Origin of the sequence: Paraburkholderia franconis (assembly GCF_009362735.1) — a bacterium.
Classification (GTDB): Bacteria; Pseudomonadota; Gammaproteobacteria; order Burkholderiales; family Burkholderiaceae; genus Paraburkholderia; species Paraburkholderia franconis.
Window position 1 is genome coordinate 1 of record NZ_WHNP01000010.1, and the last position, 57,671, is coordinate 57,671.

The 57,671-nt window shown below is 63.6% G+C and carries 52 protein-coding genes (1 of these 52 running past the window's edge); 11 read left to right on the plus strand and 41 right to left on the minus strand.

What is annotated here, in order from left to right:
* The coding region (gene gspG, locus GCT13_RS12850; protein WP_152758490.1) for a type II secretion system major pseudopilin GspG at positions 1-359 on the plus strand (359 nt) is incomplete at its 5' end.
* 208 nt (positions 360-567) lie between these two features.
* On the opposite strand, the gene GCT13_RS12855 is transcribed toward gspG (GCT13_RS12850), so the two are convergent.
* The 4 genes from GCT13_RS12855 to leuC form a co-directional block, all read right to left on the minus strand.
* Positions 568-1,986: an MFS transporter gene (locus GCT13_RS12855; protein ID WP_152758492.1), complete on the minus strand. Its 1,419-nt coding sequence runs from the start codon at positions 1,984-1,986 to the stop codon at positions 568-570.
* Between the two features lie 100 nt (positions 1,987-2,086).
* Positions 2,087-3,157, minus strand: coding sequence for a 3-isopropylmalate dehydrogenase (leuB, locus tag GCT13_RS12860; protein WP_152758494.1), 1,071 nt, complete (start codon positions 3,155-3,157; stop codon positions 2,087-2,089).
* 40 nt (positions 3,158-3,197) lie between these two features.
* Positions 3,198-3,788 carry a 3-isopropylmalate dehydratase small subunit gene (gene leuD, locus GCT13_RS12865; protein WP_152758496.1) on the minus strand — a complete coding sequence of 197 codons (591 nt, stop codon included), beginning with the start codon at positions 3,786-3,788 and terminating at the stop codon, positions 3,198-3,200.
* A 1-nt stretch (position 3,789) separates the two neighbouring features.
* Positions 3,790-5,220: a 3-isopropylmalate dehydratase large subunit gene (gene leuC / locus GCT13_RS12870; protein WP_321574320.1), complete on the minus strand. Its 1,431-nt coding sequence runs from the start codon at positions 5,218-5,220 to the stop codon at positions 3,790-3,792.
* Positions 5,221-5,360: 140 nt separating this feature from the next.
* On the opposite strand from leuC, the gene gcvA reads away from it, so the two are divergent.
* From gcvA to GCT13_RS12885, 3 genes are all read left to right on the plus strand, one after another.
* The gene (gcvA, locus tag GCT13_RS12875; protein ID WP_152758500.1) at positions 5,361-6,284 is read left to right on the plus strand and encodes a transcriptional regulator GcvA; all 924 of its coding nucleotides are present in this window, start codon (positions 5,361-5,363) and stop codon (positions 6,282-6,284) included.
* A gap of 168 nt (positions 6,285-6,452) precedes the next feature.
* A complete protein-coding gene (locus GCT13_RS12880; RefSeq protein ID WP_321574321.1) occupies positions 6,453-6,746 on the plus strand; it encodes a muconolactone Delta-isomerase family protein in 294 nt (97 codons plus the stop codon).
* Positions 6,747-6,854: 108 nt separating this feature from the next.
* Positions 6,855-7,571 (plus strand): GNAT family N-acetyltransferase, encoded by a 717-nt coding sequence (locus GCT13_RS12885; protein ID WP_152758867.1) that lies wholly within the window; start codon positions 6,855-6,857, stop codon positions 7,569-7,571.
* Between the two features lie 23 nt (positions 7,572-7,594).
* Here GCT13_RS12885 and GCT13_RS12890 read toward each other — a convergent pair whose 3' ends face one another.
* Both GCT13_RS12890 and GCT13_RS12895 read right to left on the minus strand, forming a co-directional pair.
* Complete coding sequence (locus GCT13_RS12890; protein ID WP_152758502.1) at positions 7,595-8,440, minus strand: helix-turn-helix transcriptional regulator; 846 nt, start codon at positions 8,438-8,440, stop codon at positions 7,595-7,597.
* Between the two features lie 37 nt (positions 8,441-8,477).
* Positions 8,478-9,035: a carboxymuconolactone decarboxylase family protein gene (locus tag GCT13_RS12895; RefSeq protein ID WP_152758504.1), complete on the minus strand. Its 558-nt coding sequence runs from the start codon at positions 9,033-9,035 to the stop codon at positions 8,478-8,480.
* Between the two features lie 254 nt (positions 9,036-9,289).
* On the opposite strand from GCT13_RS12895, the gene tauA reads away from it, so the two are divergent.
* From tauA to GCT13_RS12910, 3 genes are all read left to right on the plus strand, one after another.
* Complete coding sequence (tauA, locus tag GCT13_RS12900) at positions 9,290-10,300, plus strand: taurine ABC transporter substrate-binding protein (RefSeq protein WP_152758506.1); 1,011 nt, start codon at positions 9,290-9,292, stop codon at positions 10,298-10,300.
* 50 nt (positions 10,301-10,350) lie between these two features.
* Positions 10,351-11,133 carry a taurine ABC transporter ATP-binding protein gene (locus tag GCT13_RS12905; RefSeq protein ID WP_152758508.1) on the plus strand — a complete coding sequence of 261 codons (783 nt, stop codon included), beginning with the start codon at positions 10,351-10,353 and terminating at the stop codon, positions 11,131-11,133.
* Positions 11,134-11,230: 97 nt separating this feature from the next.
* A complete protein-coding gene (locus tag GCT13_RS12910) occupies positions 11,231-11,995 on the plus strand; it encodes an ABC transporter permease subunit (RefSeq protein ID WP_407670787.1) in 765 nt (254 codons plus the stop codon).
* A 44-nt stretch (positions 11,996-12,039) separates the two neighbouring features.
* Here GCT13_RS12910 and GCT13_RS12915 read toward each other — a convergent pair whose 3' ends face one another.
* The 16 genes from GCT13_RS12915 to GCT13_RS48295 form a co-directional block, all read right to left on the minus strand.
* Positions 12,040-13,068, minus strand: a complete 1,029-nt coding sequence (locus tag GCT13_RS12915; protein ID WP_152758513.1) for a Gfo/Idh/MocA family protein — start codon at positions 13,066-13,068, stop codon at positions 12,040-12,042.
* A gap of 207 nt (positions 13,069-13,275) precedes the next feature.
* Positions 13,276-14,319 carry a glycosyltransferase family 2 protein gene (locus GCT13_RS12920; RefSeq protein WP_152758515.1) on the minus strand — a complete coding sequence of 348 codons (1,044 nt, stop codon included), beginning with the start codon at positions 14,317-14,319 and terminating at the stop codon, positions 13,276-13,278.
* 886 nt (positions 14,320-15,205) lie between these two features.
* Positions 15,206-16,591: a sigma-54 dependent transcriptional regulator gene (locus GCT13_RS12925; protein ID WP_152758517.1), complete on the minus strand. Its 1,386-nt coding sequence runs from the start codon at positions 16,589-16,591 to the stop codon at positions 15,206-15,208.
* Positions 16,592-16,881: 290 nt separating this feature from the next.
* Positions 16,882-17,505 carry a type II secretion system protein gene (locus tag GCT13_RS12930; protein ID WP_152758519.1) on the minus strand — a complete coding sequence of 208 codons (624 nt, stop codon included), beginning with the start codon at positions 17,503-17,505 and terminating at the stop codon, positions 16,882-16,884.
* Positions 17,502-17,894, minus strand: coding sequence for a type II secretion system protein (locus GCT13_RS12935; RefSeq protein ID WP_152758521.1), 393 nt, complete (start codon positions 17,892-17,894; stop codon positions 17,502-17,504). The genes GCT13_RS12930 and GCT13_RS12935 overlap by 4 nt, the downstream gene beginning before the upstream one ends.
* 22 nt (positions 17,895-17,916) lie before the next feature.
* Complete coding sequence (locus GCT13_RS12940) at positions 17,917-18,462, minus strand: type II secretion system protein (RefSeq protein WP_152758523.1); 546 nt, start codon at positions 18,460-18,462, stop codon at positions 17,917-17,919.
* A 3-nt stretch (positions 18,463-18,465) separates the two neighbouring features.
* Positions 18,466-20,670 (minus strand): secretin N-terminal domain-containing protein, encoded by a 2,205-nt coding sequence (locus GCT13_RS12945; RefSeq protein WP_152758869.1) that lies wholly within the window; start codon positions 20,668-20,670, stop codon positions 18,466-18,468.
* Between the two features lie 98 nt (positions 20,671-20,768).
* Positions 20,769-21,377 (minus strand): hypothetical protein, encoded by a 609-nt coding sequence (locus GCT13_RS12950; protein WP_152758525.1) that lies wholly within the window; start codon positions 21,375-21,377, stop codon positions 20,769-20,771.
* A complete protein-coding gene (locus tag GCT13_RS12955; RefSeq protein ID WP_152758871.1) occupies positions 21,374-21,940 on the minus strand; it encodes a hypothetical protein in 567 nt (188 codons plus the stop codon). Before GCT13_RS12955 ends, GCT13_RS12950 begins: the two co-directional genes overlap by 4 nt.
* 11 nt (positions 21,941-21,951) lie before the next feature.
* Positions 21,952-22,482, minus strand: coding sequence for a hypothetical protein (locus GCT13_RS12960; protein ID WP_152758527.1), 531 nt, complete (start codon positions 22,480-22,482; stop codon positions 21,952-21,954).
* Positions 22,479-23,444 carry a hypothetical protein gene (locus GCT13_RS12965; protein ID WP_227746813.1) on the minus strand — a complete coding sequence of 322 codons (966 nt, stop codon included), beginning with the start codon at positions 23,442-23,444 and terminating at the stop codon, positions 22,479-22,481. Before GCT13_RS12965 ends, GCT13_RS12960 begins: the two co-directional genes overlap by 4 nt.
* A complete protein-coding gene (locus GCT13_RS12970; RefSeq protein WP_152758529.1) occupies positions 23,425-25,161 on the minus strand; it encodes a GspE/PulE family protein in 1,737 nt (578 codons plus the stop codon). The genes GCT13_RS12965 and GCT13_RS12970 overlap by 20 nt, the downstream gene beginning before the upstream one ends.
* Before the next feature lie 14 nt (positions 25,162-25,175).
* Entirely contained in the window at positions 25,176-26,378 is a 1,203-nt protein-coding gene (locus tag GCT13_RS12975) for a type II secretion system F family protein (protein ID WP_321574323.1), read from the minus strand.
* A gap of 46 nt (positions 26,379-26,424) precedes the next feature.
* Positions 26,425-26,883: a type II secretion system major pseudopilin GspG gene (gene gspG, locus GCT13_RS12980; RefSeq protein WP_152758873.1), complete on the minus strand. Its 459-nt coding sequence runs from the start codon at positions 26,881-26,883 to the stop codon at positions 26,425-26,427.
* Between the two features lie 153 nt (positions 26,884-27,036).
* Positions 27,037-27,729, minus strand: coding sequence for a response regulator transcription factor (locus GCT13_RS12985; RefSeq protein WP_321574325.1), 693 nt, complete (start codon positions 27,727-27,729; stop codon positions 27,037-27,039).
* A gap of 22 nt (positions 27,730-27,751) precedes the next feature.
* Positions 27,752-28,342, minus strand: coding sequence for an SCO family protein (locus GCT13_RS48295; RefSeq protein WP_407670788.1), 591 nt, complete (start codon positions 28,340-28,342; stop codon positions 27,752-27,754).
* A 693-nt stretch (positions 28,343-29,035) separates the two neighbouring features.
* Here GCT13_RS48295 and GCT13_RS12995 point away from each other — a divergent pair.
* Complete coding sequence (locus GCT13_RS12995; RefSeq protein ID WP_152758535.1) at positions 29,036-30,169, plus strand: sensor histidine kinase; 1,134 nt, start codon at positions 29,036-29,038, stop codon at positions 30,167-30,169.
* Between the two features lie 69 nt (positions 30,170-30,238).
* On the opposite strand, the gene GCT13_RS13000 is transcribed toward GCT13_RS12995, so the two are convergent.
* On the minus strand, positions 30,239-31,030 hold the full coding sequence (locus GCT13_RS13000) for a response regulator transcription factor (protein WP_321574326.1): 792 nt from the start codon (positions 31,028-31,030) through the stop codon (positions 30,239-30,241).
* A gap of 556 nt (positions 31,031-31,586) precedes the next feature.
* Between GCT13_RS13000 and GCT13_RS13005 the strand changes: the two genes are divergently transcribed.
* Positions 31,587-32,228, plus strand: a complete 642-nt coding sequence (locus GCT13_RS13005; protein ID WP_152758537.1) for a lytic transglycosylase domain-containing protein — start codon at positions 31,587-31,589, stop codon at positions 32,226-32,228.
* Between the two features lie 53 nt (positions 32,229-32,281).
* On the opposite strand, the gene GCT13_RS13010 is transcribed toward GCT13_RS13005, so the two are convergent.
* From GCT13_RS13010 to GCT13_RS13040, 7 genes are all read right to left on the minus strand, one after another.
* A complete protein-coding gene (locus GCT13_RS13010; protein WP_152758539.1) occupies positions 32,282-33,952 on the minus strand; it encodes a cytochrome c family protein in 1,671 nt (556 codons plus the stop codon).
* A gap of 2 nt (positions 33,953-33,954) precedes the next feature.
* Positions 33,955-34,776: a LolA-like protein gene (locus GCT13_RS13015; RefSeq protein WP_152758541.1), complete on the minus strand. Its 822-nt coding sequence runs from the start codon at positions 34,774-34,776 to the stop codon at positions 33,955-33,957.
* Between the two features lie 26 nt (positions 34,777-34,802).
* Entirely contained in the window at positions 34,803-35,612 is an 810-nt protein-coding gene (locus tag GCT13_RS13020; RefSeq protein WP_152758543.1) for a LolA-like protein, read from the minus strand.
* Between the two features lie 39 nt (positions 35,613-35,651).
* Positions 35,652-36,185: a hypothetical protein gene (locus GCT13_RS13025; RefSeq protein ID WP_152758545.1), complete on the minus strand. Its 534-nt coding sequence runs from the start codon at positions 36,183-36,185 to the stop codon at positions 35,652-35,654.
* Entirely contained in the window at positions 36,182-44,350 is an 8,169-nt protein-coding gene (locus tag GCT13_RS13030; RefSeq protein ID WP_152758547.1) for an Ig-like domain-containing protein, read from the minus strand. Before GCT13_RS13030 ends, GCT13_RS13025 begins: the two co-directional genes overlap by 4 nt.
* 19 nt (positions 44,351-44,369) lie before the next feature.
* Positions 44,370-45,914: a multicopper oxidase family protein gene (locus tag GCT13_RS13035; RefSeq protein ID WP_227746823.1), complete on the minus strand. Its 1,545-nt coding sequence runs from the start codon at positions 45,912-45,914 to the stop codon at positions 44,370-44,372.
* Positions 45,915-46,026: 112 nt separating this feature from the next.
* A complete protein-coding gene (locus tag GCT13_RS13040) occupies positions 46,027-47,589 on the minus strand; it encodes a multicopper oxidase domain-containing protein (RefSeq protein ID WP_152758549.1) in 1,563 nt (520 codons plus the stop codon).
* Between the two features lie 283 nt (positions 47,590-47,872).
* On the opposite strand from GCT13_RS13040, the gene GCT13_RS49160 reads away from it, so the two are divergent.
* Positions 47,873-48,133 (plus strand): DNA alkylation repair protein, encoded by a 261-nt coding sequence (locus GCT13_RS49160; RefSeq protein WP_152758550.1) that lies wholly within the window; start codon positions 47,873-47,875, stop codon positions 48,131-48,133.
* A 50-nt stretch (positions 48,134-48,183) separates the two neighbouring features.
* Here GCT13_RS49160 and GCT13_RS13050 read toward each other — a convergent pair whose 3' ends face one another.
* The 3 genes from GCT13_RS13050 to GCT13_RS13060 all read right to left on the minus strand — a co-directional run bounded on the left by GCT13_RS13050 (position 48,184) and on the right by GCT13_RS13060 (position 50,310).
* On the minus strand, positions 48,184-48,882 hold the full coding sequence (locus GCT13_RS13050; RefSeq protein WP_152758552.1) for a methyltransferase family protein: 699 nt from the start codon (positions 48,880-48,882) through the stop codon (positions 48,184-48,186).
* A gap of 68 nt (positions 48,883-48,950) precedes the next feature.
* Positions 48,951-49,412 carry a MarR family winged helix-turn-helix transcriptional regulator gene (locus tag GCT13_RS13055; protein WP_152758554.1) on the minus strand — a complete coding sequence of 154 codons (462 nt, stop codon included), beginning with the start codon at positions 49,410-49,412 and terminating at the stop codon, positions 48,951-48,953.
* Positions 49,413-49,428: 16 nt separating this feature from the next.
* Entirely contained in the window at positions 49,429-50,310 is an 882-nt protein-coding gene (locus GCT13_RS13060; protein ID WP_407670781.1) for a type II secretion system F family protein, read from the minus strand.
* Between GCT13_RS13060 and GCT13_RS50550 the strand changes: the two genes are divergently transcribed.
* Positions 50,309-50,437 (plus strand): hypothetical protein, encoded by a 129-nt coding sequence (locus GCT13_RS50550; protein ID WP_265335287.1) that lies wholly within the window; start codon positions 50,309-50,311, stop codon positions 50,435-50,437. The two genes, GCT13_RS13060 and GCT13_RS50550, sit on opposite strands and share 2 nt — an antisense overlap.
* Here the strand turns inward: GCT13_RS50550 and GCT13_RS13065 are convergent.
* The 8 genes from GCT13_RS13065 to GCT13_RS13100 form a co-directional block, all read right to left on the minus strand.
* Positions 50,428-51,405, minus strand: coding sequence for a type II secretion system F family protein (locus GCT13_RS13065; protein ID WP_152758558.1), 978 nt, complete (start codon positions 51,403-51,405; stop codon positions 50,428-50,430). The two genes, GCT13_RS50550 and GCT13_RS13065, sit on opposite strands and share 10 nt — an antisense overlap.
* Positions 51,406-51,443: 38 nt before the next feature.
* Positions 51,444-52,799 (minus strand): CpaF family protein, encoded by a 1,356-nt coding sequence (locus GCT13_RS13070; RefSeq protein WP_193727655.1) that lies wholly within the window; start codon positions 52,797-52,799, stop codon positions 51,444-51,446.
* A gap of 64 nt (positions 52,800-52,863) precedes the next feature.
* Positions 52,864-54,045 carry an AAA family ATPase gene (locus tag GCT13_RS13075; protein ID WP_152758562.1) on the minus strand — a complete coding sequence of 394 codons (1,182 nt, stop codon included), beginning with the start codon at positions 54,043-54,045 and terminating at the stop codon, positions 52,864-52,866.
* A 27-nt stretch (positions 54,046-54,072) separates the two neighbouring features.
* Complete coding sequence (locus tag GCT13_RS13080; protein ID WP_152758564.1) at positions 54,073-54,537, minus strand: TadE/TadG family type IV pilus assembly protein; 465 nt, start codon at positions 54,535-54,537, stop codon at positions 54,073-54,075.
* Positions 54,534-55,022, minus strand: a complete 489-nt coding sequence (locus GCT13_RS13085; protein ID WP_152758566.1) for a TadE/TadG family type IV pilus assembly protein — start codon at positions 55,020-55,022, stop codon at positions 54,534-54,536. Before GCT13_RS13085 ends, GCT13_RS13080 begins: the two co-directional genes overlap by 4 nt.
* A 9-nt stretch (positions 55,023-55,031) precedes the next feature.
* Positions 55,032-56,294, minus strand: coding sequence for a TadE/TadG family type IV pilus assembly protein (locus GCT13_RS13090; protein WP_152758569.1), 1,263 nt, complete (start codon positions 56,292-56,294; stop codon positions 55,032-55,034).
* Positions 56,295-56,321: 27 nt separating this feature from the next.
* Positions 56,322-56,624 (minus strand): hypothetical protein, encoded by a 303-nt coding sequence (locus tag GCT13_RS13095; RefSeq protein WP_152758571.1) that lies wholly within the window; start codon positions 56,622-56,624, stop codon positions 56,322-56,324.
* Positions 56,625-56,645: 21 nt separating this feature from the next.
* On the minus strand, positions 56,646-57,671 hold the 3' portion of the coding sequence (locus GCT13_RS13100; RefSeq protein ID WP_152758573.1) for a type II and III secretion system protein family protein. Its footprint extends 918 nt past the window's final position; the window shows 1,026 of its 1,944 coding nt (coding positions 919-1,944); its start codon lies off the right edge, out of view; it ends in the stop codon at positions 56,646-56,648.

A 57,671-nucleotide genomic window follows, 5' to 3' on the forward strand; every position in this document is an offset into this window, starting at 1 on the left:
TTCTGGCCGCGCTGATCGTGCCGAAGATCATGAGCCGTCCGGACGAAGCGCGCCGCGTGGCGGCGAAGCAGGACATCGGCACCATCATGCAGTCGCTCAAGCTGTACCGGCTCGACAACGGCCGCTATCCGACCCAGGAGCAGGGCCTGCGCGCGCTGATCGAAAAGCCGACCACGGACCCGATCCCGAACAACTGGAAGGACGGCGGCTATCTCGAGCGTCTGCCGAACGATCCGTGGGGCAATACGTATCAGTACCTGAATCCGGGCGTGCACGGCGAGATCGACGTGTTCAGCTACGGCGCGGACGGCAAGCCGGGTGGCGAAGGCAACGATGCCGACGTCGGCTCGTGGCAGTAGGCGTCGTTTGCTTCTGTTAACTCGCAGGGTAGCGTGCGCGACATGCGCACGCAAGGCGAGGCGCCACGGCTCATGATCGCGCGTTAGCGGATCGCCAGCGGATGCATCATCCGTTATGCGTCGCCGCCCCTGTCAAATATCGGCGATCGCGCGCGGCGCTGCCCTGGATCGTTGTCGCGCTGATTGCGAAACTGCCCGTCTTGCTGGCTCAGCGCGACAGATCCTCGAGACGTCGATTGCGCGTGCGCGGCCCGAACGCGCCCACCGCGACGATCATCACGAGCATCGCCGCGCCGATGAACATCGCGACGCCGAGCGTTCCGCCCTCGTGCAGAAAGAAGCCGATCAGCAAACCGGCGACGGCCGCACTCACGCGGCTCCACGAATACACGAAGCCGATGGCTCGCGCGCGGATACGCGTCGGATATTGCTCGGCCTGAAAGCCGTGAAAGACGAACGAGATCCAGTTGTTGAACAGCGTGACAAGTACGCCGAACGTGATGATCCACATCGGTTCGGTCTGCCGCGCGAAGATCAGCATGAAGATGCCGATGCCCACACCCGCGCTGACGATCTGCCATTTGCGCTCCATGCGGTCCGCGATCCAGATGCCGAGCAGCGGCCCGACGGGATTCGCGAGCGCGATGATGAACGAGTATTGCAGGCTCGTCGTCACGTGGATGCCCTTTGAAATGAGCAAGGTCGGCACCCATGCGCCAAAGCCGTAGAACGCGATGGTCTGCATCAGATTGAACACGGACAGCACCAGCGTGCGCTTGCCATACGGTCCCTTGAACAGTTCGGAAAACTTGCCGTCGCCGACGACGGCTTCGGCGGGCGGCGCTTTCGGCAGCGCGGCCACGCCCGCGTCGCGCGCGATCTTCGTTTCGAGATCGCGCATGATGCGCTCCGCTTCTTCGTCGCGACCATGCAGCGCGAGCCAGCGCGGACTTTCCGGCAAGCCGAGACGCAGCCACCACGCGGCAATCGCGCCCACCGACGCGATGCCCGCGACCCAGCGCCAGCCATCGATGCCGAACGGACTGACAGGCACGAGCAGCCAGCCGAGCAGCGCGACCACGGGCACGATCAGAAACTCGATGAACTGATAGAACGCGAATGCCTTGCCGCGCCCTTGCGGCGGCACGAGTTCGGTGAGGAACGTATCGATGGTGACCTGCTCCAGCCCCACGCCGATGGCCGCGATGAAGCGGCAGATATCGACGCCCTCCGCGCTCGTCTGACACGCCATCAACGCGGTAGCGATCGAATACCAGACGAGCGAGAACGTGAACATCGAGCGCCGGCCGAGCCGGTCCGCGATCGAGCCGAACACCATGCAGCCGAGCCACATGCCCGCGAACGTGCAGAACACGAAGAAGCCCACGCCGTTGACGCTGAAGAAGCCGGCCGGGCTCGTGCTGAACAGCCCGCTTTTCACGAGCCCCGGCGCGATATACGCGGTCATGAAGAGATCGTAGAGCTCGAACACGCCGCCCAGCGAAATGAGGAACACGAACCACCAGAGCGTGCGCGTGAAGGGCAAGCGATCGAGCCGGGACGCGACTTGCCCGGCATACGAATCCGCGACCCTGACGGTCGCTGTGTCCGCGTAGATGTCTGTCATCGTCGTCTCCGCGCAGCAGGCTCGTTGGCCGCCGCGATGTCTCTTTCTTATGAAGCCCGCGCGCGGCGGGCTGGGCGCATCGTAACGTTCAGCGTCGTTCTCAATGCCGTTCGAGCGCGGTCACTACCGCATCGCCCATCTCGCGCGTGCCCACCTTGCGCGTGCCGGGCTGATAGATGTCCGCCGTGCGATAGCCTTGCGCCAGCACCGTGCTCACCGCGCGGCGCACACGGTCGGCCGCGTCGTTGAGATCGAACGACAGGCGCAGCATCATCTCGACGGAGAGAATCGCCGCGAGCGGATTGGCGATGTCCTTGCCCGCGATGTCCGGCGCCGTGCCGTGCACCGGTTCGTACAGACCGAAGGCGCCTTCGCCGAGCGACGCGGAAGGCAGCATGCCGATGGAGCCCGTGAGCATCGCGGCGGCGTCCGAGAGAATGTCGCCGAACACGTTGCCCGTCACGATCACGTCGAACTGGCGCGGATTGCGCATCAGCATCATTGCAGCGGCATCGACGAACATATGCGTGAGCTCGACGTCGGGATATTCGTTGCCGACTTCCGTCATCACGCCGCGCCACAGCTGCATCGTTTCGAGCACGTTCGCCTTGTCGACCGAGCACACCTTGCGCTGCCGTTGCCGCGCCGCGCGAAACGCCGCGTGCGCGATGCGTCGCACTTCGGATTCGCTGTAGCGCATCGTATTGATGCCGATGCGCTCGCCTCCTTCGTTCTTCACGCCGCGTGGTTCGCCGAAGTACAGATCGCCCGTGAGTTCGCGCAGGATCACGATGTCGAGACCGTCGACGACTTCGCGCTTCAGGCTGGATGCATTCGCGAGTTCGGGAAACAGGAAAGCGGGGCGAAAGTTCGCGAAGAGATCGAGTGCCTTGCGCAGACGCAGCAGGCTCGCGCCCGGACGCATGTCGAACGGAATCTTTTCATCGCCGGGTTCGCCTGCCGCACCAAAGAGAATCGCGTCCGAGCGCCGCGCGACCTCTAGTGTCTCAGCAGGCAACGGATCGCCCGCCACTTCCACGCCCGCGCCGCCGATGGGCGCATGCTCGACTTCGAGTCCCGCGCTCTTCGGCACGACCGCCTGCAATATCCTGAGCGCCTGTGCCGTCACTTCCTTGCCGATGCCGTCTCCCGCGAGTACCGCGACTTTCATATGCGTTCCCTTGCTTTCCGGTTGAGTGGATGGTGTCGCTTTACGACGCGTAGTCGCGTTCGAACGCTTCGATGCGTTCGATCTGCGTGAGCGTGAAGCCGAGTTCGTCGAGCCCTTCGAGCAGGCAACGCTTCAGATATGCGTCGATGGAGAACGCGTGCGTGTCGCCAGCCGACGTCGACACGGTCTGCGCTTCGAGATCGACCGTGACGTGCAGGCCCGGTTCCGCTTCGATCCTGTCGATCATGCCGTCGACCACGTGGGCGGGAAGCAACACGATCAGCAAGCCGTTTTTTGCCGCGTTCGAAGCGAAGATGTCGCCCACGCTCGGCGCGATGACGGCTCTCATGCCGTAGTCGTAAAGCGCCCACACCGCATGCTCACGCGACGATCCGCACGCGAAGTTCTCCTTCGCCACGACAATGCGCGCGGGCCGGTACGCGGGCTGGTTCAACGCGAACGATTCGTTCGCGGTGCCATCCGCGTAGTAGCGAAGATCACGGAACAGATAGGCGCCGAAGTCGTCGGAGCGCGGCTTTTGCAAATAGCGCGCGGGCAGGATCTGATCGGTATCGCAGTTCGGGCGCGCGATCGGCAGCGCGACGGCATCGAGACGAACGAACGGTTCCATATCAGCGAGCCTCCGCAAGCAACGGCCGCACATCGGTGAGTCGTCCGCTCAGCGCAGCGGCCGCGACCATCACGGGGCTCATCAGATGCGTGCGCGATCCGGGGCCCTGCCTGCCGACGAAATTGCGATTGGTCGTCGAAGCGCTGCGCTGCCCCGGCGCAACGATGTCGCCGTTAGTGCCGAGGCACATCGAGCAGCCCGCTTCGCGCCATTCGAAGCCCGCATCGCGGAACACGCGGTCGAGGCCGAGCGCTTCCGCTTCGCGCTTGACCAGTCCCGAGCCCGGCACGACCCACGCCTCCACCGACGACGCGACCTTGCGCCCCTTCACAACGGCTGCCGCCGCCTTCAGATCCTCGATGCGCCCGTTCGTGCACGAACCGATGAACGCGCGATCGATCGCAAGACCATCGAGCGGCATGCCCGGCGTAAGTCCCATGTAATCGATCGTGCGCTGCATCGCGGCGCGGCGCTCCGCGTTCGGTGCGCTCGCGGGATCGGGCACGCGCGCGTCGATGGGCAGCGCGTCCTCGGGGCTGTTGCCCCACGTCACCATCGGACGCAGCGTGCTTACGTCGACCGACACCTCTTTGTCGAACGATGCGCCGTCGTCGCTCGCGAGCGCACGCCAGCGCGCCACGTCCCGCTCCCACTGCTCGCGTTGCGGCGCATGCGGCCTGCCTGCGAGATAGTCGAAGGTGATGTCGTCGGGCGCGATCATGCCCGCGCGGCCACCTGCTTCGATCGACATGTTGCAGATGGTCAGGCGCCCCTCCAGCGACAGGCTGGAGATGGCCGAGCCCGCATATTCGATCACGTGACCCGTCGCGCCGCCCGCGCCGATGCGCGCGATGATCGCGAGAATCACATCCTTTGCGCTGACGCCGGGCGCAAGCGCGCCGTCGAGCACGATGCGCATCGTGCGCGGCTTGCGCTGCCACAGCGTTTGCGTCGCGAGCACGTGCGCGACTTCCGTGGCGCCGATGCCGAACGCGAGCGCGCCGAGCGCGCCATGCGTGGACGTGTGGCTGTCGCCGCACACGATCAGCATGCCCGGGCGGCTCATGCCCTGCTCCGGCCCAACTACATGAACAATGCCCTGACGCACATCGTCGAGACCGTAGAAAGCGATGCCATGCTCGTTGCTGTCGTTGCGAAGGGCATTCGCCATTGCGCGCTTTTCGGGGTCCGCGATGCTGGCGAGATCGCGGCTGTCCGTGGGCACGTAGTGATCGGCGGTGGCGAAGGCGCGCTGCGGCGCCCGCACCTTGAGGCCGCGCTCGCGCAGCATCTCGAACGCGGGCGCGGAACCGTCCTGAATGAAGTGGCTGTCGACGTAGAGCAGGCTCTGGCCGTCCTCACGCTCGACGATGCGATGCGTCTGCCAGATCTTGTCGAACAGCGTGCGGGGTGCGCCAGTGGTGCGTGTCACTGTGTTCGTCTCCGTTTTTTCTCTGCGTGGCTGGACGCTGGTTTGCCCGAGCCGCATCGGTGAGACGATGTTAGGCGCTTCCCCACTCTTTACAACGACAGATATATCATGGCCACCATCAAGAAAACTCATGGCGAAACATGCGACGAAAACTGCCACCTCTCAATGCGTTGCGCGCGTTCGAAGCATCGGGGCGTTATTCGAGCTTCACGGGCGCGGCGAAGGAACTGCTCGTCACGCAAGGCGCTGTGAGCCGTCACGTATCGCTGCTGGAAGACTGGCTCGGCGTGAAGCTGTTTCTGCGCACGCCGCGCGGCATCGAACTGACGCGCAAGGGCGAGACCTACATCCGTGCGTTGAGCAGCGCGTTCGACCAGATCGACTACGCGACGCGCGAATTGCGCGACGAAGCGGACGGGTCCGTGCTGCGCCTCAAGCTGCCGCCGACCTTCGCGATGCGCTGGCTCGTGCCGCGTCTGGCGCGCTTTCACGCGCGGCATCCGAAGATCGCGATCCAGATCGTCACGTCGCACGAGCCCGCGAATTTCCGGCTCGAAGACATCGACGTGTCCGTGCATTCGCATCCGTATCCGCCTGAGGGGCAGGGGCATCGAAGGCTCTTTCGTGAAGTGCTGACGCCCGTTTGCAGCCCCGCTCTGTTGCAACGCGGGCCCGCGCTCGCCGAACCCGGAGATCTCGCGCGGCACACGTTGCTGTCGTCGCGAAACCGGCCGATGGACTGGTCGCGCTGGCTCGTCGAGGCGGGACTGACCGAGCTGGACGGCGCGGGACACGTCGACTTCGACAATGCCGCGCTGGCCTATCAGGCGGCCATCGACAATCTCGGTGTGATGATCGCGGTGCGCGCGTTGATCGAAGACGATCTGACGAGCGGAAAGCTCGTCGCGCCGTTCGACCTGCAAGTGACCACGCCCGGCGCCTACTACCTTGCATGCGCGCTCGTCAGTTCCAGGTCGCCACAACTGATGGCGTTCGAAGCGTGGCTGATGGAAGAAGCCGACGCGTACGAGCGAAGCCTGGCTGCGGCGAATCGCAATTCGTGAACGATGCACCGAGCGGTTTTTCTGCGCGGGTCTTTTCCGGCGGCCGCAAACATCGCGCGTGGCGCAAATGCCCCCAAAGTTGTCATTTACGACGATACTGTTTTCCGTACCCGAAAGCTAGAGTGATCACCGTTGCACGTCGCAACGGAACGTTGAAAGGAGATCACTGTGAAGGTTTTTGCTGTCGGAACGATCACGACCCCGCCCACCCCGGAACAACAGCCGCAGCTCATGGCGAAGGAAGTCCCCCATACTCTCCAGCTCTATCTCGACGGAAAGATCGAGCAGTTCTGGTTTCGCCAGGACCGCCCCGGCGTGTTCTTTCTGATGGACGTCGAGTCGATCGATGAAGCAAAGGCGACAGTGGGCGAACTGCCGCTGACGGAAGGCGGCTTCATGACGTTCGAACTGACGCCTGTCGGCCCGCTCGCGCCGCTGGGCCGCCTGATTCAAAAGAAGTAAGTACTGGGGCAGCGCCGACGTGATGAACGCTGTGCGATCAGCATCGCGATGATCGAACGCCTGGAAGAGCGACGGGAAGCGCTGCCCCACACCTCGATGGAGAAAGCGATGTCTGAAGCCGAAGCAAAAAGGAACGCGAGCGGAATTCATCCTCTCGACCATGTGGTTTGGAACGCGCTCGTCGCGACGCATCAACGCTTTGCACTCGGCGATGGTGGGGCAATCCGCTATCTGGCCGACGTCGCGCCGTTTGCCGCGACGGCCGACTCCAGTCCGGAATCGTTTGCGGCTTTGCGTTCTCTCATCGAGGCGCAAGGTCCCGTTACTTTGGTCACGACGGACGAGATCGTTCCTCCGCCCGGCTTTTCCGTCATAAGGCGTGCCGTCGTGCTGCAGATGATCTGGCAAGGCAGGCTCGATCGACAGGATGAGTTGCAGCACGTGAGACTGGCCGTTGCCGATGTTCCCGAGATGCTCACGCTGACCACCGCGACCAAGCCTGGCCCGTTTGGACCGCGCACCATCGAACTCGGATCTTATGTTGGCGTTCGCAGTCAGGACGAGCTGGTCGCGATGGCGGGTGAGCGCATGAGGCTCGACGGGTTCACGGAGATCAGCGCTGTCTGCGTCGATGCGGCGTTTCGCGGGCGAGGCTATGCCGCGAGCCTGATGAGGCTGCTGATCTCAACCATCACTGCGCGAGGCGAGACGCCTTTTCTGCACGTCTACACCTCGAACCGGACCGCAATTTCGCTCTACCGCACGCTGGGGTTTATCGACAGGCGTGAGCTGCATCTCACCGGGCTCGACCGCGTGCAAAGCTAGCGGAGCGGACCTCTGCAATTCGCTCAGCGTTCCTGCGAATGCGCCGCGAGCATCGCATGATGGCGCGCTTCCGTTGCATCGTCGACAGGGAACATGCATTCGAGACGTAGCTCCTGCGCGGCAACGTTTTGCGGTGCGCCGACGCTTGTGACCATCGAGAAATATCGAAGCACGACGCCCTCCTTGACGAAACCGAGCGGAATCATCGGCATCGCTGGCCCCGCGGCGGGCGCGCGCCAGCTCTTCCAGTCGCGCGGGACGTCGGGATACGCGAGCAGTTCGTCGAGCAGACGCGCGGTATCGTCGTCGATCACTCGACCCACCGACTCCCGGTACACCCGCTGCAACAGGCTGCGCGAAACGGTGTCCCAGTCGGCCAGGAACGGACGCATTCCCTGCGGATCGAACATCAGATGCAGCATGTTGCGCGGGCCTTCACGCGAAGCCATGTCAATGAAGCAGTTGAAAAAGCGTGGCGCCGCGTCGTTGGTCATCAGGACGTTCCAGTGCCGGTCCATCACGATCGCGGGAAACGGTTCGTGCTGGCGAACAACGCGCTTGAGCGCGCGAATCACGCTGTGCATCTCCTGCGCGTTCCACGGCGCCTCCGAATACATCGGTGCATATCCAGCCGCGAGCAGCAGTGCATTGCGCTCGCGCAGCGGCACATCGAGCGTTTGCGCGAGCGTCAGCAAGGTCTCCCTGCCCGGCACGCTACGCCCGCTTTCAATGAAGCTGATCTGCCGCTGCGAGACACCTGCGTCGAGCGACAGATCGAGCTGACTCACGCCACGCATGTCGCGCCAATAGCGCAACAAGCTGCCAAGTTCGCCCGGCGGCGCTTTCCGATCGCGACTGGTGACGTTCATTCGATTTCCCCGATCAACGCGAACGACTATAGCGGACTCACGCGATGGGCGCACGCCAGGCGAACGCCTCGAACGGTGCATCGAGTTGCGGCCTAGTCACGCTGGCGACATAGTTCGTGATAGTCGATGCTGCAACCACCGCAATGACTTCTAGCAGTTGCTCGGCGCTGAACCCGGCTTCGACAAAACGTCGCTGGTCCGCATCGGCAAGGCGGCCACGCTTTTCGATCAGCGTGCGCGCGAGCATCGACAGCGCGGCCAGTCCGGCGTCATCAGGCAGCTCGCCTTGCCGGATCGCATCGACATCGGCGGGGCGTACGCCTTCCTTCAATGCAAGCGCGGTATGAAACGCGACAGGCCACTCGCTCGCGTTCGTGACCGCGTTGGTCAGCAGCAACGTCTGGATTTGCGGCTCGGTCAAACTACTTGCATGCACGCGCTCAAACAGGCCGATGAACCCGTTGATCAATACCGGCGATGTGGCCATTGCGGCCGCAATGTTCGGGATCAGCCCAAAAGCCTCCTGCAGTTGCCGGAGCACGGGCTTCGATTGTGCAGGGGCCGATTCGATCGTATGAACGGGATAGCTGGACATGGTATCTCCTTGACGGTAAGCGCCACCGGATTGGCGGCGCGACAGCCAAAGAGTAGAGAACGTTGTGCTGCACACCAATTACATCGGATGTAATCGCCGTGCGGCATTTGCAAAGAAGTGAACGCGCAATAAAACCTCCGCACGACTACGCGCCACAATGCTTCAGGCCGCATATGCAACTGACGATTCATTGGTTCGCGGCCGGCTCTCCACGCGCTAACCTCTTTTCATCTCCAACTGAGCAGAAATCTTCCATGAACATCAAACGTTTCGTCCAGGCTATCGCTGCAAACGCAGTGCTGGCAACATTGCTCATCCATGGCACCGCGGCGCGCGCGGACACCGTCAATATCGCCTATCAGTACGGCGCCGATCCTGCGAAGCTCGCTCAGGCCAGCGCAGCGTATGAGAAAGCAACGGGCTGGACGATCAACTGGCGGCGCTTCGGTACGGGCGCGGACATCGTAGCCGCACTCGCTTCCGGCGATATCCAGATCGGCGATGTCGGCTCAAGTCCTTTCTCGGCCGCCGTGAGCCGTGGAGTGCCGATTGAAGCGGTCGTGCTGAATGCGTTGACGGGAGGCTCGGAAGCACTCGTCGTGCGCAATGGTGCGCACATCGACAAGCCAAAGGATCTCATCGGCAAGACGATTGCAACGCCCTTTGTATCGACCAGCCATTACAGCCTGCTCGCGGCGTTGAAGCACTGGGGCATCAAGTCCGACCAGGTGCGCATCGTCAATCTTGGACCCACTGAAATCATCGCGGCGTGGACGCGTGGCGACATCGACGCGGCCTATACGTGGGACCCCGCGCTCGGCAAAGCAAAGGAGTCGGGTCACGTCCTCGTCGATTCGACGGAAGTCGGAAAGTGGGGCGCGCCGACGTTCGATCTTTGGGCTGTGCGCAGGGACTTCGCCCAGGCACATCCCGATTTCGTCGCGAAGTTCGTGTCCGTGACGTTGAATGCCATTTCGGACTATCGGGAAAACGGCAAGACATGGACTTCGGGCTCGAAGCAGGTCGCAGCCATTTCAAAGCTTAGCGGCGCAAATGCATCGGACGTACCGCAACTGCTCGCGGGCAACGTCTATCCGACGGCGCCCGAACAGGCAGCGCCGACGCTGCTTGGCGGAGGCACCGCAAAAGCCGTGGCAGCGACCGCGCGCTTTCTCCAGGAGCAAAAGAAAATCGACCAGATACTGCCTGACTACAGTGCCGCCGTCACGACGCGCTTCGTGACGGCTGCTGCCACGTCGAAGTAACGGTATCGCAACGCCCGAACTCATTGACTGAACGGAACAGCGCGCAAACCATGGCTGAACTGAGTGCACATCACGCCACCGTTGTCTACGAAACGGCGCGCGGCCCGCTGACCGCCTTGCAGGACGCATCCGTGTCGGTGCGCAGCGGAGAAATCGTCGTCGCACTCGGGGCATCCGGTTGCGGCAAGAGCACGCTGCTGTCGTTGCTGGCCGGCTTCCAGGCGCCGACGTCCGGCCGCGTCACGAGCGATGGCAAACCCGTGAACGGGCCCGACGCGAATCGCGGCGTGGTGTTTCAGGACGATGCATTGATGCCATGGCTTAACGTGCTGGACAACGTCGGCCTCGGACTGCGCATGCGAGGCGTCGGTCGCACAGCGCGTAATGCGCGCGCTGCGGAAGTTTTGCGGCTCGTGAAGCTCGACGGGTTCGGGCATCACAGGATCAACGAGATCTCGGGCGGCATGCGTCAACGCGTGGGACTGGCGCGTGCGCTCGCCGCCGATCCTTCGTTCCTGCTCATGGACGAGCCTCTCGGCGCACTCGACGCGTTGACGCGCGAACACATGCAGACGCTGCTGCTCGACGTGTGGCAAGCAACGGGCAAGGGCGTGTTTCTGATCACTCACAGCATCGAGGAGGCCGTGTTGCTCGCCACCGAACTGCTGATTCTCTCGCCTCGTCCAGGACGGGTCGTGCAGCGGCATCGGCTCGACTTCGCACGACGTTACGCAGCCGGCGAGTCGATCCGTTCCATTCGCACGGACCCGGAGTTCACGGCGATCCACATGCAACTGCTCGATCAGCTTGTGCGCGAGACGCAGGAGGCTTGACATGTCGTCGCTCAAGAACACCCACGCAGGCCCACCGTCGAACATTGGCGATGAGTCCGGACTCACGTCCACACCTGCGCGAACCCGCATCGTTCGAATCGACCGCGGACATGCTGCTACCTTGATTACCGTGCTGGCGCTGCTCTCGGCGTGGTGGCTTGCGAGTCACCTCCAATGGTTTCCTCCCGTACTGCTGCCGACGCCCGAGGCAATCGTCCGCAAGCTGGGCCAGTTGTGGACTGACGGCTTCGATGACGCGACGCTCATTCAGCATCTGGAGGCCAGTCTGTCGCGTATCGCGCTCGCGTTCGTACTCGCGCTGGTCACGGCCATCCCCGCCGGACTTGCGATCGCGACCAGCAAGATAGCGCGCGGCGCGCTCGACCCGGTGATCGAGTTCTATCGCCCTGTTCCGCCGCTCGCGTATCTGCCGTTGATGGTGATCTGGTTTGGCATCGGAGAACTGTCGAAGGTACTGCTCATCTATCTGACCATCTTCGCGCCACTGACGATCGCGACCGCATCGGGCGCCAGCCGCGTCGCGAAGAGCCGGTTGCTCGCCGCCGCATCGCTCGGCGCAACACGGTTCAAGCTGCTCGTTCACGTGGTATTGCCTGGCGCAATGCCCGAAATACTGACGGGTTTGCGAATCGCGCTAGGCGCCGGATGGTCGACGCTCGTCGCCGCCGAACTGATTGCTGCAACGCGCGGGCTCGGCTTCATGGTCTATTCCGCCTCCCGCTTTCTCGTCACCGACGTCGTGATTGCCGGAATTCTGGTGATCGGCGCCATTGCCCTGGCCCTCGAACTGGGATTGCGATGGCTGCAACGCAAGCTCACTCCGTGGCATGCGGAGAACTAACAGGACAGTCATCGAAGAGCGCAAAGCGGCATTGGGGACCGCGCTCATTCAAGCGAGCTTTGAATGTCCTGAATGCTCACCCAACAGCCCGACTGGGCCGAGCGGAAAACGGCATCGATCACTCGCATATTCGAGCGCGCGTCTTCAAGCGGAATAGCCTGTGGTTCTCCGCTCAATATCGCTTCTGCGAACACTGCGGCTGCCACCCCATATTGATCACACACCGGTAGTTCCAGCCAGCGTTGCGTATCGACTCCTGCACCCGAGCGCTCGCTCAATAACAGACGCGTCGGCCGATCATTCGGTGCATTGAACGGAATCTCGACCTCGATCCGGCCCGTGGTGCCGTGAAACTGCATGCGCTGGTAATTGTGGATCTGGGTGGAGTAAAAGAAACTTGTCTGCACGCCGTCGAAATCCATCAGCACAGAGCCAAGCCGGTCCACCTCGAACGTCGGATCTCGCTCCATCAGCGCGACCACCCGCTTTGGCTCACGCCCAACAATGAAGCGTGAAGTCGTGATGGGATAACAGCCGATATCCAGAAGGCCACCGCCGCCAAGTTCACTCTGATTGCGGATATTGCCCGGGTCGGTGTTGTAATAGGTAAAGCCTCCTGTCACTGCCCGCAATTCGCCAATGGCGCCTTCTTCGATTAACGTCCGCACTTTTAGCCATTGCGGATGCGTGCGAACCATGAATGCTTCCTGCACGTATCGGCCGTTCTTGTCACGCGCAGCGATAAGGCGCTCAGCCTGTCCAACATCCAGCCCGATCGGCTTTTCACACAGGACGTGCTTGCCGGCCTCGACGGACCTGATCGTCCATTCCATGTGAATGTGATTAGGCAATGAGATATACACCGCGTCGATTTCCGGGTCTGCCAGCAGTGCCTCGTAACTGTCATACGCGACAGCCAGGCCATATCTCGCCGCGGCTTCCCGAGCCTTCTGCGGATATCGCGACGCAATGCCCTTTACGTGGCATTTCGGCGCCCTATGCATGGGCACAACGACCTTGTCGTTGATCTTTGCCGTGCCCAAGATTCCCCAGACAATCGCATCCTTTGCCATGACAGGTCCTTTCGAATTCCGTACGTTAGAATTGGATTGAACGGGCGCACCCACAACCTCTATCTGCACCAGTGTACGCTCAGCGCTTGTTTGGGCACACGTGTCGTGCCGCCAAAATTACGGGAGTCGCGCTGTGCACTATTTCTCTCGTCTTGTCACGAAAGGAACATCACCCCGAGAGGAATACGGTCCTGCTCGACTCTCTACTCACAGGCCTAAAGTCTTAACACGGCGATTGCTTCTGAGTATCAGAGGATAAACGCGCTTCTTGACGAATTGCACCGCGCAACTCAAAACCCGGGGATGATTCATTGTGTGCCTAAGGGCTGCCGCGAAGTGCCTTTGACGAATCGCCTCGGTGACATCGAGCCAGCGAAGCGAGGTTTCGAGTGATCGATGCCGCTGCGCGCACGCGTCGGCTAACCTTCCGGACAGAGCGTGCGATGCGCGAAAACGTGCATTCGCTTCGAGCATGCCCAGGAGCGCGGGTCGGTCCGCGGACTTGTCAGTGGAGAGCGAACCATCACGTCGCCGATAGTGATAACCCATGGCCGGATAGACAACCATACGTGCATCGTGCTTCACCAGCACGCGCAATAGAAGATCGAAGTCTTCCGCAGAGCGAACCCGCGCGTCATAACGAAGATCGCCTAAGAGTTCAGCCTTGATCATGGGCTGGAGATAGCCGAGGTGCGGCGCGTTGACAAGCGCGACCGCATCGAAAGTCCTGGCGGTTTTGAGGTCGAGTAGCGAGTGTCCAGTGAGCGAACCGCTCTCGTTCATGATGAGCAAGTCGTCCGCTGCTATCCCTTCGCCGTCCGCCTCCGCCTTGGCAAGCAACGATGCGAGGCGTCCTTCCGCGAACGCGTCGTCGCTGTCGAGGATTGTGATCCAGCGTCCCCGCGCGCACGTCAGCGCGCGATTGCGCGCGACCGACGGCCCCGCGTTGGACGACGAGGTCAGCAGAACGATACGTGGGTCGTTATCGGCAGCGGCACGGACGATCTCCACGCTTGCGTCAGTCGACGCATCGTCCACAACGATGAGTTCCCAGTCCGCCAGACTCTGTCTCTTGACCGATTCGATGGCTTCTCCGATCCAGTTCTCTCCATTGAAGTTGGCCATGATGACACTGACAGAAGGAGGAGGCGTCGGCGCGGGAATGATCAGGCGATTCGTGCCGCGTTCTTCGATGCGGGCGAATTCGCCCGGAGGGCTCCTTGAAGTTGTGTGTTCACCCGTTAAGCTCATGGTCTCGGTCTCGGTCCTGAAGCAGGGTTGCAAGGATGTGGCGGTAGCGTAGAACGGCGCAACGTTAGCGGCCGCCTTGCGGGAGCGAGCCCGCTGCAAATGCCAGATGCGTAAAGGAACGTTCAGCGAGCGAAATGGCGATGGCAAGCCAGATACGTCCGCTCGACCGCCTCCGATGCGGCGCGTCTACCGGACCGAGGTAGTACAGGACATGTCATATGTCCCCTTCCGCGTGGGCGCAGAACAAACCGCCAACGACGCACAAGGCCGATCGGGAACGCGTGAGTCATAGCTCATGAAGATTAGCATCTGGCCTTACGGCGAGCTATCGAGAACCTCAACGTTTTGCGCCTTCCTGTCAGACATTTGCGCCTGTTTTCACCCGGCGCTGAAGTGAGCGCCCCTATACGTGATGACATTGCACGACGTCGAGAAGAGCGACATCGTGCGCGCGGCGCTCGAACGTCTTGCGGTGCAGTTTGCGTCGGAACGCATTGCGCCGCGTGGCGTTTTCTTTCATGCGGGAGTGTCGCTTGCTGCGCTGTGTCAGAGTCTTTTCCGCACTGCGTCAAGCGCGCCACAACGCGCAGCAAACTGTTATCAAAAGAACACGCCAACAGCCTGCGAATACAGAATCAATCGAAGAAGCGGATCACTGCGCTCATATCGCGAGAAGTCTGGCCGAATATCCCGTCAGTGTCAGTTCGCGGCGGGGCGGCCCTTGTCATGGTCGCGACCTCTCTGCTGCCACATTGCAGCGGTCAGGCGAGGACGGGATGCGACTGCGGCCACGCAACAGGACGCGAGTGGAATAAACAACACTCTGAACTAGCGAGAAGGAATACGCGTGTCCGTTCGCAACGGTGTCTCTCACGCGGTGCCCTGACTATCGCACCGTTGTCAGCGAAACATCAGCGCGTATGACGCTCAGAAAAGCCGCAATATCGAATCCGTACGACTCGAGCAGCCTGTACAACGTGACGCGCGAAATATCGAGTTCGCGGGCCGCGTCCGCGACTCTTCCGCGATGACGCATCAGAGCCCTTTCGACTGCGTGCTGTTCGGCGCGGCGCCGCACCTGATCGAGCGATACCGTACGCGCGCCGACATAGTGCGCAAGGCCCAGGTCGCTTGCCGTAATCACCGGATTGTCGAATAGCACGACAGCGCGCCACACGCGATTGCGCAGTTCGCGAACATTGCCGGGCCAATCGTGCGCGCGCATCGCGCGAATCGCGTCGTCGGAGAAGCCGCGAATCCGGCGGCATGAATCTGCGCGCAACTGATCGAGCAAATGCCGCGCCAATAGCTCGACGTCGGCACCTCGCGCGCGCAGCGGCGGCTCGTCGATCTGCAGCACACTCAGCCGATGATAGAGATCTTCCCGGAATCGGCCTTCCAACGTCGCCTGCTTCAGGTCCACATGGGTCGCGCAGACGATTCTCACGTCGACGTCGATCGAGCCGTTACAGCCCAACCGCTCGATGCTGTGTTCCTGCAAGAACCGCAGCAGGCTCGCCTGGCTTTTCATCGGCAGATCGGCGATCTCGTCGAGAAGGACAGTACCGCCGCTTGCCGCTTCGATGCGTCCCGTCTTACGCTCGTTCGCGCCAGTGAATGCGCCACGCTCGTAGCCGAACAGTTCGGACATGACGAGATGCTCAGGTATTGCACCGCAATTGATCGCGGCAAACGGCGCATGCCGTCGCGCGGAATAGCGGTGAATCGACAGTGCCGTCAGTTCCTTGCCCGTCCCCGACTCGCCCTGGATAAGCACGGGCGCGTTGCATATCGCGACCTTGCGGATCGTGCGAACGAGCTGGAGCATCGCCTCCGACGAACCAATCATCTCGCCATCCATCACCGTCCACGGATGCGCGGCTATCGGCTCCGCCAGCAAGCACATGCCGCGCGCGTGTCCTACCGCATGTCCGAGCTCGTCGACTGTCGTGGGCAGCGTGATATAGCTCATGCAGCGGCCTCGCACGAGCGAGCGGATCGCCTTGTCTTCGAGTTGCTCGGGCCGCAACGCGGCAACCCAGCCCACATCGCGTGAGGCGATCACATCGGTGAGCGCTTCCATGTCGCGCGGAAACTTCATCGACGCGAGATCGATCACCCCTCCCGCTCCCGCTGCAAGCCGTGTCCGATGCCTCGTTCGCGCGCCGACGTCGATCCTGTCGATGTTCCACCCGTCGTGCGGCAGCACCGCGTCCGGCAACGCGCGGTTCCCACGGCAAACGTGATAGAGCTTTCTCGTCACCGCGTCCATATGAAGCCTCTCCGGCCGGCCCGAACTAGAAAGGAAAACTGATCGCCTTGATAAGAAAGAGAAAATGTACTGTAAAGGAAGTGTCGGCTAGCGAAGCTGAAGAACGCCTTAAGATCTTTTTCTTATTCCGTGAAAGAAGGTGTTCTCGCGGCTAAATCGCTAGAGAAGTGTGCGGTAGACCGCATAACGAAGCGCTCGTGTGCGCACGATGAGAAACCGGAACGGAATCCGGACGTCAATTCTACGACGCTCGAATGCTTAAAGCCGCATTTCAATGAGCTTGATGCCGATTACCAATTCGACGTGCCCATGCTGCGCGGCGTGAAACGCGTCAGGCCATCGTTCATCGGATCGAATGGTGCATCCAGCGAGCCGGGTCTCGGCTTCTTTGGATGCGTATCGAGGTTGGAGTTGGAGCGCGGCATCGGCGGCATATAGAAGAATTGCCAGCCCGCATAGGTCTGCTGCCCTTCGAAGTCTTCGAACTGCCGGGGAAAACGCGAACGCTTGATCGGCGCGTCCGTCGAACTGCTGTGCAGGCCGGCTATCCGGCCGGCCTCGTACAGGTAGACCCAATCGTTCTGTCCGCTGACGGGATCGGCGTACGCTCGCCGCAGATGATGCAGCGGCTCGGGAAAGCGCGTGTCGTTGAGCAGATCGTCGATGGATGCGGGCAGCGCGCGTCCTGCGCGGTAGTAGCGCAGTATCGCGATGCGGTACTGGTTGCCGACGAACAGCAGCTGTTGTTCGGTTTCCCGTTTGCGTTGAAGCGACCATACGTCGAGCGCGCCCATCAGCGCGATGGAAAGCAGCATCAACGCGATCAGCAGCGTCAGCATCACGAGGCCGCGTTCGCGCGCGACTCGCGCGCCTGGCGAACGTCCGCTACGGCCGCGCGTCGCGAAGAAGCTCATTGACCCGCTCCCGCTGCATCCGACGCTGCGCCCTGCGGGCCGCTTGCGGGCACGATATCGTAGACGCCCGTTTTGCTGTCGTCCGGCGAAGCGACGACCGCCCACTTGTCGTCGCCATTCACGGGGTCGACGGGAATCGCGCGCAAATAGTGGCGCGTGACGAGTTCGTCGAGCGTGTCGGGATACGCGCCGTTGTCGCCGTAGTACTTGTCGATTGCATCGCGCATGACCGCGAGATTCTGCGCGCGCACCTGCTCTTTGCCGCGATCGATGCTATGCATGTAGCGCGGCAGCGCGATGGTCAGCAAGAGGCCGATGATCGCCATCACGACGACGAGTTCTATCAACGTGAAGCCGGCGCAAAGCCGGCGCATGGCGTTGCCTTTCATGATCGCGCTCACCGCTGTCCCCTCACCACTGTCGATAAGGAATGCCGTTGATGCCGACGCGATCCGACTTCGACGTGACATCGAACACGTCCTTGCCTGCCGTGCCGGGCGCGGACGGGTCCGCGTCATCGGCATGCGCAGGCGGCTCGCCGAACGCGCGCACGTTCCACGTCTCTTCGGGTGGCGTATCCGGTTCGCCCGTAAAAAAAGGATCGCGTGGCACGCGGCGCAGAAACATCAGCAGCCCGCCTTTGGGGTCTTTGACGTTCTTCACGCCATCGACCAGCACGATGAGCGAAGGCGGATAGCCCGACGCATCCGCTTCGCGTTCGATCAGTCCCGTGTCGCTCGCTTCCTTGTACGCGTCGAGCGCAGTACGGATCTCGCGCAATGCCGCGCTCAACTGCTGTTCCTTTTCACGCTGCACGATCAGCTGAGAAAACGGCACGATAGCGAGCGCGAGAATGCCGACAAGCGCGAGCGTGACCACGAGTTCGATCAGCGTGAAGCCGCACTGCCCCGCTCGACGCGCGCGGCGCACACGGTCGGGACGCTTGACGCAAAACATCGTCTAGTACCCGCCGTTCTGGATCGAGCGCAGCGGGTTGTCGCTGGGCATGTCTCCAGGCGGCATCACGAGCATCGGCGGCGGCGCTGGCGCAGCGGGCGCGGGCGGAGGCGGCGGTGCCCCCTGCGCGGCGGGCGCGGCGTAAGCGTTCGATGGCGCGCCGACATTGGCGTTGCCGTTCTCGCTGCCCGCCGGCGCCTCGCCCGCGCCCTGCCCGGCAGGCGGCGGCGCGCCTTCGTTGGCAGGCGGCGCGGCACCGCCCGCCGAAGGCGGCGGAGGCAAGGTCGAATAGCGCCCGCCGTAGGGCTGCGGTGGCGGCGTCGTACGTGGCTGCACGGGCGGCTGGCCAAACGCGCTGGCGGACGGCGTCCCCGGCTGGTTCTGCGTGCTGCTGTGCGGCGTGGCGGCCGCGCGTCCCGTCGTGCCCCCACCCACGCTGCCCGGCTTGCGGATCACGGGGCTCGGCGCGGGCGGCTCCAGTTCCGCGACGACGGGATCGAGCCGCAACTGGTCCGCGTGCACGTTGACGTCGGTGCCCGACCACACTTCCTGCGTATCCGCATCGGCGGCTGTCTGCGGACGCACGATATGCGGCGTGATCTGCAGCACGATTTCGGTTTTCACGCGATCGCCGTTGTGATTGGAGAACAACCGCCCGAGCACGGGCAACTGGCCGAGGCCCGGCACCTTGTCGGCCGTCTCGCGGTCCTGATCGGAAATCAGCCCGCCGAGAATCTGCGTTTCGCCATCGCGCAGGCGCAGGCTCGTCGACGCATTGCGCGTGCCGATCTGATACGCGAGCGTCGTCAGCCCCGCCTGCGAGCTGTCGCTCTGAATGACCTTCGTGATGTTGCTCACTTCGAGGTTCAGCTTGATGCCGACATCGCCGTCCCGATAGACCTGCGGCTCGACTTCGAGCTTGATGCCGACGTCGAGGTACTGGACCATCTGCGTATAGGACGGCCCGCTCGTGCTCGGCGTGCTCGAACTCGAGATCACGGGCACCTTGTCGCCGATCAGGATGCGCGCCTTTTCCTTGTTGCGCGCGCGGATGCGCGGACTGGCGAGCAGGTTGGCGTCGGTGTCGCTGAGCTTGAAGTTGGCCGTCGCCGACAGCCCGCTCACATTCAGCGCATTGATAGGCAAATGATGCAACTCTCCCCATGTGTTAGCCGTCGCGGGCGTCGCCATCGTGAACGTATTCGGCCATTCGATGCCGAGGTCCGTCATGCGGTCGTGCGAGACTTCGAGCACCTGCACTTCCATCATCACCTCGGGCTCGGGAATATCCTGCGCGGCGATCATCTCCTCGGCCACGCGGATCGTATCGGGCGTGCCGCGTATCGTCACGGTGTTCGCGCGTTCGTCGACCACGACTTCCTTCAGCTTGAGCAGACTCTTGAGCAAGCCCTGAATCTGCTTGGCGTCGACGTTCGACAACTGGAACGTGCGCACCTTCAGCTCCTGATATTCGAGTTCCTTTGCCGGCGTCGCCGGATAGATGAAAAGCGTATTCGCGTTCAACTGTTTCTTGTCGAGCTGGCTTTGCATCAGGATCATGTCGACGGTGTCCTGCAGCGTCGCGTTCGTCACGAAGATCGTCGTCTTCAGGTCGGCGCGTACGTCGCGATCGAAAATCACATTGAGGCCCGTCGTTTTCGACAGCGCTTCGAACACCATGCGCACGTTGGCATCGCGGAACTGCAGCGTGACGGGCGTACGCATGATCGACGACGCGGCGATCTTCTCCTCCTTCAGCGCGCGCTGCTGATTGCGTTTGTCCTGAATCTCCTTGAGCATCTGCTGCGCCATCGGATTAGTCGGGTTCTGCGTGAGCACGCGATGCACGCGTTGTTCCGCGAGCGCGTACGAGCCGCGCTGCATCATGCGGTCGGCTTCCTGCAACGCGGTGAGATCGCGCCGGTCGCGGTCGACGGCCGCGCCGATCTTGCGGCCGCGTTCGCTCGTCGGATCGATCTGGTAAGCCTGGCCCAGCTTCTGCGCGGCGAGGTCGTACTGGTAGCTCGCGCGGTACGCTTCCGCATCGTCGAGCAGCGCATTCACGCGAGCGTCGCGGTCGTGCAGATAATCGATCTGCAATTGCGCGTTGGTGGGATCGTTCTGGCGCGTCGCGGGCGGCGTCACGCAGCCGCCCAGCGCCAGCACGGCCAGCGCGATGCACGCGGCCTGCCGCTTCATGCGAGGCATGCCTCGCGAACGGCGCGCAGGGGACGCTGGGTCGGGCGGATAGCGCGTCGGCAAGCCGCTGTCCCCGTTGCGGCTCTCATGGCGGCTGCGTGCGGCTGTCATTGTTTTCCTTCACCTGGTATGGAGATGATCTGCTTCTGATTCAGCGGCAAATAGGTCAGCACGATATCGCCGTCGGAAATCGATTCGACGCGATACTGTCCATCGACGATTTCGCCCTGCGACACGATCAGCAACTGGTCGCCGCTGCTCAGGAATACACGCGGCTTGAGCGTCGATCCATCCAGCTTGCCGAGGTACACATAGGGCACGGGCGGTGCGGTCGGCGGCGGCGGAGGTTCGGGCGGCGCCTGCACCACGGGAGGAGGCGGCGGCAGCCATGACGATGCGGCAAACGGGTTGTTGCGCGATTCGAGCGACATCGGCTTGCGCAATGCCGCGAGCCTGTCGCCCGGCGTATCCGCTGCATGCGATACGGACGGCGTGGCCGCGCCTGCTCGGTTCGCCGTGTTTCCCGACGCTTTCGTCCGGCGCTCTTTCGTCGCGGCGCGCGCGGACGAAGACGGCAGCATTGCTCCATGACGCGCGGGATTCACGGCCGCCATCGCCGCCGAACCCTGCGACGCCCGCCACTCCTTCACCGAGAGCGCGATCGTTGCGATCAGGCACAGGCCGAGCACACCACGGCGAACGAGATTCGGGTTCATGGCCGCGCCGCCCCGTAGACGAGTTCGAACCGGACCCGCGCATCGAGCACGCTGCCGTCGACGGCGGGCCGTTCGACGTGTATCTCGCGCAAGGCCGCGTTCGGCAGGTTGTTCAGCACCGATGCAAGAAAACGCCGGATGGCGCCGTACTGATCCTTGACGGGCAGCAGCATCTGATAGCGGACATACCGTCCGCCCGAGTCGGCGACGACGAGATATTCGGCGGACCCGACGGTCAGGTTGTTCTCGCTGGCACGCGCGAGTATCGCGGCGATGTCGTCCGCGCTATGGGCAAAGCGCGGAAAGAGATCGGGCAAGGTTTCCAGCATCGCTGCATCGGTGGATGCGCGCGCATCGCCGGCAACGTCCGGTTTCTTCGCGGCTCGCGCGGGGCTCACTTCGTTCGACAGATCGCGCGTCCCGGCTTGCATGCGCATCGCGCCATTCGCCACGACGGCCGCCGCGCACAGCAACACGACGCCCGCCAGTCCCGGCACACCGAAGCGGCGCACCAGCTCGAAGCGCAACGTAAGAAGGCGCTCGCGCACGGAATCGGCGTTCATGAGCGGCTCGTTCATGAACGACTCCATACGGCGGTGATCTGAAACCGGACAGGCGTGCCCGGAACGTTGGCTTCGATCTCGTGATCGTTGAGCACGGCCTCGCGCAGCAGCTTGCTCGATTGCAGGTAGCGCAGGTACGCGATCATCGCGTCGAAGTTTTTCGCTTCCGCCGTGATGCGTATCTGGCTCTGCACGGGATTGTGGTCGATGCCGATCAACGCGACGTCGTGGTCCGGATAGTCTTCGAGGATCGACAGCAGGTCCTGCCACGGCACGGTCAGCTCGCGCAACACGGCGAGACTCTGCTTTTCCGCATGCATCGCAGCGGGCGTGGGCTGCGCCCTGACGGGATGCGTCTTCGCGAACAGCCGGTGCCGCGTTTCTTCGAGCCGCTCCTGGACGCGATCGTTGTCGTCGTAGGCCCGCCACAGCAGCACGCCGCTCGCGAGCAGCAGCGCGACGGCAACGCCCAGCACGACGAGTCCCGCCAGCGCGAGGCGCGGCCGGTTGCGAGCGAAGTCGATGTGAAGCGGCTCGATCATTGCGCGTACTCCAGCAGACGGCATGCAAAGCTTGGGCCTGTCCTGTCGCTTGCTTCGTTGCCTGCGCCCGTCTCGTTGCCTGTGCACGTCTCATTACCTGTATCCGCAGCGGATGGCGCAAGCACGGTCACGCTCGCAAAGCCTGCTTGCAGCGGCGCGTGATCGACGTCGAAGCCGTACAAGCCGAGCGCGCAGTCCTGGCGTTTTGCCTTCGAACCTTCCGCGCAGCGCTCGAACGCCTGCTCCGCGAGCGAGGCGATGCGCGCGGGATCGTCTGCGTCGCCGTCGAAGAGGCGCTGCGCATCGTAGCCTACCCAGTGGCCCGCTTCGATCAGCACGGCCTGCATCAACGCATCGGCTGCGAAGACGAGCATCGCGTTCGCCCGAGGCATGCGGTTCAGCGTGCGATTGAGCATTTCCGGCAGGCACAGTTTCAGCGCCTCGACATCGACGCCCACGCCCCTACCCGTCTCGCGTATTCCACCGACCAGCGTGCGCGGCAACGCGCTCGCGAACACCGCGCGACCGCCGCGCTGCGCACAGGCGCGCACGACGATCGCATCGGCATCGACGCCATACGTATCGACGAAATGCGCACGTGCGATCTCGTCGATCTCGCGCGTGCGCAGCGTGCGGAAGTCGCCACGCAATATCGCGTGATTGCCCCAGAAGTCGTCGAGCACGATGTACGCGCCACGGTTTCGCGAAGGCGCCTGCTTTGCGGGCGGTGCGCCGTCATCGGATATCGGTGCGAGTGCAGCGCGCAACGCGTCGAATACGCCCGTCTCCGTGAAGCGCTGCGCGTCGGGCATCAGCACGCTGCGCGATGGGCTCGCCGGCGCTGTCTTGCGAAAATGCGTCCAGCGCAACGAACGTGACGCGCGCGGACCCACGGCAATCTCGCGCGTGCCGATGCCGACGTTGACGCTGCCGCTCGGCGAATCATTCGACCATGGTGACACGGTTGATCTCCTCGAGCGTCGTCTCGCCTTTCTGCACGAGCTTCACGGCCGCCCCGCGCAGCGTCTGCATGCCCTGACGGAATGCGGCTGCCTTGATCTGCGTGAGCGGCGCGCGCTCCGAAAGCAACTGGCGAAGTTCATCGTCCATGCGCAGCGCCTCGGCGACGGCACGGCGCCCGCGATAACCGCTGCCACGGCACGCCGCGCATCCCGTGCCGCGCCGGAACAGATAGCCGCCCGCCGAATCGGGATCGATGCCCGAGCGCGCGAGCGTGTCGGCATCGACGGCATCCTCGGTCACGCAATCGGGGCAGCACTGCCGCAACAGCCGCTGGGCGATCACACCGTTGAGCGCCGACACGAAGCTGTACGGATCGACGTCCATGTTCGTGAAGCGGCCGATCACGTCGAACACGTTGTTCGCGTGCACGGTCGTGAAGACCTGGTGGCCCGTCAACGCTGCCTGCACCGCGATCTGCGCCGTCTCCGGATCTCGGATTTCCCCGACCATGATCTTGTCGGGGTCGTGACGCAGAATCGAGCGAAGGCCGCGCGCAAAGGTCAATCCTTTTGCCTCGTTGACGGGAATCTGCAGGATGTCACCCAACTGGTATTCGACGGGGTCCTCGATGGTCACGATTTTTTCGAGGCCGTCGTTGATCTCCGTGAGGATCGCGTAGAGCGTCGTGGTCTTGCCGCTGCCCGTCGGCCCTGTCACGAGCAACATGCCGTAAGGCATCGCGGCGACGGTGCGCATGAAGCGCGTGTCGTCCTGCTGAAACCCCAGCGCTTCGAGCGTGAGCCCACCCGATGCCTGCGAAAGCTGATAGCGGTCCAGAATGCGCAGCACCGCGTCCTCGCCGAACTGGTTCGGCATGATCGACACGCGGAAGTCGATTTCGCGGCCCGCGTAGACGGCCTTGAAGCGCCCGTCCTGCGGCACGCGCCGTTCGGCGATATCGAGTTCGGAGATGACTTTCACGCGCGACAGCACCTGATCGGCGACATCTCTCCCTTCGACGCGCCCGACCACCGTCAGCACGCCATCGACGCGGCATTTGATCATCAGCCCGTTGGCGCGGCATTCGAGGTGAATGTCGCTCGCCATCATCTTCAGCGCGTCGTAGATCGTCGAGTTGAGCAGGCGCACGACGGCGCTGTCGTCGCTGCTGATGCCCTGCAGCGTCAACGCGAGCGACGCGGGGTCGGCGGCGTGCTGGCTCGTCTGGTCGAGCGCGAGCGAGTCCATCGCGCGCACGTCTTTCTCGCGCACCGCGAGCCATGCGGTGATATCGCCGACGCTCGCGAGCGCCCATCGATAAGGCACCGTGGGCCGCGCGCGCATGCGCTGCTCGACGCTGCCGCGCGTGCGCCGGTCGAGCGGATCGGCGATCACGAACAGCAGACCCTGTCGCGTTTCGGAATCGCCTGCTTCGGAATCGCGAAAGCAGATGCACAGACGCGTCGTCGCCTCGACGAACGGCATGACGTCGAAGTCCGGCTGCATGCCGTTCAGCCTTTGCATCGTGACGGGCTGCATGTGACATTGCGCTGCGAGTCGCGCGAGCACTTCGTCCGGGCTCGCCGATGTTTGCGACAGCAGGTCTTCGAGCGCGCGCAGGCCCGAGCCATGCCGTTCGGCGAGCACGCGCAGCGCATCGCGCAGATCGACGCTGCCTGTGCCGTCGATGCCGTTCGCGATGCTCGCCGTATCCATGACGCCCTCGCCTGCTATTGAACGCTCGACGCGATTTCGAAGATTGGCATGTACATCAGCACGACGATGCCGCCGATCACGACGCCGATGAAGATCATCATCGCGGGCTCGATCAGCCGCGAGATCAGATCGATTGCACGCGCAACCTGTGCTTCCTGAAACGCGGCGATCCGGTCGAGCACGGGACCGAGGCCGCCCGTCTTCTCCGCGACGGTCAAGAGCCGATACGTGATCGCGTCGGCCAGCGACGCTTGCTGGAACGCGTCGGAAATCTTCGCGCCGTTGCGCACCTGGTCGAGCGCGTGGCCGAGCGCCGCCTGATCGGAACGGCCAACGAGTCCCCTTGCCAGATCGAAAGCGCGCACGGCGGGAATGCCGCCGTCGACGAGCATCGCCGTCGTGCGAAAGAACTGCGACTGGCGAAACACGCGGAAGTACTGGCCGATGCCTGGCAACGCGAGCATGCGATCGGCGATCCAGTCTCGCGTGGACGGACGGCGCAGAATGATGGCGCTCGTGATCGTCAGTGCGGCGAACGCGATCGCAAGCGTCTTGTCATGCGCGTGAACCATGCTGCCCCACGCGATCAGCAACTGCGAAAGAAACGGTAGCTCGCGGCCGCTATGTTCGAGCAGCGTCGCGAAACGCGGGACGACGAAGCCCAGCAGAAAGAGCACGACGACGGCGCCCACCACCAGCAGCACCGTCGGATAGATCGCCGCCGATACCACACGCGAGCGCAGTTCGTGCAGCATCGCGCTGTTGCGCGAATAACGCGTGAGACTGTCCGCGAGACCGCCCGTCTGCTCGCTCGCCTTCACGCACGCGACGAGCACGGCGGGGAACACGTCGCTCGCCTGTTCGAGCGCCGCCGACAACGACTGCCCTTCTTCGAGACGCCGCAGCAATCCGCGATAGACGCCCGCTGAACTTTCGCGCCGCTCGTTGCTCGCGAGGGTGCGCAACGCATCGACGACACCGACGCCCGCCGACAGCAGCGCCGCGAGTTCGCGCGCGAAGAGTTCGACGTTGAACTTGCCGCGCACGAGCGCCGGCGCGCGCACGCGCAATTGCGCGCCGCTGCGTTCGCCGCGTACCGACACGACTCTCAATCCTCGTGCGCGCGCGAGCGCCGCCGCAGCCGCCGTCGAATCGCTTTCGACGCGCACTGTCTGCACCGCACCGCTCGTATCGAAGACCCGCAGCACGTACTTCACGTCCCTTCTCCTCGCATCGCCCTGCTCAGGCGTGCTCAAGCGCCTTTCACCAGGACATCACGTCCGAGTTCTCACCCGAACCGCCCGGCTGGCCGTCCTTGCCATACGAATACAGGTCGTAGTCGCCGTGTTCGCCGGGCGCGCGGTACTGATAAGGACGGTCCCACGGGTCGGGCGGCACGGCCTTCTGCAGATAGGGGCCGCTCCAGTGCGGCGCGTCCTGCGGCTTCGCCATCAGCGCCTGCAAGCCTTCTTCCGTGGTCGGATAGGCGCCGACATCGAGCCGGTATTGATCGAGCGCCTTGCCGAGCGATTCGATCTGGGCGCGCGCGATCTTCGTATTCGACTTGCCGACCTGCTCGAAGTAACGCGGAGCGACGAGGCCCGCCAGAAGGCCGATGATGACCATGACCACGAGGAGTTCGAGCAGCGTGAAGCCGCCCTCGCGTGCGGCCTGTGCGGCCCGTCGTGCACGCGCAGCGTCAGGCTTGCCGCATGGGGACATGAACCGGATGTCGCTCACGTTGTTGTCCTCCCTATGACTGCCGCGCTTCACGCGGCCAGGACGCCTGAGTGCATTCTTGTTCACGTCCGCATGCGCGCTAAGTAGGGAGACTCGTGCAAACGGATGGGTAAAGACCCTCCAGTTCCTCGCAGCTCAAATGAAGTAGTTCAACCCATTGCCCGTTTCTTCGGGCAGCGCGAGCACGCCGAGTTCGAACGCCACGCGCACGAGTCCCGTCGCATTCGATACGCCGAGCTTGCGCATCAGACTCGCGCGATGTTTCTCGATTGTTTTCGGGCTCAGGCGCAGCTGCTCGCCCACTTCGCGATTGGTGCAGCCCTCCGCGACGAGGCGCAGCACGGTGCGCTCGCGGCAGGTGAGCGCGCTCCAGGTCTGCGCGTGCTGCGCGTTCGACGCGAGGCCGCGCGGCTCGCCGTGCCGCGCGCCGTATTCGTCGAGCGTCGCGTTGGGCAGGCCGAGCATGACGACGCGCATCGCTTCGACGAGTTCATCGAACGATGTGTCCTTGAGCACGTAACCGTCGACACCCGCTGCCAGCGCTTCGCGCATGTGCATGTCGCTCGCATGGATGGTCAGCGCGATGATCCGTATCTGCGGCGCCTGTCGCTTGATGTCCGCGATCGCTTCGACGCCGCTCCTGCCGGGCATCGACAGATCCATCAGAATCAGATCGGGGAGCAGCGACATGGCGAGACTGCACGCCTCGACGCCGTCCCTCGCCTCGCCGGCGACGCTGTATTGCGGCAGCGCGCGGACCATCGAGCACAGTCCGCCGCGCAACAGCGGCTGGTCTTCGGCAATCAGCACACGGTGGATCTTCTCCACTTTGCCACCTCCACGCGTGAGTTCACGATCCGTTGCTGCCGACGACCTCGTGATACGCGCTCAACAGCTCGTCGGGTGTCGCAAGGCCGTCCAGCCGCAGCCACGGCTTGCCCGGCGCGGCGCGGAAGAATGCAACGGCCGTGTGGTTCATCTTGTCGCCGCGATAGACGTTGAATGCGCGCTGCGCCGCGATGCTCGCTTCCACCGTGCCCGTGTAGTACTGCCATTGCGGACCTGCGCCGAAGCGCTCCGCGTAGGCCTTCAGCCGCGCGGGCGTGTCCTCTTCGGGATCGATGGAGATCGACACGATGTGAACCTTGTCGCGCTCGCTGCCCAGTTCATCCTGCAATTGCTCGAGGGTCTGGCTGATCATCGGGCAGATCGTCGTGCATGACGTGTAGATGAAAGTCAGCACGACCGGGCGCCCGTCGTTCAGTTCGTCGACGAGCGACACGGCCTTGCCGTCGTCGCGCACGAGCGTGACGGGCGGCAATGCGTAGTCGGCCGTCGTGCGCGTCGTGCCCGGCGCCATCTCGTGATGATGAGCATGCATCTCGTGTTCGCCCGTCATCGAGTGAAGCTTGTCGTTCGGCTGGTCGTCGTGAGTGGGCATGGCGTCGGCGGGCGCCGTCGCGTCGTGCGCGGCGGGCATGGGCATATCGTCCATCGGCATGTCGGCGGGCATCGCGTGGGCGTGAGGGGCCGCGGCTTCTTCCGTCGTCGTGTCCTGTGCTTTCATGCCCGCCGACGCAGCCTCCTTCATCACTCGCTCTTTTGCCGTCATCCCTTCCATCGCGGCATTTTTCGACGCACTGTCCTGCATCGCGTTTTCGCGTTTGTTCGCGACGGCATTCGCGATCGCATCATCAGTCGTGGCCTCGTCCATGTTCATCGAGGCGTCGTGATGTTGTGCCTCCATCTGCGCATCGGCTGTGGGCGTCTGTTGCGCGTCGGCGCTCACCGCGGCCTGCGCGGCCAGTCCCGCGCCCGTCAGGACGAGCGCGCCGAATACGAGCTTGTGAGTGTTCATCGCAACCTCCTCTTCATGAAGCAACGGGCTGCGAACCAGGGCCCGGCGCGCAATTCGCCCTTGCTCGTTGAGTCTCGTCAATCAGGTTGGGAGCGTCATTGGATGAAGCTACCCAAAGCACGGTAGGAGACTTCCACCTACGGGATGACCCGCCGTATGAGGCACGGTATTCCCCGTACGTATCGCAGCATGTGACCCGTTGCGGCACGTGCGGCTCGCAGCCTACAATCCCCGAGCGGCTTGAAAGTTTTTCGGATCAACCAGCCGGGAGCGCCCATGGATGCCATTACGCCGCCTGAACCGCCCATGAGGCTGCGCGACCTGATCGACGCGATGCGCAAGCTGGGCAAAGCCATGCGCGACACAGGCCCGCAAGCGGCGCACGTCAGCGACGCGCGCGGTGCAGCGCTCGCCGTGACGACATCCGAAGGCGCCATCGTCAGCATGAATCGCAGCGCCGCAGCGCTGCTCGGCTACACGGGCGCCGAACTCGCCGGCAAGCGCCTCGCCGACATCGCGCACGAAGAGGACCGCACGGACGTCGAACGGCAGCTATACGCCGTCGATGCAAATGAGCCCTTCCGCTCGTTCGACGTGACGCTCGCAGGCCGAACCGGCCATCGAATGCACTTGCATGTGTATCAGCAGACGTTTGCCTCCGGCGATGCCGACGCGCCTCTGCGTCTCTTGCTGTTCGTCGAGCCGCTGCCCGCGTATGGCGAAACGACGCCGCATGAAGCGGCACAGAAGGATGCATACAGCCGGTCGATCTGGCTCACGCGAGGCCAGCAGCGCGAACGCGAACGCCTTGCCGCCGAGCTTCACGACGGCATGGGCCAGGCGCTGACGCTGATCAAGCTGATGGTCGAAGATGCGCGCATGCGTCTGCGACGCGGACAGGCCGACGATGCCGCGCAACTGCTCGACGCAGCGGTGCTGCAGATACGCGACTCGATCGGCGAAATGCGGCAGATATGCGGGGAATTGCGGCCGCTCGCACTGGAGCGCCTGGGGCTGCCCGCAGCACTGAGCACGCTTTGCCGGCGCGTCGAGCAAAGCGTCGAGACATTGCGCGTCGTGCTGTCGTGCGATGTCGAGGATAGCGAAATCCCCGAGCATCTGAAGGCAGACATCTTTCGCATCGTCCAGGAAGCGCTCAACAACGTCGTCAAGCATGCCGCCGCTTCGGAGATCCGCATCGAATTGCAGCGCGACGCCGCGCATCTGCTTCTGTCGATACGCGACGACGGCCCCGGCTACGACAAGCATCCGCTTCGCCCTGACGACGCCAGTTCGAATGGGCTCGGCCTGATCGGCATGCAGCATCGCGTCGAAGCGCAAGGCGGAGCATTCACGATGAACGCTTGCGATGACGGCGGCACCGAAGTGTCCGCGCGCTGGCGTCTTTAGCGCTACGTCTTTACGTCTCCACGCCTTGCTTGCGGCGTTGCTCGACGCGCGGCAGCGCGGACGGCAGCACTAGCCTGCCGCCGTGCCGCTCAGGCGCGGCATCGCGCCGTTTTGCGCATCGCCCGTTTCCTCCTCGGCCTGCGCGCCGGCGACGGGCAGGTGATACAGCTTGTCGTCGGTTTCCGGCTCCGCGCATTTCGATGCGAGCGACGTCAGCAGTCCCATGCTGATGGCCGCGAGCACCAGCTCAGTGACGTTCTCGATGGCAAGCTTGTGCATCACGCTCGCGCGATACTTCTCGATCGTCTTCGGACTCAGATTCAGATACTGGCCCACCTGCCTGTTGGTCCGCCCTTCCGCAATCAGCTTCAACACGCTGCGCTCGCGTGCCGTCAGCAGGTCCCACGCTTTCTTCGGCGAGGCGATCTCGCGTCCCGTCACGAACGAGTCGACCATGAAGCCATAGACGTCGGCGCTCAAATGCTTCTTGCCGTGCATCACGGTACGCATCGCGAAGAGCAATTCATCGAACGACACATCCTTCAGCACATATCCGTCGACGCCCGCGCGCAACGCTTCGCGCACATACTCCTCGCTCTGATGCACCGTCAACGCGATGATGCGCACGAGCGGCGAACGCCGTTTGATGGCCGCCGTCGCATCGATGCCGTTCATGCCGCGCATCGACAGATCCATCAGGATCAGGTCGGGCGCAAGCGTCATGGCGAGCTGACACGCTTCCTTTCCGTCGCGCGCTTCGCCGATCACTTCGTATTCTCCTTGCGCCGATAGCATCGAACGCAGTCCATTACGCAGCAGGTCGTGGTCCTCTGCGATGATTACCCGATGTTTGATATTCACGTTCGGCTCCTCGGTTTCCGAAGTGTGCAGGCTGTGAGCAGCGAGCACAAAATTCTTCTTCTCTCTATTGTTACTTTCTTTAGAATTACGCATATATTTCGCTTACCTGACAATGCGCGCCCAAGCCCGATCCCGGCGCGCATCTGGCCTACAAATAGCAAGCTTCTTGCCAACTTCGCACGGCCTGTCCCGCTGTCGGCCTGTTTAAGAAACGTCAAGTACCGGTAAAAATTGCGCTCAAAAACGTTTCATTTCCGATTCGTCTCCCTGCATTTCACCGCTCCGTAATAATCGGCTAGAGGAGAGAATCAGCGTCAAAGCGCGCGTTGTCCGGTAGATTCCACCCACGCGGGCTCAAGCCGCCTGATTTGCTTTCCATGCTCGCATCCATCCGCCGATACACCGGCAAAGCGCGCCGTCCGCCAAATTCGGCCACCTGTAACGTTTCTGTACAGTGGGTGAAAGCCCTCCGCTTGCACGTCCGAAAAAGGGGGACTCGCCCCATTGCTGCCCGCTGGACCGCGCAACACAATCAGAGCACCAGCGGAGAACGATCATGCGCGGGCATGCAGCGACACGACCAGCTCACCCGGCGTCCGCGCCATCCGTCGTACTCGGGGTTGTGTTCTTCGCGCTCGCGCAGCCTGCGCACGCCGACATCTTCGGCAAGGTCGACAAAACGGGCGCCGTCGTGCTGACCGATACGCCGGGCAAGGCGGGCATGTCGCTGATCGTCGCCGCGCCTGCACTTGCGAGCCGCGCGAAAGAGCCGGGCGGCACTTCATCCGCTCGCGTCGACGGCGCACAGTTCGAAACCGTGATCGCGGAGGCCAGCGAGACCTTCCACGTGCAGCCCGAACTGTTGCGCGCGGTCATCGACGTGGAATCGCGCTACAACCCGCACGCCGTTTCCGATAAAGGTGCACTGGGCCTCATGCAGCTGATGCCCGATACCGCGCGCCGCTTCTCCGATGGCGACATGTTCAACCCGCGCGACAACGTGCTCGCGGGCGCACGTTATCTGCGCTTCCTGCTCGATCTGTTCAAGGACGACATGGAACTGGCGCTCGCCGCGTACAACGCAGGAGAGAACGCGGTGATACGCGCCGGTTATCGGATTCCGTTGATTCCCGAAACACGCGCCTACGTGCCGCGCGTGCTGGAAAAATACCGGCGGATGCTGCCCGCCAGCAGTTGATCGCAAACCGCAACGGCGGTATGCAACCAACGGCGGCATGCAACGCGAGAACGCTATGGCACGATCCAGTCGCTATCCGCGACGACGTGCAGCGGATCGGCTTGCGCGAAGCGCACGATATATCCGCCCTTCGATGCGAAGCGCTGGCCGGGCGCGAGCGTCAGGCGCGGATAGTAACCGGTGAGAATGCGATGCTCGAGCATGTCGTCGATGCGTTCGACCAGATAGTCCCGCACGAACGCATCGACCATATGGCTCAATGTTTCGGCGAGGAGCCCGCACGCGAGATAGGTGTCGGCCTGCACGCGTTCATCGACGACGGGAATGTGCCGTATCGCGAACCAGCCGAATGCATAGTCGACGCGCACACGCCGGCCTTGCGGCAGATCGACGGGGTACGCGACACGCACGCTGTCTCGCCAGCGCGAAGGCAACGGCGCGCGGTCCAGGCCGCCCATCAGCCCGGACAGATACACGGTCGTCGAAGCGGGCGGCGCATCGCCGAGCGCGGCGATGTCGGGCGGCCTGAGCCATAGCACGAGCGCGTCCGCATGCGCCGCGCCGTGCAGCGCCGTCGTGACGCGTGCATTGGCGGGCAGCGCGCGATTCTCGACAGCAACGCCCTGCTTCCTGAGATCCGCGGCGAGCGCCTGGGCTGCCGCCTCGCCGCTGTCGCCCGCCCGATAGACCTGGATCACCGTCTTGACAGGGCGCCCGGATGCGGAACCCATCGGCTCGCGTATTCGCTTCGCGATCAGTTCTGCTTCGAGCAGCACGCCACGCGAGAAATACATCGAATAGAAGTCGTGGTCGGTTTCGACGGGCACTTCGACATTCGGAAACAGACACGGCACGTGTTCGCGCTCGCAGAAGTCGTGAACGGGCCCCCAGTTCCTGCCGCCCAAGCCCGACAGCACGGCGAACACCGGCTGCCGCGCGAGATACTCGTGCAACTGCGCCTGCCATGTGTCCGGCGCGCCATGCAGTTCCCACACGTGCAGTTCCCAGCGTCGGTTGACCATGAACATCATCTTGCGTGACGAGCGCAACGCGGGTGTCGCGCCCAGCGGCGCCGCGTTCTTGTCGGCGAAATAGTGTTCGAGGACATCGAGCATCCCGCGCCGCTTCACCGGGTCGGCGTCGGACGTGATGATCGTCGCGAAGTGCAGCACGGTATCCGTCACACCGGGCGCCCTGCGCCTGTCGAGTATCTTCAGGTAATCGATCAGCGCATGCATATCCGCGTCATTGAGCGCGAATTGCGGCATCAGATAACCGAGCGGCTTGCCTTCGGAATCGATGCCCTCGCGGATCGCGCGCGCGAGTGTCGCTTCCGTATAGGGCTCGCGGCTGGTGCGCATGCCGTCGATGAACGGTATCGTCAGTTCGTCCGCGCTCTGCGCGGGGGGATGAAACAGATACTGCGCGGCGATGGGCGGGATTGTCGTGTTGCCTTCCTTCGAGCCGAGCCCGCTGCGCCGATGGCAGTTCACGCAGGCCGCCGCCGGGCCCCGCATCGCGACTTGCCCCTGATGCGTCGCCTCGACGGGTTGTCCGTCGCCTGCGATGCCATCGCGAAAGATCGCCTCGCCGACGTCAATGGGTGGCGCGCTGCGGGCGTGATGCGCGCAGATCAGCAAGCCGGCGGCAAGCGTGATCGAGAACAGCAAACGCAGCACGCGCAGCGGCCGCGCACGCGAAATCGCGATAAGACCGCCTGTCATGGCTAAGGCACGGGGCGCAGCGCCGGCATGCCGCTCACGCCCACGGCCACCGATGCGCGCCGCCCCGGCAACGCCGGCTTGATGAACATCGCGTCGTCGAGCGGCGGATTCACCGAGACTCGTTCGAGCACGAGCCGGTCTTTTTTCGCCGCGCCCGTCGCGCCGCTTTCGATCACGAACGGCACTTGCAAGCCATCCACTTCGCGATAGTCGCGATAGGTCACTTCGATCGTGACGGGCGTACGCGACAGGCTCGGTGCTTCGCGATCGTATTTGATGTCGAGAAACGATGCGGCATCGACCCACACATGCCGATGCGCGCCCGAAGGCAGGGTCACTGCAAGCCGGTAAGCATTCTTCCCTTCGACGGCATCCATGCCGTCGAGCGCCACCGCAATGCCCTTCGCCGTGTGATCGAGCAACGGTCCGTCGATCACCTGTTCGTCGCGCGCATAGCGGATTTCCGCTGGCGTATAAGGCTGGACATCCGGCGCACCGCCCGACGACGGCCGTATCTTCCAGCCCTCCTTGCCGTCGAATATGCGCACGATCCGCTGGTTCATCGCCGTGATTTCAAAGCGCGTGCTGCTCGGCCGCCGCAGCGCCAGCATGAACGGCGCGTTCGGATTCGGCGCATTGGCGCTTTCGACATGTCCCATCCAGATCATCGTGCGGACCTTGCGCCAGGCTTCGTCGCCGCCGCGCGCGGCCGCGTTCTTCGCGATGATCTCGTCGACCGTGAGCAACTGCTCGGCGGCGGGCATCTGCGCCCATGCGAGCGCGGACACACAGCCCGCCAGCAGCCATGACGTGAAGCGTTTCATGATCGTGCCCCCTCGAACGCGCGACGTCATCTGCCCGCGACCTTGGCTGGCGCGGACTGCGGCTGCGCAGGCAACTGCGGCTTCGCGAAGAGCGCATCGTCGGCGGGCTGGTTCACGGTGACACGCTCGATCGTCATCTGATGTTTCTGCTTCACGCCCGTCACCTGCGTCTCCAGCAGATGCGGCACCATCACTCCGCTTTCGCGACGGTAGTCGCGGTAGTAGACGGCAACGGCATGCATGCGGCCGTCGAGCTTGCGCGGATCGCCTTCGATCTTCAGTTCGAGATAGCTCGACGCGTCGATCCACACGTGCCGTTGCGCATGATCTTTCGTCGTCAGCAGAAGCTTGTATGCACGGTGCCCGTCGATCGTTTCCATGCCCTGCATCGCAACCTGGCTGCCCTTCGCCGCATAGTCGATCAACGGGCCGTCGAGGTCCGCCGTCTCCGCCGCCGATTTCGCTTCGGCAGCCGTATAAGGCTCGGCGACATTGCGGCCGAGGAACGGCCGCACCTTCCATCCCTGCATGCCGTCGTAGACCTGAAATGCGATCTGGTTGTCGAAGTTCAGCTCGAAGCGGCTCTTGTGAGGCCGCTTCATCGTCATGACGAACGGCAGCTTGACCGGCTTCTTGCCGCCGACGTCGATCTGTCCGCTCATCGTCATCGTGTTGACGGCGCGCCACGCCTGCAATCCGCCGCGCGCGGCCACGTTGCGCTCGACGACCTGCGCCGCGCTCATGCCGCCGCCACCCGCCGCCAGCGCGACGTGCGACACGGCGCTCGCCGCTATCGCGCCCGTCGCGCAAACCGCCATCAGAATGCCCCGAGTCATGTCGATCTCCTCAATGTCGTGCCGCATACGCGCCGTGCACTATTCGACGACCAGCCCGTCGATATGGAACGAGCCGATCAGCACGTGGACGCGGTCCCCCGCTTTCACCAGATTGCCCTTATTCGAAAACACCATCCAGTATTCCTGGCCGACCTCCAGCGCGCCCGTCTGCCGCAACTGGCCGATGTTGTCCATCACGGGCACTTCGAGCAGCACATGATTGGCCTCGCCGTAGAGATACGGCGTCGTGCTCTTGTCGCCGAGCAGCTTTGCGAGCGCCGGGTCCGTCACGCGATAGCTGAAGCGCAACAGGTTGCCCGACGCCGTGCGCCGCACGCTCATGTTGTCGATCCCGCGCACCGATTGATAGAACGCGCGCGCGTGACCTGGCAGCTTCATCGGCACGTAGTGCGACGCGTGGGAAGCGTGCGAGGCGTCGCCGTGCATCGCCACCTGCTGCACCTGTTGCATCTGCTGCATCTGCTGCGTCTGCTGCGTCTGCTGCGCCGCTGCCGGCATCGCTGCCGATGCGGCACAGCAGACCCACGCGGCCATCGTCGTCGCGCGTCTCATTGCACCACTCCCGTGGTCGCGTTCGCCTGCGTACCGCCCGTTCCCGCCGCGCCGCTGCCCAGGACCTGGTTGAACAGATCGAGAAGCGCGCCCGGCGCGAACGGCAGGTTGCCGCCTGCGAAGAGCCCCGTGCGCGGCAGTTCCACCGCGCCGATGTCGTAGCCGCCGCTCTGCGGACGCTGCGTGCCGAAGAAGTCGTGATTCGGCGCACCGACGTTCGTGCCCGCGTTGACGGCGGGCGACCCCGTCTTGATCGAGTAGTTGCCGAGCGGCACGCCATAGCCCGTGCTGCCCGAACCCAGCGTCATGTTGAAGAGCGACAGCGGCCCATACGACATGTTGATCCACTGGTTGCCTTCATCCGGCGTCGCCGACGGCAGCAGGCCGAACAGCGGATTGGGCAGCACGGTATCGGCAATGCCGGGCGGCACCGCGAAGCCATTCCCTCCGCCTTCGGGCGGCACGCGCGCACCGTTGCAGTACAAGCTCACGACGTTCGGGTCCGCTCCGCTGTTGTGCGCGTTCGGATAGTCGCCTGCGTCCGTGAGAATCGAGTACTGCGGCGTAAGCGTCATGCCCGACGAGTGATCCGACGGCTTCGTATCGCCATAGGCGCCGATATCCCAGTACACGGCATTCGGATCGCAGTAGCCCGTCTGATGCCCTGCCTGGTTCAGCGTCGGGTTCAGCGCGACGGTGTTCTGCAAGCCCGGGATGTTCGGATTCAGCCCGCCCACAGTGATATAGAACGTGCGGTTCCTCCAGAACACATCGTTATTCAGCACGGGGAACGAGAAGTGGCTGCAGTCCTGCCCGGTCGGGCAGCCCGCGTTGCCCGCCGAGAACGCCGTCAGGAAGTTCTGCGTGTGCTTCGCGGTCTCGAGGCCGGACGGCTGCATCGTCGACGTCGTGATCGGGCTGCACGTCGTTTCAGAGCCGACCGTCGTGCAGTTCGGCGGACCGACGTTGGCCTGCGCAGCGAGCGCCGTGTTGAACAGCACGCCAGCGGAAGCCGTCGAGTCGTTCGACATCACCGTGTTGTTGATGAAGTTCACCCGCACGGCGTCCTGCACCGACACGCCGCCACCCGACCAGCCCGCCACGTTGTTCGCGATGATGTTGTTGATCACGCTCACCTGGTACCAGCGGCTGCTGGTGCGCGGGCTGCGCTGCACGTCCGTGCCGTTGATGTTCTGCAAACGCAGGCCGCCGCCCTTGCCGCTTTCAGCCGTGTTGCCGACGATCAGGTTGCCGTCGATCACGAGCCCCGGCCCGACGCCATCCGAGAGCTGCGGCGCGCAATCGATATCGACCGGGTTGTTCTCGCAGAACGTGCCGTCGGGCGGCACGCCCTGGGCGATCACACCGCCGCCGTAAGTCGGCAGCGTCGGGTTGTTGCTCTGGTTGAACAGGATCCAGTTGTGCGACAGGTCGCCGTTGTAGCTGAAGCCGAAGTGCGCGACGCCGCCGCCATCGCCGCTGCTCATGTTGCCGCAGACCCAGTTGTAGTTGAAGTGATAGTTGTCCGCGCCCGAGCAGAACGTGACGCCCGCAGCCGACGAAGGCGTCGTCGAGTTGATCTCGTCGCCGTACGACGCATTCGACGTCACCGAGTTGTGGTGCACGTTGACATGCGTGTTGTACGCGAACGGCTCCTCGGTGAAGCCATCGGCGGCGATCGTGCCGTCGGGCACTTCGACCTGGCCGACCGTGATCCCGCCTGTCAGCGTGCCCGCATTGCTGAAGACGCGGTTGTTCGACACCTCCGTATAGTGGTTCCAGCCATGCAGGAAGATGCCGCCGCCGCCCTGCGAGCTGTTCGTGAACGTGATGCCGTCCACACGCGACGGATTGCACAGGAAGTTGCTCGAATACGTGTTGCAATCCGCGTTGCTGGCCGTGAGCGGCACGCAGATGCCGTTCGCCGTGCAGTTCGGATCGGGCTGCAGCTGGCCGCCCACGCGCACGTCTCGCACGCCTTTCGCGAGCACGGTGATGGCCGCGCCTTCGTACGCGCCCATCAGCGTCGGCTCCATCAGCAGCTCGCCGAGATTGCCGTTGAGCGTGTTGTCCCAGCCCACCGTCGGTTCGAGCGGAATCGCATCCACCTGGCGTTGCATCGCGGCCGGGCACGCATACGCTCCCGACGGATCGTACGGATTGCTCGACGAGATCATGCCGCCGTTGAGCGCCACGCCGAACAGGCAGTCGACCAGTCTGCGCCACGGATCGACCTTGCCCGACGGATGCGTGTTCGCGTTCACGACCACGCTGGGCGCGCCCACGCCTTGCAGGCGCACCGGCTTCCACATCAGCAGCATCTCGTTGTAGTTGCCCGGACCGACGATGATGAGATCGCCCGGCGTCGCCTTGTCGATGGCCGTCTGGATCGCATTGTTCGTGCCGTTTTCACCGCCGACATAGCCCGGCGCCTTGCCGCCGATCGTGACCGTCACCGCATCGATCGACTTCTTGCCGTTGCCCGACGTGATGACCAGTTCGCCGCAGCGCGTCTGCGTGTTGACGCCGCGCTGCTGGATCGTGCAGCTCGACTGGCTCGTCGACAGCGACGGTACCCTGACGACGATCTGCGTATCGGACCACGAATTCACAGGCGCATTCACGCCGCCGATCGTCACCGACCCGGTGCCCTGCTGCGCGCCGAAGCCATAGTGCCGCGTGACGAACTTCTGGTTGTACGGCGCCGTGGTCGCGGCGGGACCGCCATACGCGTGGTTCAGCACCTGCTGGTCGCCGAGCGCCTTGATGGTCAGCGTATGGTTGGCAACGCTCACCCACGGACCCGCGCCGCCGTTGCTCGTGTCGCCCGTCACCGACGAAATCGCGGGCGTCGCATCGGGATACGCACAATCGGGCGGGTTGTAGCCGTCCGCGAACGCGGACACGGGCACGACGGGCGTATCCATGTATTGCGTCTGGCCCGGCATGAACGGTATCTCGTAGCAGAACTGGCTGTACGCGGGGTTGAACAGCGGATCGCGGATCGTCTGCCCCGGATGCGCGGGGTCCGGCATGTCGGGATCGTTCATGCAGGCGACCATCATCGTCGGCGCGTAGCCCGTCGGGTTCGGCGGGTTCACTTCCCACGTCGAATAGTTCATCCCGTTGAAGATGCCCCACTGATCCGAATACACGCGGCTCACTTCGTTGCCCGCGAAGTCCTTCAGCGAGACGGGCACGTTCGGCACCGCGAACTTCTCGCCGAACTGCGGCGAGTACGGATCGAACTCCGATGAAAAGTCGTCGAGCATGAAGCCCGTGAAGTGCGCGGCCACGTGCGTCGAGCTGAACACCCAGAACTTCGCGAGCACCGACATCTGGTTCGTCAGCACGACTTCCTTGCGGTCGCACAGGTGCCGCGATGCGCCCGCGAACGGCGCGACTTCCTGCGAGCCCGGGAACAGGCTGATGAAATCCGGCACGACGCGCAGCGCGCCGACGCACGGCCAGAACGTCTCGACGCTGCCCGTGTCGCCTTCGTGACGCGGCTGCGAGCCGAGATCGGTGGTCGGGTTCTGCGCGTTGTTGCGGTTGTACGCCGAGTTCACGGCCGCCTGGTCGGGCAGGATGAAGATGTTGCCCAGCCCGCCGAACTGCTGCGTGACGGGCGCGATGTAGTTGTCGCCGATCAGGATGTTCTTGTCTTCCTCCTTCACGAGCTCATAGCCCGGCGGGACGATGATCTCGACCACATACTTGCCCGGAGGCAGCATGTACGAGCCATCGGCCTGCTTGCTGCAGATCGTGCAGTTCGAGCCCGTCGGCGTGCCCTTCGACACATCGCGGCCCGTCACGCTCGGGAACTGGTACATCCCGTCATACGGCGCAGGCTGCAACTGGTTGAACGCGTGCATGCCGTCGTAGCACTTGAACTGCGAATGCGCAGGCAGCGCGCGCTGTTGCGGATCGAGCCATTGCGGGCTGTCCTTCAGTGTGAAGAAGAACGGATCGGTGGTTTCCTGGCCCGGGCAGTTCATGTTCGGCCTGCCGTCCGAGCGGAAGCCCTGTGCCCAGTCGTCCCAGCTGCTCGTCTTCGTCGTATCGACCAGCGTCACGCTTTGCGTGCCGTCCGGCGCCGTGCCCTCCGCGTACAGATTGACGGTCACGTTCGGCACGTTGGGCGTCCAGCTCGTATGCAGCAGCAGGGCGGGATCGTCGAACGGGCGCGTCGACGCGTAGATCACTTCGCCATGAATGCCGCCGTTCTCGTTGGCACCGAACGGCGCCTTGCCGAACTCGATGAACGAGTTCTGGCCCGAGAAGCCCTGCCAGCCCATCGTCGTGACCCACGGCGGATCGATGCGGCCCGTCGACGGGTTCGTGCCCGAGCGGTCGTTGCAGTCCGCGTCGTTGCAGTAGATCGCGCCTGGCACGCGCAGGTCGGACGGCAGATGCGACGTCGACGATTCCTGCGTGTTCGCGAAGTTCGCCGCAATCGACGAACTGCCGCCGCCAGGCGTGCCGTCGGGCGGTCCGCCCGCGTCGTAGACGACATGCACGCCCGTCTGCTTGTAGCGCGTCGTGTCGGCCTCGGCGATGTACCAGTTGAAGAGCGGGAACACTTCGTTGAACGACGCGTAGCCGTTCAGGTCCGTGTTGTTGAAGTTCGAATAGCTGCCGTCGCGGAAGCGGATGTTGGTCGGCACGAGCGCGAGGCCGGGCTCGCTATCCTGAGAAACGCCATCGCCGTTCGTATCGATGAAGGTGCGCGTATAGAGATTCGTATGCCATTGCAGCACGGGCAGATCGCCGACGTTCTGCACCTGTCCGCCCTTCAGTTGCACGGCCGTCGCGAGACCGTCGACGATCTGGTCGTTCCACTGGTCGAACACCGTGATACGGAACAGACCGTCCGGCAGGCCATTGATGCTGAACGTGCCGTCCGCGTTGCACTTCGTGAACGCGACGTCTTCGAGATCGGGATCGCCGACGCTCACATAGCACTGCGTGAAGCCCAGCGAATCGCGCGAGCCGCTGCTGTAGAGGGTTTCGTTGGGCGGACGGCTGTAGTGCAGGTTCGTGATCTTGCCCGTGATGCCGTTATTGCACGCCACGCCGTTGCATATACCCGGCAGCCGCGCGTTGATGATCTTCGGATTGGCAAAGCCGATCGTCACGTGGAAGCCCGCCGGTCCGAACTCCTGGAAGTAGGCGGGGCCGCCCACCTTGATGAACGCGTCGTGAGCCTTCTGGCCGTCGAGCGTATTGGTCTGCAGCCACTCCTCGCCCTTCGCGATGCGATCCGCGGCCGGCGTCGCGACGACGCCATAGCGTCCCGGCATCAGGTTCGCGATGATCGCCTGGCCCACGAGCGGCGACATCGTCTTGCCGTCCGATTCGAACTTCGGGCAGGTCGGGATCATGCCGACGAGGCCGTCGTTCGCGGCCTTCGTGATCGGACAGGCGTCGAGGCCCGTGCTCGGATCGATCGTGCCTTGCAACGAATTCGACAGCGGCATGTTGAACATGTCGTAGGTCATCTGGCCCGTCGAATCGCCCGTGCCGCCCGCGTCGTCGAAGAGCTTGATTTCGAAGCCGCCGAGGCCGGGCTCGCGCGCGGTGCCGAATGCATCGGTGCCGCCGCTCACGTCGACTTCGCCATTCACGGGCGCATCGTCTTCGAATACGAACACGGAGATCTTCGCGGTCTGCAACGGCGTCTGCTGCAACAGCACGTTGACGGCGTGCTGCGCGGGCGCGATCGCCGCGCCGCCCATCGCGTGTCCGCAGGTGCCCGTGCCGGGCGCGAAGTCCGCGCCGCCCGGACCGGACGGGCAATCCTTCGCGATATCGAACTGCCGCTGCGGACCGTCGGGATTCGCCGGGTTGACGGGCTGCGGCGCGCCCGCGCCAGCTGTGAACGTGTTGCCGGCGTCGCCGGGCAGGATCGACAGGTAGTAGTGTTTGGTCGGATCGAGCGCGACCTGCGATGGATCGACAGGCGTCTGCTGGGCCGCATCCGTGCGGCACACGCCATTGCCGACGTCGCATACGGCGGCCTTGTGCTGGTTCGTCTCCGGATCGAGCACGGTCTGCCCCGATTCGCACGACACCGCGCCGACGCATCCCGCCGCGACGACGGGCATATAGCTCGTGTGGAAGCTCGTGCCGAGGCTCGGCACAGGCAGCGGCGGGCATGACGCGGGCCGCGTCGTCGACGAGTTCACCTGGCAGGCGGGATCGATCTGGAACGTGCGGTCTTCCTCGATGATCCAGCGGTAGTCGTTGATCGCCGTGCCCGTCTTCGCATCCTTGACCGCGACGACGAGACCGCTGCCGCCCTTGAAGGTCACGGTGACGGTCGCCGCGGCGCTCGGCGTGTTCTGCGAGTTGACGGCCTTGTACTGGAACGTGACCGTCGACGTCGCATTGCCGACAGGCGCGGCCGCCGGCGCGACGTTGAACGAGCCGTCCGCATTGAGCGTCACCGTGCCGCCCGACGCGCTGCCGGCGATCGTCGCCTTGAGCGGCAGACCCGCCGGGTCGCGGTCATTGCCCAGCACGCCCGGTGCGCCGACATGCAGTTGCGACGCGATATTGCTGCTGAACGCGTCATCCGATGCAACGGGCGCGCCCGACAGGCAGTTCGAGCCCGCCGAACAGGCAGCGAGCGTCACCGTCGCCGTCAACGCGGGGTTGCCGTTGGCCTGATAGACGAAGCTGTCCGATGTCGTGCCCGCGTTCGGCACGTAGGTGAACGTGCCGTTAGGATTCAGCGTCAGCGTGCCGCCCGTCGGCTGCGTCTTGATCTGCACGCCATAGACGCCCACGTCGTTGGCGATCAGGCCCTTGCCGGGGTCCGAGACCGCGAGCGTATTGCCCGCGACGAGGAAGTACGAATCCGGGTTCGCCTTCGCGTTCGCATTGCCCGCCGCCGAGGTCGGCAGTGCGCCGCCGTTCACGCTGATATAGCCCTGCATGCCGCCGTCGCGCTGATTGTTGGTCGACAGGCTCAACTGACGGTCGAACACGGGCAGCGCCAGCGCGCCCGTGGCGGGCGAGTTCATCATGATGTCGTAGGTCTTGCCGGCGGGCATGAACACGGCGCTCTGCACGCGCGCGTTGCCCGGCAGCACGTTGCCGTCTTCCGCGACGAGCGAGAAGCCGGACACGGGCGGCATGCCCGTTTGCGCGCCGACGACGGACGGAACGTGCATGCGCAGGCCGGCGTTCACGAAGCGCAGCAGGATCTGGCCTGTCGTCGTCGTGGTCGATGCGGGTGCCGTCACAGGAAACGCGGAGCCATTCGCATTCGATCGATCGAACGCGACGCCGTTGATCAGGTAGTAGCGCGGATCGTAATTCACGGCAGGCGGATAGCAGGTGCCGTAAGTCGCCGACGCGGGATCGCCGCAGCCGCCCGACAGACCGGACCACACGCGCGTCTCGCTGAAACCCGCCGTGGCGACGGCCGTCGCCACGGCCTGGTTCTGCACGGGGTCGATTTCGCTCAGCACGAGCGGCAGGTCCGCATCGTATTTGATGTTCTGATAGGCCGTCCCTTGCGGCGAGCCCGACGTGGGCGGCGTCGTGACGACGAGCACGCCATAGAGACCCATCGGCCCCTGGATCGACGGGTGCGTGCCCGATTCGATCAGATAGGTGCCGGGACGCAGATTGTTCCAGGTGAGCGCCGTCGTATTGCCCGTCGTCACTTCCGTCGAGAACGACTGCACGCGCGGACCTTGCGCGGGCGGCGTGAAGCTCGCTCCGCTGCCCGTGCCGGCGATGGGCCAGGTCGTCGCCGTCTGCGTCGGGTGAACGGGGCTCGCGGTCGAGGTGGCCGTACTGCCGAGACCGCCGCCCAACTGGCCGACGATCACGAGCGAGGTCGGCACCTGGGCAGGCAGACTGTTCGTGAGGTTGATCGTGAGCGAGCCGGGCGGCGTCGTGATCACGACGGGCGACCAGTTCGCGCCCGCACCTGGATTCGTCGCCGCGCAGGTCGCGGGCGAAACGGCCGCCGCCGAGCAGCTGTAACCCCACATCGGCACGACCTGTCCATCGGGAAGTGCAATCGTCTGGGCCTTTGCAGTGAGGGTCACGCTTTGCGCGCAGACCATCGCGCTCGCCGTCATCAGCGCCATCGCCGCGGCACACTTCACGAGGCCGGCAAGCGTCCTGTTGAAATCGCTGGATCTCATCGCGATTCTCCCCGTCTCTCTAGTTGCCTTCGTTGATCGTGAACGCCTGCGGATCGACGAGCATCATCATCATCATTCCGCCAGGGAAGATGTTGTTCGTGGTGATCTCGCGCTCATTGTGCGAATGCCACATGTAGGCGAATCCCGCTTCGGAGGTCGGCGGATTCGCGATCGTGCCGCTCGGCGGCGTCGTGCCCGTGAACGACGTCGCGCGGATCGTCGCGTCGGGGCCGAGATATGGACTGCCGCCGTACCACGGGCCGTTCGTCAGCACGCGTGCATCGGGCAACGTCACGGGGCCGCCGCTGCCGACATTGCCGAACGGATGCGCTTCGAGCGGCTTGTCGTGGTCGGCGCACCACTCGTAGTAGTTCGGCGCATTGGGCGGCGCGGGGGGATTGCTGTTGACGGTGTAATAGCCGTTCGCATCGGGAATGCAGACGCTGCCGTCGCCCGCCGTATGGCCGTAGACGTCCCAGTTCAGCCCCTTGCCCGTCCAGTAGAAGATGCCGTCCAATGCGAGGCCGGGCGTCGTGGTCGTCGTAAAGAGCAGCGGCCCCGCGAGCTTCGTCGAATCCGTCTTGCTCAACAGCAGATTGCCGTCGCGCGCGAGCACGCGCACGTGATTGCCGTGCTCGTGGAACGGATGCTGCCAGCGGCCCGAGCCGATCACGCGCAACAGCACGAGTTCGCCCGGATGCATATGCGGATTGCCGTTGTACGGCTGATGCGGATACTGCTGCGCGTAGTTCGGGTCCATGTCGTCGGGCATCGAGCGGCCGTTGATCATGAAATACGCGGGGTGATAGGGCTCGGTCTCGACGGACATGCAGCCCGTCGGCTGCGAGCACGCCTTGCTCGCTTCCTGCTCGGCCTGCGTATGGATGCGCAGGTCCATCTCCGAGAACTGGAACAGGTACTCGCGGTCGTAGCAGGTCGACGGATGGTTGTATGCGGCAGCGGCATTGCGGAAGTCGGGCTGGCCGTCGGGCAGCGTCCCCTGCACGGCACGGCAGCCCGCCGGCACGGCGAGCGCGCCGGGCGCCGACGTCGGCAGCACGATGATCGCGCCCGACAGGCCCATCTCCACCTGCAGATCGCCCTGCGTGCCGCTGTAGTACGCATGCGTGCCCGGCGTCGAAGCGACGAAGCTGTACGTCACGCTGTTGCCGTGCGTCGCTTCGCGCGTGAGCAGGCCGGGCACGCCCGTGAGCGTCGTCGGACAGGTGCCGTCCGTGTTGAGCGCGGCGGCGCAGACCTGGAAGCCGGGAAACAGGATCGACGTGTTGCCCGCCGCTTCGGGCAGGTTGTTCGTCAACGTGACGGTGACGACGTCGCCCTGCTTCACGATCAGCGTCGGCCCCGGCACCTGCATGCTCGGGCAGTTCGCGCCGGGAATGCTGGCGGGAGAAAAGCCCGACGGCGCGGTGCGGCAGCCGTAGCCCCACGCATAGACGCTCGTTCCGTCAGGCTGGCTGATGCGGTTGGCCTCGGCGCTGAGATCGAAGCTCGTCCCCGTGATGCCCGGCGCGGCCGCGTGCGCATTCAGACAGTACAGCAGCATGACGAGAGCCGCGCAGAAGAGCGCGTGGGCGAGCGTGAAACGCAGCGCCGGGCCGCGGCGCGCGTGTCTTGCGCGCCAGAGGTTGTCGATGATGTTGCCCACGGCTCATCTCCTAGGTGCAGGACTTCGTGGTCGGGTCCACCGAATGACAGATGTGGACCTCGGTCATCAATCCGCCGAAGTTCTCGGCATCGTTCGACAGGTGATCGAGGTTCGGCGTGTACAGATAGAAGACGGAGCCCGCCGCGTAGCGCGTCGTATCGCTCGCGTCGAGAATCACGTCGATCGACTCGCCGCCGCCGAGCGTGATCGAGTTGGTCATATAGGTCATGTCGTTGCCCGCCAGGTCGCGCAGCAGGCGCGCGTTGACACCGATCACGTGCATCGGAATCCCCAGCGAGGCGAGTGTCTGGAATTCGCTCGTGTCGAGGTCCGAAATCCGCAAGAGCGCCTTGCCGCCCGCCGGAATGTTGATGAGCGCGGGCAGCGGCTGCGAGAAGTGCTGCGAGCCGTCGGCGACGGGCGTCTGTATCGGACCTTGCGTAACGGTGTCGGGATAGCTGCGGCCGTTGAGCAGGAAGTACTTGTCCTTCATGTCGGTGAAGGGCTCCGGATTGAACGTCATGCCCACGAAGTGGAAGTTCGGATCGAAGCCGTGAATCTGCACCGGGTACTCGACGTCATAAGCGGTCGTGCCGTCGCCGTCGTTGTACGCGTAGAGCGTCGGCGTGCCGCTCTTGTTGTTCGCGTGCATGTATCCGTTCGGCAGCGGCAGCGGCGTCGAGCAGAGAATGTCGTTGCCGCATGCCGTGCGCGGATCTTTTTGCTGCAGCACCAGCGCATCGTAGAGCTTGGCGCCGCCCGCCACGCGGTTCTGGCGCGGCCTCACGAAGATCTGCCCGACCATGCCCATCTGCAAATGCTCAGGCGGCGTGATGTGGCAGTGCCAGAAGTAGGTGCCCGCGTCGGGCGCGAGGTAGTAGTAAGTGAAGCTCGCGCCGATATTGATCGCGACCGACGCATCCGGTACGCCGTCATAAAACGACGACGCATTCGGATAGCCGTGGAAGTGCACCGTATGCTGCTCGAACAGGTCGGGCCGCATGATCATGCCGACGTTGGTCAGCGTGAGGAAGAACTCGTCGTCCTCGTCGATCGCCATCGTCGGCGCGGGCATGTTGCCGTTCATCACGCCCACGTCCATGATCTGGCGCGGATCGACGTGGCCCGTCAGCTGCCCCGGCGGCGTCGAGTCCGGATCGGGCACGAGACCGATCGCGCCGTTGTAGTTGGGATCGGCGGCCGTGCCGACCACGTTGAACACCGACGCGAACTCGGTGCCCGGCAGTCCCTTCTTGATGTCGGCAAGACCCGACAACGGGCCGAATGCGAACAGATAGGTCTGCGTGCCGTCGGCCATCGTCGCATAGCCGTCGCCGCCCGAGATCTGCTGGCATTTGATCGCGCCGTTCACGACGTTCGTCGGCTGAGAGGTCGATCCCGTGAAGGACGGGCCCGTGTAGGCAGGTTCGCCCGCGCCTGCCGGCAACGCATTCGGATGCAGCGTGGTGGTGGGCGGACATTGCACCCGGAAGGACTGCGCGAAGGACGGCAACGCGAACAACAGTAGCAACAGCGCCGCCACGCCGTTGCGATATGCGAGGGTACTGAACATAGGACCTCCGCTGAGGAGTCAGTCAGCGCGGGGGCGCGCTGCCGTCGGGCTCTGCGATCACGGGACCAGGCGCATCGTCACACCTTCCCGTATCTGGATTTTGCAGATGGGCAACGAACGGCGGGATGGGGCACCTCCCTACACTTGCGGTAGGGTTGACCCAACAGGAACGGGGAATACGCGGCAATGCACGCGCCGCGTATGGGCAGATGACGTGAGACTTTGCGCCGGGCGGCTGTGATAGCGTCCATCGTATGAATGCTGCAAGCAGAACGAGGCGCGCGTGAGCACGACACCACAGCAATTCGCAGACGCGATCGAAGCGGCATTACGGCCGCTCGCAAATCCGGAACAGGCCGCGAAGATGGAGCGGTACATGTTGAACCGCTACGTATTTCTCGGACTACCTGCGCCGGTTCGGCGCGATGCAGTGAAGGCACTGATCGCGCAACAGTGGCAGTCGCCGCATGCGCTGCTCGACGCGACTCGACAGTCGTGGAACAAAGCGGAGCGCGAATGCTGCTACACGGCCATCGATCGGTGATCGACTTTCGGCGGCTGAACCATCAGACGCAGCGCATGCCGCCCAAGCATTCAGTAGAGTCCGGGCAGGACGCGATATCGCACTCTGCTTCTGTACGCGCGATAAAGCGCATCGTTGTTCAGGAGCCGCTCCTCCCGTCCGATTCGCCCAACCTGCAATGCAAACAGAACACCGTAAACCACCAGGTTCCGCACGCCGAAGTTCGAAAGCAGAAAACCGACGTCCGCGATCAAATAGCCGAGATAAATCGGATGCCGCACGAAACGGTATGCCCCTGTGGAAACGACACCGCGGTTCGCTGGCAGGATGCCGAACGAGCGGCGAAGCGAAGCCTTGGCAAAAATCTGCCAGCAGATCCCGGCAACCTGGAGCGTCGCCCCCACTGATTCCGGCACAAGCTGGACACCCGGTGCGAGTTGAACCGCGAGGAAGTAATAGGATGCCCCCATCGAACAGAAGAATGCGAACGGCGTCCAGTCGCGCCGCACAGGCACGCGCGTGAACAGCGACAAGCCCATCGTCATGCATTCCGCGACGACGAGCAGCACCAACGTGATGCGCTCCGGATCGGCACGCCAGTGAACGAACGCCATATAGCAGAAGATGCTCAGCGTGACTGCCGCGCACACCCGCGCCATGACTTCGAGAAGCACGTCCATGACCCGTGGCGAAGCCGGGGTTGCAACCTGTCCCGAGCAGAGCTCCAGTTGTGCAGCAGAATTCCCTTCATGATCGATGATCGTGTTCATACCCTTCCCCGATTCACTCTTGTCTTTACGTTGTCCTCTGGCGGCCCGCGCGGGAACGTACGTGCGCGTCAGTCCGTCTGGTTTTCTTCGAGGTAGCCGTCCACGATTTGCACGAGGCCGGAAAGATACTTCTTGATGCTCTCCAGTTCCGTGCTGTCGAGTCGGCTGTCGAATTCGGCGAGACTGCGATTGACCTGCTCATAACAGACATTGATCAGCGTTCGGCGTCCGGCGACGAAACGCAGCAGAATGCGCCGCCCGTCAGTCGGGTCCGTTTCCCGCTTGATCAAGCCTGCCTTTTCAAGACGTTTGAGCGACGTCGTGATACTGCTCGGCGACAGCCGCATGAGCTTCGACAGTCGGCCAGGCGTGACGGGCTGAACCTCGTCATAGCAGGCCACTTCCAGGCACTTGAGATCGGTGACGTTCAGCCCGAGACGCTCGGCCACGAACTGGTTGAAAGCCGCCAGCTTGACGCCCAGCATGAATCGCAACTTGACGACTTCCGCGTTTTTTTCTGCATATGTCATGTCGTCTCTCCTGTCATCACGTTCCCCCGCCCATCGCCGCGATTGTCGGCAGGAGCACGCGAACCACCTGAATGAAGGCGGGGCCAAGCAGCACCATCATCAGCGTGGGGAAGATGCAGAACATCAGCGGGAACAACAGTTTGACGGCGATCTTTCCCGCAGCCTCTTCTGCGCGCAACCGGCGCTTCAGGCGCAGATTTTCCGAATGCACGCGCAACGAGTCGCCAACGCTGGTGCCGAAACGTTCGGCCTGAATCAGCATTGCCACCAGCACGTCGAGATCTTCCACGCCAGTGCGCATCGCGAGATTCTTCAGCGCCGTTTCCTTGCTCTGCCCCGCCCGGAGTTCGAGCAGAAGAAGCTGCAATTCATCGCTCAGGATCCGGCTCTTGATATGCATCTCGTCGGCCACCTTCATCAGTGCCGCATCCAGCCCAAGCCCCGCTTCGATACAGACGGTGAGCAGATCGAGCGCGTCGGGAAAGTCCTCGAAGATGGACTGCTGGCGACTCTGTATCCGGCGCGCCAGCACGACGTTCGGCAGATAGTAGCCAACGACGGCAAGCACCAGCAGCAGCAGGGCGACCTTGTGGCCTGCATCCGTGGCGACGTAGGGCGCGGACACGACCAGGCAGAGGAGCGGCAGCCCAACTACGAGCACCGTCTTCGCCGCGAAGTAGAGTGCCGGCGCCGATGCGTTGCGCCATCCCGCGTGCATGAAACGCGTGCGCAATGGGGAGCGCTCCCAGCCTTCCTTCGGAATCGAGAGGCTCGCGAGCGGCTTCGATACCTCCGCGATCTTCCTGACCCACTGCGCGTCGATATCGTTCGACGCATCCTGTTGCGGCGTGTCGCCGCCTGTAATCGTCTTCAGGCGTCGATTCACCGAATTGGGCATGAGCACCGCCATCGCGCCGAAGGCGGCAACAGCAACGATCGCGAAGACGATGGCAAGCAATATGATCTGCTCTGTTTTCATCGCAGGCATGGGACGGACCCATCTCCATTCAGATATTCAAACGTGAATCCGGATGATCTTCCGCATCCACACGGCGCCAAACACCATCATGACGGCCGAAGCGCCGATTAGCTTGAGTCCCGCCGGGTCGGTCCACAGTATGTTGATAAACCCGGGGTTGATGACCGAAATGACCAGTGCGACCCCGAAAGGCAGGAGTCCAAGTATCCAGGCCGACAGCCGCCCCTCGGCAGAGAGCGCCTTTACCTTGCCGAGCAACGCGAGCCGGCTCCGGATCAGGCTGCTGATATTGCCGAGAATCTCAGCGAGATTGCCGCCGCTTTCGCGCTGGATCAGCACGGCAATCACGAAGTAGCGCAGGTCGCTGATCGGAACGCGGCTCGCGAGCGCGCCCAGCGCTTCATTGAGCGGGACACCGAAATTGATTTCGTCGAATGCGGTGCGAAACTCGCCGCCGATTGGCTCCGGCATCTCGTCGCCGACGATTCCGAGTGCGGTCGAGAACGAGTGGCCTGCGCGCAATGAGCGGCTCATCATGTCCGCAGCCTCCGGCAACTGCGCCTCGAGCCGCTTGAGCCGCTTGATTTTTGCGCGGTGGACCCTGAACGGTGCAAACGCGGCCGCGACCAGCACCAGCGCGACAACCGCCGGGATCGGGATATAGACCATCTGGGCGATCAGCACGAACACGATGGGTGGGCATGCCGTCAGCACGATGAACTTGCCGACCGTCCAGTCCAGACCCGACTGAATCAACCAGCGGTCGAGCGCATGAATCCGCGGCACTTTCAGCAGCAGCCGGGTCATCAGCGGCGACGCGCTCAACTCGCGCTGCTTGAGAATCGACACCGCGCGTTCATGGCCGTGGCCACCCGCAGACATCATCCGGATGCGGTTTTCGAGGCGCTTCGCCTCGCTGCTGTGCCGGCTATGCCACCACAGATAGCCGGCTTCGACCAGCAGGATGATCGAGGCAAACACCAGGATGACGAATCCATAGAATATAAAGTTCATGTCAGATCCCTCGCAAAGTCATTCCCGTCATGCGGGGTTCATACGGGGTAGTGCTTCGACGGGTCGTACAGCGTATCGGGCACGGCAACGCCGAACGCCTGCAGACGCTCGGAGAATTTCGGCCGCACGCCCGTCGCGCAAAAATGCCCGCATACTTTTCCGTCGCGATCGACGCCGGCACGCCTGAACGTGAAAATCTCCTGCAGGTTGATGACGTCGCCTTCCATCCCCGTGATTTCCTGAATGCTCGTGATCTTTCTGCGTCCGTCCGTCAGGCGCGCGACCTGGATGATCACGCTGATCGCCGAACTGATCTGATGGCGCGCGGATTTGGGCGGCAGATTCAGCCCTGCCATGCCAATCATGTTTTCGAGCCGCGTGAGCGCGTCACGCGGGGTATTCGCGTGCACCGTCGCAAGCGATCCTTCGTGGCCCGTGTTCATCGCCTGCAGCATGTCGAGCGCCTCGGCGCCGCGCACCTCGCCGAGGATGATGCGGTCCGGCCGCATCCGCAGCGCATTGCGCACCAGCGAGCGCTGGGTAATCTCGCCCCGGCCTTCGATATTGGGCGGCCGCGTTTCGAGACGCAGCACGTGCATCTGGCGCAGCTGAAGCTCGGCGGCATCCTCGATCGTGACGATCCGTTCGTCCGACGGAATGAATCCCGACAGCACGTTCAGCAGCGTCGTCTTGCCGCTGCCCGTTCCGCCCGAGACCAGCACGTTCATCTTCGCGGCCGACATCGCTTCGAGCACCTGCAGCATCGGCGGCGTCATGCTCTGATTCTCGATCAGGTCTTTCGTGCTGAGCGGATTGACGGCGAAGCGGCGAATAGACAGCAAGGGCCCGTCGATGGCGGACGGCGGAATGATCGCGTTCATCCGCGAGCCATCGGGAAGACGCGCGTCCACCATCGGATTCGACTCGTCGACCCGGCGGCCGACGCGCGACACGATCTTTTCGATCACCTTCATCAGATGCGCGTCGTCATAGAACGTGACGTCGGTCAGTTCGAGCTTGCCGCGCCGCTCGACGTAGACATGCTTGTATGTGTTCACGAGGATATCGGAGATCGTCGGATCGGCCAGCAGCGGTTCGAGCGGGCCAAAGCCGAGCATCTCGTCGCGCACGTCGCGCACGAGCTGCCGGCGCTCCAGCTCGTTTATCGGCACGTTGTCTTCTTCGACGATTCGCTCGACCAGTTGCGCGAGTTCATGCTGGATCTGATCGTTCGACAGGCGCTGCAGCTTTTCCAGTTCGACGCGATCGATGATCGACTGATGAACGTTTTTCTTCAGTTCCTGGTAGGCCCTTTGCGCCATTTTCGAGCGATGTATGCCCTGGTCCTGCAGCGACGCTTCGGGCTGGTGGAAAAACTGCTCGCGCAGTGTCATCACGTTGTCCATTGTGGTTCTCCTGTTTTGCTCACCGCTTTGCTCAGCCTGTTTCCCGGGCGCTTCACACTCTGCTCAATGCAGGCCGGCTAAAGAATTTCTGCAGGATGCTGTTGCTCCGCTCGGCCGCCGGCGGGGGCGACAGACTGCGCACCAGTTCGCTCAATCCTTTCGCGACGCCGCTCGATCGGGCAAGGCGCAGGATGGGCACGCCCTGGTTGATCGAGGCGGACACGGACGCCTCGTCTTCAGGGATCACGCTCGCCACGCGCAGGCCCAGCGCTTTCTCCAGTTCCGACAGCCCCACGGGCCCTTTCTTTTCATAGCGGTTGACCAGCACGCGGACCTTGTCGCCGCGATAGCCAAGCGAGCGAAAAATTTCCAGCAACTTGCGGCCGCCCCGCAGATACGGCAGGCTCAGTTGCAGCACGGGGAAGATGTATTCGCTCTGATCCAGCGCGGCGATCGACACATTGCTGATGCTCTGCCCGATATCGAAGATGACGAGATCGTATTGAGGACGCGCCAGGTTCAGGATGCGTTGCAGATGCTCCGGCTTGATGTCCTTCGCTCGCGCCGGGTCGGGCGCCCCGGCGAGCACGTCGAAGCTGTCGCTGACTCGCGTCAGGCATGCCTCGAAAAACGCGGGGTCGAGCCGTTCGATCTGCGCGCTGACATCGGCGAGCGTGGCAGGCGGCGTGGCTTCGGATACGAGGAAGGCCGCTTCTCCGAACTGCTGGTTCAGATCGATCAGCAGTGCGCGCTTGCCCGAGGTCGACGCCGCGAACGCGAGATTCGCCGCAAGAAACGACGTGCCGCTGCCGCCCTTGCAGGAAACGAACGAGATCACCCGGCCGTCGCGCCGCGTGCCGTTGGTCTTCGTCGCGATGCGCTCGACGGCACGCCGCAAGTCCTCGGGATCGGCTGGCCACGGCTGCACGTCCCTCACGCCTGCGCGCATCGCGCGAATCAGCAGATCGGTGGACGGCGATGGCGTCAACAGCATGCAGGTCAGATCGGCATGCTTCGTCGCAATGGCCAGCAGTGCATCGAAGTCCTGTTGTGTCAGATGCGCGCCGTCGAGGATCAGCAGGTCGACGCCATCGAGCGCTTCCTTGTCCGTGCAGAGATCGAGCAGGCCTGCCGTCGAAGTCCTGATGCGATGGTGGGAACCGCCTGCCTCGACAATCCGTGCGACGGCGCTGGCGTGCGCCGGATCGGATGAAATCGTGAGAATGTCGATCATTTCATTCGTCCCGTAATAAGCGATGGTCTAGATGCAGGTTGGATTGGTGCCGTTCACGCTGTTCAGGCTTTCTCGCGGCAAGGTCGTCGAGAACGGCGGCATCGCCAGATTGAACGGCACGAATGGCACCACGGTATTGACCGTGACGTTCGTAATGGCCACCGTGACCGACGTGCACGTCGATGCGTCGCAATTGTTCGGCGTGTACGTAATCGTGACGTTGGCGGGTTTCAGTATCGGCAGCATCTGCTGCATGCCCTTGATCACCGGGTTGGTGGCTGTCTGACTGCTGTTGACATCGCACACGACTGCGACGCGCGCGCCCAGTCTCGTGGCTTCGGATGCCGAGTTCCAGTAAAACAGCACGCGCCCCATCTCCATGATGCCGATGAGCAGCGTGAAGAACATTACCGCGACGAGGGCGAACTCGAGCGCCGCTACACCTCTTTGACGCCGCGCGCCAGGCAGGCGGCCGATTGCGGTTCTGTTCATAGCACTTGCCTCATCACGCAGCTGATGTCCCCGAATTTCATGCCATTCAGGCCGAACCACCCAGTGATCTGCGCGTACGGATATCCCGTGATCGTGACCTCCACGAGATTGATCGTCTCGGCAGCCGGAGTGGTTTGCACGTTCTTGTACTGCCCTGTGCAGCCCGTCGTATTGACCTGATCGCAGACCACGACCATGTTCACAGTCAGGCCTTCGACGAGCGGCGTGCCCGAGCAGTCCTGCGTGCCGGAAACAGCCAGACATTTGGCTTGCGCGAGCGGATAGTCAGTGGTGTCCGTCGGGTCGTAGGTCGAGAGCAGACGCGTCGCGTCCCTGACCGACTTCACGATCGTGTTGTATTGATAGAACGCGTGGCCAAACTCCGCGATGCCGAACAGCAGCGTGCAGAGCGGAATGGCGAGCAGCGCGAACTCGATGGCGACGACTCCGCGCATCCCGCGCGGCGATTTTCTTTGCGGGCGCATGACGTTCTCCTACTGAACCAGTACCGGCACCATCGGCCCGATGCCGGCCGACGTGTTGCCTGGAATGCCTTGAGTTGCGCAAGGCGTGGCCGGGTCGGTCGCGTCGCCGCGATACTCCAGGTAGATGGCGCCGTTAAGCGGCAGGGTGTTGTTGTTCTTCTCCATCGGGTGCAACATCAGAACGCATGACCATGACTGAATCGGAGCCTGCTGACTGTTCTGCAACCCTGAGCAGTCAACGACCGGGACGAGTGCGAGTCTACGGTCGGCGCCACTCACGTAATCGCTCTGCGCTTGCGTCGTTCCTTGCACGTTAAGGCCTCCCTGGTAGGGCGTGTGATTCGGCCGCCGGTTGTCGCGGAAATCCGGGAACTTGTTCATGCCTGGAATGACGCCGCCGCTGTTGATGAGCGTCGTATCCGTCGGCCAGTAGGCGTAGCCCGTGAAATCCGATACGCCGCTCGGGTTCGGCGGCCCGTTGTAGGGATTCTGGTAGATCCCGAAACGGGTGTTCCATGCGCCGTCCAGGCTTTGAACGTTGCCCGTCTTGCCGACCTGCGTTCCGAGCGTTGGCAACGTGCATTGTCCCGAGCCCGTCAGCATGGCTTTCATGTCGGGCACACTGTTCGCGCCCGGGTACGCGACCCACATGAAGTTGCCCGTCAATTGACCGTCCGAACCCACCTTGCTGGGAATCCAGTCGCCCGGGTTGTATGGGCTGCCCGCGGCAGGCTTGCAGATGGCGACAGGCAGCGCGCACGTGGTTTGCGACTGCGTGGTCGACGCAACCGCCGTCGCCGCGACAGCCGACGTTCCAAGCGCCGAGTTGAGCACCTGCATGAACCAGTTGGCGATACCCGTGCGGTTCACCGTGCAACGCACATAGCCGATGTTCGGCACGTCGGCCGTCGTGAACTGGTCCTTCGTCAGATAAGGGCCCGTGAACTGCTTGCTGAACGTGACGTTGCTGTTCGTCGCAAGCGCCACGTTCTCGCTTTGCAGCAGCACGCGGTTGCTCGACCCGACCGTCATGCCCGCCGCCTCGGGTGCCGCGAGCGACACCGCGTGCGTCAGGTCGCGTGCCGCCGCGAGCGCGCAGGCGTCGGCTGCATTGGACAATTCGCTCTTCGCGACATACAGCTTGCCCAGATCGATCGCGATGCCGGCGAAGGCGACCAGCACCGCGAGCGTGAGCGCGACGATGATCGCCACGACGCCACGCTCGCCGCGACGAGCGGCACCGTATCCACGAGGTTGATTGACGCGACGCATGACGATCTCCCGTGCCTGTTCCCGTTCCTACTGCCCCGAGCTTCCGTTGCCTATTCCGATGACGTACGGATTCGCCGTCTGCAGAGGTCTCTGGAAGTTCTTGTCGTAGTTGTCCATTGCGGCAGTGGCGGCCACGCCGTCGATGCCCTGTGTGGCGGGCGCATGCTCGCCGGCGTGCGGATCGATGATCTGCGCCTGGGTGACGGCTTTCAGCGCCTTGCCGAAATTCGCATCCCAGATCGGCGTGCTGGTCATGCATCCGTTCAGCGCGAGACAGGCGGGCAAGACGAGCGCTGCGCGACGCGCGAAGACAATGAGTTCGAGTTTCATGAGATTCCCCTTGGCATCAGATCAGCGGCCCAGCGCATGGCTTGACGCATTGGCATTCGTGACTTCCTGTCGACCTTCGAGCACGGCGATTCTTCGGGCGGCGGCTTCGATGCGCGCCGCCCTGTCCGCGTTCCCGTCCTTCATCGAGGTCTGTGCGGCAGGCTGTGCGGGTGTCCGCATATCAGCCGGCGGCTCCTCGGTGCCCGTCGTCGACGGCCGGGCCGGCGTGTCCGACGTTGCCTGCGTGTCGTGCGGAGGGAGGGCCATCGTGGCAGGCGCGGCGGGCGCCTGAGGCGCGGGAGCGGGAGCCGGACCGGGCACCGGCTGCACGTCCGGCGGCGTGCCTACGGGCGCCACGGAAGTCCTGCCATGACGGCCTTCCATGTTGCCTGTCGCATAGACGTCGACGACATTCGGTTGCGAGAAGCTGTCCGTCGGCAGCGGATAGTTCTGCGTTTGCATCGGCTTCACCAGATGCGGCGTGATGATGAACACGAGTTCCGTCAGGTCCTGCTGGAAATTCGTGCTGCGAAGCAATGCGCCGAGAACGGGCACTTCGCCCAGCCCCGGAACCGCTTTCAGCGCACCCGTCACGTTGCTGCTCAACAGGCCGCCGATCGCGAACGATTCGCCATCGTGCATCTGGACAACCGTCGATGCGCGGCGCGTGTTGATGAGCGGCAGGATGGAAATACCCGTCGAGCCGGAGGCGGAGACCGTCACACCCGTGGGCGACAGTTCGGACACTTCGGGCGCCACCCTCAGGTTGATCTGCCCTCCCGCCAGCACAGTCGGCGTGAACCTGAGCCCGACGCCGAACTCTTCCTGCTGCAGCGTGATGCTCGCTACGCCGTTGCCGCTGCTCTGCGGAATGGGAATGAAGATTTTGCCGCCCGATAGGAACGTGGCCTCCTGGCCGCTGACCGTCACGAGGTTCGGTTCTGCAAGAATCTTGACCAGATTGTCAGTCTTCTGCGCATCGACCGCGAGATTGAACGGACGGTTGTTGGCCTTGCTGGCGGCGAACGCGCTCGTCACGCCGGCCAG

Coding starts and splice junctions, on each gene's coding strand:
- leuD (WP_152758496.1), bottom strand. CDS start 3,788: ATGGAACCGTTCGTTCGTCTCGATGCCGTCGCGCTGCCGATCGCGCGC.
- GCT13_RS12905 (WP_152758508.1), top strand. CDS start 10,351: ATGGCTGAACTGAGTGCACATCACGCCACCGTTGTCTACGAAACGGCG.
- GCT13_RS12995 (WP_152758535.1), top strand. CDS start 29,036: ATGGATGCCATTACGCCGCCTGAACCGCCCATGAGGCTGCGCGACCTG.
- gcvA (WP_152758500.1), top strand. CDS start 5,361: ATGCGACGAAAACTGCCACCTCTCAATGCGTTGCGCGCGTTCGAAGCA.
- GCT13_RS13055 (WP_152758554.1), bottom strand. CDS start 49,412: ATGACATATGCAGAAAAAAACGCGGAAGTCGTCAAGTTGCGATTCATG.
- GCT13_RS48295 (WP_407670788.1), bottom strand. CDS start 28,342: ATGCCCACTCACGACGACCAGCCGAACGACAAGCTTCACTCGATGACG.
- GCT13_RS12940 (WP_152758523.1), bottom strand. CDS start 18,462: ATGTTTTGCGTCAAGCGTCCCGACCGTGTGCGCCGCGCGCGTCGAGCG.
- GCT13_RS13010 (WP_152758539.1), bottom strand. CDS start 33,952: ATGACAGGCGGTCTTATCGCGATTTCGCGTGCGCGGCCGCTGCGCGTG.
- GCT13_RS13035 (WP_227746823.1), bottom strand. CDS start 45,914: ATGCTGCTGTACTGTCTGAATGCGCACGCGGCCGCGCCGGGCATCACG.
- GCT13_RS50550 (WP_265335287.1), top strand. CDS start 50,309: ATGAGCACCGCCATCGCGCCGAAGGCGGCAACAGCAACGATCGCGAAG.
- GCT13_RS12895 (WP_152758504.1), bottom strand. CDS start 9,035: ATGTCCAGCTATCCCGTTCATACGATCGAATCGGCCCCTGCACAATCG.
- gspG (WP_152758873.1), bottom strand. CDS start 26,883: ATGTCCCCATGCGGCAAGCCTGACGCTGCGCGTGCACGACGGGCCGCA.
- GCT13_RS13025 (WP_152758545.1), bottom strand. CDS start 36,185: ATGAGACGCGCGACGACGATGGCCGCGTGGGTCTGCTGTGCCGCATCG.
- GCT13_RS13015 (WP_152758541.1), bottom strand. CDS start 34,776: ATGAAACGCTTCACGTCATGGCTGCTGGCGGGCTGTGTGTCCGCGCTC.
- GCT13_RS13030 (WP_152758547.1), bottom strand. CDS start 44,350: ATGAGATCCAGCGATTTCAACAGGACGCTTGCCGGCCTCGTGAAGTGT.
- GCT13_RS13095 (WP_152758571.1), bottom strand. CDS start 56,624: ATGAAACTCGAACTCATTGTCTTCGCGCGTCGCGCAGCGCTCGTCTTG.
- GCT13_RS12945 (WP_152758869.1), bottom strand. CDS start 20,670: ATGCCTCGCATGAAGCGGCAGGCCGCGTGCATCGCGCTGGCCGTGCTG.
- tauA (WP_152758506.1), top strand. CDS start 9,290: ATGAACATCAAACGTTTCGTCCAGGCTATCGCTGCAAACGCAGTGCTG.
- leuB (WP_152758494.1), bottom strand. CDS start 3,157: ATGAAAGTCGCGGTACTCGCGGGAGACGGCATCGGCAAGGAAGTGACG.
- GCT13_RS12925 (WP_152758517.1), bottom strand. CDS start 16,591: ATGGACGCGGTGACGAGAAAGCTCTATCACGTTTGCCGTGGGAACCGC.
- GCT13_RS12930 (WP_152758519.1), bottom strand. CDS start 17,505: ATGAGCTTCTTCGCGACGCGCGGCCGTAGCGGACGTTCGCCAGGCGCG.
- GCT13_RS12960 (WP_152758527.1), bottom strand. CDS start 22,482: ATGATCGAGCCGCTTCACATCGACTTCGCTCGCAACCGGCCGCGCCTC.
- GCT13_RS12890 (WP_152758502.1), bottom strand. CDS start 8,440: ATGAACGTCACCAGTCGCGATCGGAAAGCGCCGCCGGGCGAACTTGGC.
- GCT13_RS12935 (WP_152758521.1), bottom strand. CDS start 17,894: ATGAAAGGCAACGCCATGCGCCGGCTTTGCGCCGGCTTCACGTTGATA.
- GCT13_RS13090 (WP_152758569.1), bottom strand. CDS start 56,294: ATGCGTCGCGTCAATCAACCTCGTGGATACGGTGCCGCTCGTCGCGGC.
- GCT13_RS13070 (WP_193727655.1), bottom strand. CDS start 52,799: ATGACACTGCGCGAGCAGTTTTTCCACCAGCCCGAAGCGTCGCTGCAG.
- GCT13_RS12885 (WP_152758867.1), top strand. CDS start 6,855: ATGTCTGAAGCCGAAGCAAAAAGGAACGCGAGCGGAATTCATCCTCTC.
- GCT13_RS12915 (WP_152758513.1), bottom strand. CDS start 13,068: ATGGCAAAGGATGCGATTGTCTGGGGAATCTTGGGCACGGCAAAGATC.
- GCT13_RS13080 (WP_152758564.1), bottom strand. CDS start 54,537: ATGAACAGAACCGCAATCGGCCGCCTGCCTGGCGCGCGGCGTCAAAGA.
- GCT13_RS13020 (WP_152758543.1), bottom strand. CDS start 35,612: ATGACTCGGGGCATTCTGATGGCGGTTTGCGCGACGGGCGCGATAGCG.
- GCT13_RS13050 (WP_152758552.1), bottom strand. CDS start 48,882: ATGAACACGATCATCGATCATGAAGGGAATTCTGCTGCACAACTGGAG.
- GCT13_RS13060 (WP_407670781.1), bottom strand. CDS start 50,310: ATGCCCAATTCGGTGAATCGACGCCTGAAGACGATTACAGGCGGCGAC.
- GCT13_RS12855 (WP_152758492.1), bottom strand. CDS start 1,986: ATGACAGACATCTACGCGGACACAGCGACCGTCAGGGTCGCGGATTCG.
- GCT13_RS13075 (WP_152758562.1), bottom strand. CDS start 54,045: ATGATCGACATTCTCACGATTTCATCCGATCCGGCGCACGCCAGCGCC.
- GCT13_RS12920 (WP_152758515.1), bottom strand. CDS start 14,319: ATGAGCTTAACGGGTGAACACACAACTTCAAGGAGCCCTCCGGGCGAA.
- GCT13_RS12955 (WP_152758871.1), bottom strand. CDS start 21,940: ATGAACGCCGATTCCGTGCGCGAGCGCCTTCTTACGTTGCGCTTCGAG.
- GCT13_RS13065 (WP_152758558.1), bottom strand. CDS start 51,405: ATGAACTTTATATTCTATGGATTCGTCATCCTGGTGTTTGCCTCGATC.
- GCT13_RS13085 (WP_152758566.1), bottom strand. CDS start 55,022: ATGCGCCCGCAAAGAAAATCGCCGCGCGGGATGCGCGGAGTCGTCGCC.
- GCT13_RS13005 (WP_152758537.1), top strand. CDS start 31,587: ATGCGCGGGCATGCAGCGACACGACCAGCTCACCCGGCGTCCGCGCCA.
- GCT13_RS13040 (WP_152758549.1), bottom strand. CDS start 47,589: ATGTTCAGTACCCTCGCATATCGCAACGGCGTGGCGGCGCTGTTGCTA.
- GCT13_RS12950 (WP_152758525.1), bottom strand. CDS start 21,377: ATGAACCCGAATCTCGTTCGCCGTGGTGTGCTCGGCCTGTGCCTGATC.
- GCT13_RS12970 (WP_152758529.1), bottom strand. CDS start 25,161: ATGGATACGGCGAGCATCGCGAACGGCATCGACGGCACAGGCAGCGTC.